This is a genomic window from Saliphagus sp. GCM10025317 (genome assembly GCF_042663665.1).
In the GTDB taxonomy this organism is placed as follows: domain Archaea; phylum Halobacteriota; class Halobacteria; order Halobacteriales; family Natrialbaceae; genus Natronosalvus.
Window position 1 is genome coordinate 1861861 of record NZ_JBHTAQ010000005.1, and the last position, 57671, is coordinate 1919531.

General features: G+C 62.0%; 52 protein-coding genes and 1 pseudogene (2 of these 53 only partly in view). 35 read left to right on the top strand and 18 right to left on the bottom strand.

Translation table 11 applies throughout. The annotated features are described in order from the left end of the window. Window positions 1-200, bottom strand: partial view of a hypothetical protein gene (locus ACFQS4_RS11140; protein WP_497901576.1) — the 5' end (the start) only. The gene continues 796 nt to the left of window position 1, outside the view; the window shows 200 of its 996 coding nt (coding positions 1-200); the start codon lies at window positions 198-200; the stop codon falls past the left edge of the window. Window positions 201-792: 592 nt separating this feature from the next. On the opposite strand from ACFQS4_RS11140, the gene ACFQS4_RS11145 reads away from it, so the two are divergent. Both ACFQS4_RS11145 and ACFQS4_RS11150 read left to right on the top strand, forming a co-directional pair. Further along, entirely contained in the window at window positions 793-1281 is a 489-nt protein-coding gene (locus tag ACFQS4_RS11145) for an Lrp/AsnC family transcriptional regulator (protein ID WP_497901577.1), read from the top strand. A gap of 78 nt (window positions 1282-1359) precedes the next feature. Then, window positions 1360-1653 carry a HalOD1 output domain-containing protein gene (locus ACFQS4_RS11150; protein WP_497901578.1) on the top strand — a complete coding sequence of 98 codons (294 nt, stop codon included), beginning with the start codon at window positions 1360-1362 and terminating at the stop codon, window positions 1651-1653. A gap of 240 nt (window positions 1654-1893) precedes the next feature. On the opposite strand, the gene ACFQS4_RS11155 is transcribed toward ACFQS4_RS11150, so the two are convergent. After that, window positions 1894-2892 carry a tyrosine-type recombinase/integrase gene (locus tag ACFQS4_RS11155; protein WP_497901579.1) on the bottom strand — a complete coding sequence of 333 codons (999 nt, stop codon included), beginning with the start codon at window positions 2890-2892 and terminating at the stop codon, window positions 1894-1896. Between the two features lie 448 nt (window positions 2893-3340). On the opposite strand from ACFQS4_RS11155, the gene ACFQS4_RS11160 reads away from it, so the two are divergent. From ACFQS4_RS11160 to ACFQS4_RS11190, 7 genes are all read left to right on the top strand, one after another. Continuing rightward, window positions 3341-3595, top strand: coding sequence for a hypothetical protein (locus ACFQS4_RS11160; protein WP_497901580.1), 255 nt, complete (start codon window positions 3341-3343; stop codon window positions 3593-3595). A gap of 2 nt (window positions 3596-3597) precedes the next feature. Further along, window positions 3598-4005 (top strand): hypothetical protein, encoded by a 408-nt coding sequence (locus ACFQS4_RS11165; protein ID WP_497901581.1) that lies wholly within the window; start codon window positions 3598-3600, stop codon window positions 4003-4005. After that, window positions 3995-4360, top strand: coding sequence for a hypothetical protein (locus ACFQS4_RS11170; protein WP_497901582.1), 366 nt, complete (start codon window positions 3995-3997; stop codon window positions 4358-4360). Before ACFQS4_RS11165 ends, ACFQS4_RS11170 begins: the two co-directional genes overlap by 11 nt. 287 nt (window positions 4361-4647) lie before the next feature. Continuing rightward, window positions 4648-4794, top strand: a complete 147-nt coding sequence (locus ACFQS4_RS11175; RefSeq protein ID WP_497901583.1) for a hypothetical protein — start codon at window positions 4648-4650, stop codon at window positions 4792-4794. Between the two features lie 3 nt (window positions 4795-4797). After that, a complete protein-coding gene (locus ACFQS4_RS11180; protein ID WP_497901584.1) occupies window positions 4798-5343 on the top strand; it encodes a cupredoxin domain-containing protein in 546 nt (181 codons plus the stop codon). Continuing rightward, window positions 5344-7062 carry a cytochrome c oxidase subunit I gene (locus ACFQS4_RS11185; RefSeq protein WP_497901585.1) on the top strand — a complete coding sequence of 573 codons (1719 nt, stop codon included), beginning with the start codon at window positions 5344-5346 and terminating at the stop codon, window positions 7060-7062. A gap of 55 nt (window positions 7063-7117) precedes the next feature. After that, a complete protein-coding gene (locus tag ACFQS4_RS11190; protein ID WP_497901586.1) occupies window positions 7118-7828 on the top strand; it encodes a hypothetical protein in 711 nt (236 codons plus the stop codon). Between the two features lie 27 nt (window positions 7829-7855). On the opposite strand, the gene ACFQS4_RS11195 is transcribed toward ACFQS4_RS11190, so the two are convergent. Continuing rightward, window positions 7856-8101 carry a hypothetical protein gene (locus ACFQS4_RS11195; RefSeq protein ID WP_497901587.1) on the bottom strand — a complete coding sequence of 82 codons (246 nt, stop codon included), beginning with the start codon at window positions 8099-8101 and terminating at the stop codon, window positions 7856-7858. A gap of 96 nt (window positions 8102-8197) precedes the next feature. Here ACFQS4_RS11195 and ACFQS4_RS11200 point away from each other — a divergent pair, with 96 nt between their 5' ends. Continuing rightward, the gene (locus ACFQS4_RS11200) at window positions 8198-9430 is read left to right on the top strand and encodes a hypothetical protein (RefSeq protein ID WP_497901588.1); all 1233 of its coding nucleotides are present in this window, start codon (window positions 8198-8200) and stop codon (window positions 9428-9430) included. A 73-nt stretch (window positions 9431-9503) separates the two neighbouring features. Further along, window positions 9504-9908, top strand: a complete 405-nt coding sequence (locus ACFQS4_RS11205) for a MoaD/ThiS family protein (RefSeq protein WP_497901589.1) — start codon at window positions 9504-9506, stop codon at window positions 9906-9908. On the opposite strand, the gene ACFQS4_RS11210 is transcribed toward ACFQS4_RS11205, so the two are convergent. Further along, a complete protein-coding gene (locus ACFQS4_RS11210; RefSeq protein ID WP_497901590.1) occupies window positions 9905-10555 on the bottom strand; it encodes a helix-turn-helix domain-containing protein in 651 nt (216 codons plus the stop codon). The two genes, ACFQS4_RS11205 and ACFQS4_RS11210, sit on opposite strands and share 4 nt — an antisense overlap. 143 nt (window positions 10556-10698) lie before the next feature. On the opposite strand from ACFQS4_RS11210, the gene ACFQS4_RS11215 reads away from it, so the two are divergent. Together ACFQS4_RS11215 and ACFQS4_RS11220 are read left to right on the top strand one after the other, a co-directional pair. Beyond that, window positions 10699-10932, top strand: coding sequence for a DUF2249 domain-containing protein (locus tag ACFQS4_RS11215; protein ID WP_497901591.1), 234 nt, complete (start codon window positions 10699-10701; stop codon window positions 10930-10932). A 67-nt stretch (window positions 10933-10999) separates the two neighbouring features. Further along, window positions 11000-11383 (top strand): CGCGG family putative rSAM-modified RiPP protein, encoded by a 384-nt coding sequence (locus ACFQS4_RS11220; protein ID WP_497901592.1) that lies wholly within the window; start codon window positions 11000-11002, stop codon window positions 11381-11383. A gap of 479 nt (window positions 11384-11862) precedes the next feature. On the opposite strand, the gene ACFQS4_RS11225 is transcribed toward ACFQS4_RS11220, so the two are convergent. Continuing rightward, on the bottom strand, window positions 11863-12309 hold the full coding sequence (locus ACFQS4_RS11225) for a DUF7970 domain-containing protein (protein ID WP_497901593.1): 447 nt from the start codon (window positions 12307-12309) through the stop codon (window positions 11863-11865). Then, entirely contained in the window at window positions 12306-13175 is an 870-nt protein-coding gene (locus tag ACFQS4_RS11230; RefSeq protein ID WP_497901594.1) for a ParA family protein, read from the bottom strand. Before ACFQS4_RS11230 ends, ACFQS4_RS11225 begins: the two co-directional genes overlap by 4 nt. Window positions 13176-14267: 1092 nt before the next feature. On the opposite strand from ACFQS4_RS11230, the gene ACFQS4_RS11235 reads away from it, so the two are divergent. From ACFQS4_RS11235 to ACFQS4_RS11260, 6 genes and pseudogenes are all read left to right on the top strand, one after another. Beyond that, window positions 14268-15161, top strand: a complete 894-nt coding sequence (locus tag ACFQS4_RS11235) for a Gfo/Idh/MocA family protein (RefSeq protein ID WP_500193282.1) — start codon at window positions 14268-14270, stop codon at window positions 15159-15161. A 422-nt stretch (window positions 15162-15583) separates the two neighbouring features. Then, window positions 15584-16627 (top strand): zinc-dependent alcohol dehydrogenase, encoded by a 1044-nt coding sequence (locus ACFQS4_RS11240; protein WP_497901596.1) that lies wholly within the window; start codon window positions 15584-15586, stop codon window positions 16625-16627. 231 nt (window positions 16628-16858) lie between these two features. Next, window positions 16859-17172, top strand: a pseudogene (locus ACFQS4_RS11245) (IclR family transcriptional regulator domain-containing protein). Window positions 17173-17303: 131 nt separating this feature from the next. Further along, a complete protein-coding gene (locus ACFQS4_RS11250) occupies window positions 17304-17522 on the top strand; it encodes a DUF8074 family membrane protein (protein ID WP_497901597.1) in 219 nt (72 codons plus the stop codon). Window positions 17523-18058: 536 nt separating this feature from the next. After that, window positions 18059-19531 (top strand): arylsulfatase, encoded by a 1473-nt coding sequence (locus tag ACFQS4_RS11255; RefSeq protein ID WP_497901598.1) that lies wholly within the window; start codon window positions 18059-18061, stop codon window positions 19529-19531. Between the two features lie 144 nt (window positions 19532-19675). Beyond that, a complete protein-coding gene (locus ACFQS4_RS11260; RefSeq protein ID WP_497901599.1) occupies window positions 19676-20437 on the top strand; it encodes a sugar phosphate isomerase/epimerase family protein in 762 nt (253 codons plus the stop codon). 148 nt (window positions 20438-20585) lie between these two features. Here ACFQS4_RS11260 and xacF read toward each other — a convergent pair whose 3' ends face one another. Both xacF and ACFQS4_RS11270 read right to left on the bottom strand, forming a co-directional pair. Continuing rightward, entirely contained in the window at window positions 20586-22037 is a 1452-nt protein-coding gene (gene xacF, locus ACFQS4_RS11265) for a 2,5-dioxovalerate dehydrogenase (protein WP_497901600.1), read from the bottom strand. 179 nt (window positions 22038-22216) lie between these two features. Beyond that, complete coding sequence (locus ACFQS4_RS11270) at window positions 22217-23263, bottom strand: NAD-dependent epimerase/dehydratase family protein (protein WP_497901601.1); 1047 nt, start codon at window positions 23261-23263, stop codon at window positions 22217-22219. 238 nt (window positions 23264-23501) lie between these two features. On the opposite strand from ACFQS4_RS11270, the gene ACFQS4_RS11275 reads away from it, so the two are divergent. After that, on the top strand, window positions 23502-23960 hold the full coding sequence (locus tag ACFQS4_RS11275) for a universal stress protein (RefSeq protein WP_497901602.1): 459 nt from the start codon (window positions 23502-23504) through the stop codon (window positions 23958-23960). Window positions 23961-24036: 76 nt separating this feature from the next. On the opposite strand, the gene ACFQS4_RS11280 is transcribed toward ACFQS4_RS11275, so the two are convergent. Beyond that, window positions 24037-25134: a M14 family zinc carboxypeptidase gene (locus tag ACFQS4_RS11280; RefSeq protein ID WP_497901603.1), complete on the bottom strand. Its 1098-nt coding sequence runs from the start codon at window positions 25132-25134 to the stop codon at window positions 24037-24039. A 203-nt stretch (window positions 25135-25337) separates the two neighbouring features. Between ACFQS4_RS11280 and ACFQS4_RS11285 the strand changes: the two genes are divergently transcribed. Both ACFQS4_RS11285 and ACFQS4_RS11290 read left to right on the top strand, forming a co-directional pair. After that, window positions 25338-25712 (top strand): Rid family detoxifying hydrolase, encoded by a 375-nt coding sequence (locus ACFQS4_RS11285; RefSeq protein ID WP_497901604.1) that lies wholly within the window; start codon window positions 25338-25340, stop codon window positions 25710-25712. A 266-nt stretch (window positions 25713-25978) separates the two neighbouring features. Further along, a complete protein-coding gene (locus ACFQS4_RS11290; protein ID WP_497901605.1) occupies window positions 25979-26749 on the top strand; it encodes an IclR family transcriptional regulator in 771 nt (256 codons plus the stop codon). Between the two features lie 583 nt (window positions 26750-27332). Here the strand turns inward: ACFQS4_RS11290 and ACFQS4_RS11295 are convergent. Next, complete coding sequence (locus tag ACFQS4_RS11295) at window positions 27333-28280, bottom strand: dihydrodipicolinate synthase family protein (protein WP_497901606.1); 948 nt, start codon at window positions 28278-28280, stop codon at window positions 27333-27335. A gap of 195 nt (window positions 28281-28475) precedes the next feature. Here ACFQS4_RS11295 and ACFQS4_RS11300 point away from each other — a divergent pair, with 195 nt between their 5' ends. From ACFQS4_RS11300 to ACFQS4_RS11330, 7 genes are all read left to right on the top strand, one after another. After that, window positions 28476-29627 (top strand): HEAT repeat domain-containing protein, encoded by a 1152-nt coding sequence (locus ACFQS4_RS11300; RefSeq protein WP_497901607.1) that lies wholly within the window; start codon window positions 28476-28478, stop codon window positions 29625-29627. Window positions 29628-29793: 166 nt separating this feature from the next. After that, entirely contained in the window at window positions 29794-31968 is a 2175-nt protein-coding gene (locus ACFQS4_RS11305; RefSeq protein ID WP_497901608.1) for an ABC transporter ATP-binding protein, read from the top strand. A 55-nt stretch (window positions 31969-32023) separates the two neighbouring features. Continuing rightward, window positions 32024-32245: a hypothetical protein gene (locus tag ACFQS4_RS11310; protein ID WP_254156391.1), complete on the top strand. Its 222-nt coding sequence runs from the start codon at window positions 32024-32026 to the stop codon at window positions 32243-32245. Window positions 32246-32348: 103 nt separating this feature from the next. After that, window positions 32349-33434: an ABC transporter permease gene (locus tag ACFQS4_RS11315; RefSeq protein WP_497901609.1), complete on the top strand. Its 1086-nt coding sequence runs from the start codon at window positions 32349-32351 to the stop codon at window positions 33432-33434. Then, the gene (locus ACFQS4_RS11320) at window positions 33421-34548 is read left to right on the top strand and encodes an ABC transporter permease (RefSeq protein ID WP_497901610.1); all 1128 of its coding nucleotides are present in this window, start codon (window positions 33421-33423) and stop codon (window positions 34546-34548) included. The genes ACFQS4_RS11315 and ACFQS4_RS11320 overlap by 14 nt, the downstream gene beginning before the upstream one ends. Window positions 34549-34633: 85 nt before the next feature. Further along, complete coding sequence (locus ACFQS4_RS11325) at window positions 34634-34906, top strand: hypothetical protein (RefSeq protein ID WP_254156394.1); 273 nt, start codon at window positions 34634-34636, stop codon at window positions 34904-34906. 232 nt (window positions 34907-35138) lie between these two features. After that, on the top strand, window positions 35139-37031 hold the full coding sequence (locus tag ACFQS4_RS11330) for an ABC transporter substrate-binding protein (RefSeq protein WP_497901611.1): 1893 nt from the start codon (window positions 35139-35141) through the stop codon (window positions 37029-37031). A gap of 390 nt (window positions 37032-37421) precedes the next feature. On the opposite strand, the gene ACFQS4_RS11335 is transcribed toward ACFQS4_RS11330, so the two are convergent. Beyond that, window positions 37422-39074: a glycoside hydrolase family 3 protein gene (locus ACFQS4_RS11335; RefSeq protein ID WP_497901612.1), complete on the bottom strand. Its 1653-nt coding sequence runs from the start codon at window positions 39072-39074 to the stop codon at window positions 37422-37424. A 231-nt stretch (window positions 39075-39305) separates the two neighbouring features. Between ACFQS4_RS11335 and ACFQS4_RS11340 the strand changes: the two genes are divergently transcribed. Together ACFQS4_RS11340 and ACFQS4_RS11345 are read left to right on the top strand one after the other, a co-directional pair. Continuing rightward, window positions 39306-40310 (top strand): Gfo/Idh/MocA family protein, encoded by a 1005-nt coding sequence (locus ACFQS4_RS11340; RefSeq protein WP_500193302.1) that lies wholly within the window; start codon window positions 39306-39308, stop codon window positions 40308-40310. A gap of 62 nt (window positions 40311-40372) precedes the next feature. Next, complete coding sequence (locus ACFQS4_RS11345) at window positions 40373-41236, top strand: SDR family NAD(P)-dependent oxidoreductase (protein ID WP_497901614.1); 864 nt, start codon at window positions 40373-40375, stop codon at window positions 41234-41236. 101 nt (window positions 41237-41337) lie between these two features. Here the strand turns inward: ACFQS4_RS11345 and ACFQS4_RS11350 are convergent, their stop codons facing one another. Beyond that, window positions 41338-42519 (bottom strand): GNAT family N-acetyltransferase, encoded by a 1182-nt coding sequence (locus ACFQS4_RS11350; RefSeq protein WP_497901615.1) that lies wholly within the window; start codon window positions 42517-42519, stop codon window positions 41338-41340. 57 nt (window positions 42520-42576) lie between these two features. Beyond that, window positions 42577-43452: a sugar phosphate isomerase/epimerase family protein gene (locus ACFQS4_RS11355; RefSeq protein WP_497901616.1), complete on the bottom strand. Its 876-nt coding sequence runs from the start codon at window positions 43450-43452 to the stop codon at window positions 42577-42579. Between the two features lie 192 nt (window positions 43453-43644). On the opposite strand from ACFQS4_RS11355, the gene ACFQS4_RS11360 reads away from it, so the two are divergent. Together ACFQS4_RS11360 and ACFQS4_RS11365 are read left to right on the top strand one after the other, a co-directional pair. After that, on the top strand, window positions 43645-45384 hold the full coding sequence (locus ACFQS4_RS11360; protein WP_497901617.1) for a family 20 glycosylhydrolase: 1740 nt from the start codon (window positions 43645-43647) through the stop codon (window positions 45382-45384). A gap of 322 nt (window positions 45385-45706) precedes the next feature. Next, window positions 45707-49432: a heparinase II/III domain-containing protein gene (locus tag ACFQS4_RS11365; protein ID WP_497901618.1), complete on the top strand. Its 3726-nt coding sequence runs from the start codon at window positions 45707-45709 to the stop codon at window positions 49430-49432. Window positions 49433-49483: 51 nt separating this feature from the next. Here ACFQS4_RS11365 and ACFQS4_RS11370 read toward each other — a convergent pair whose 3' ends face one another. After that, window positions 49484-50710, bottom strand: a complete 1227-nt coding sequence (locus tag ACFQS4_RS11370; protein ID WP_497901619.1) for a DegT/DnrJ/EryC1/StrS family aminotransferase — start codon at window positions 50708-50710, stop codon at window positions 49484-49486. Window positions 50711-50839: 129 nt separating this feature from the next. Between ACFQS4_RS11370 and ACFQS4_RS11375 the strand changes: the two genes are divergently transcribed. Both ACFQS4_RS11375 and ACFQS4_RS11380 read left to right on the top strand, forming a co-directional pair. Next, window positions 50840-52003: a hypothetical protein gene (locus ACFQS4_RS11375; RefSeq protein ID WP_497901620.1), complete on the top strand. Its 1164-nt coding sequence runs from the start codon at window positions 50840-50842 to the stop codon at window positions 52001-52003. Window positions 52004-52125: 122 nt separating this feature from the next. Continuing rightward, window positions 52126-52947, top strand: coding sequence for a PIG-L deacetylase family protein (locus tag ACFQS4_RS11380; RefSeq protein ID WP_497901621.1), 822 nt, complete (start codon window positions 52126-52128; stop codon window positions 52945-52947). 124 nt (window positions 52948-53071) lie between these two features. On the opposite strand, the gene ACFQS4_RS11385 is transcribed toward ACFQS4_RS11380, so the two are convergent. From ACFQS4_RS11385 to ACFQS4_RS11400, 4 genes are all read right to left on the bottom strand, one after another. Continuing rightward, entirely contained in the window at window positions 53072-54559 is a 1488-nt protein-coding gene (locus ACFQS4_RS11385) for a sulfatase family protein (RefSeq protein ID WP_497901622.1), read from the bottom strand. A 115-nt stretch (window positions 54560-54674) separates the two neighbouring features. Further along, entirely contained in the window at window positions 54675-55901 is a 1227-nt protein-coding gene (locus ACFQS4_RS11390) for an aminotransferase class V-fold PLP-dependent enzyme (RefSeq protein WP_497901623.1), read from the bottom strand. Then, window positions 55898-56632, bottom strand: a complete 735-nt coding sequence (locus ACFQS4_RS11395) for a fumarylacetoacetate hydrolase family protein (protein ID WP_497901624.1) — start codon at window positions 56630-56632, stop codon at window positions 55898-55900. The genes ACFQS4_RS11390 and ACFQS4_RS11395 overlap by 4 nt, the downstream gene beginning before the upstream one ends. 73 nt (window positions 56633-56705) lie before the next feature. Next, a protein-coding gene (locus tag ACFQS4_RS11400) for an N-acyl-D-amino-acid deacylase family protein (protein ID WP_497901625.1) crosses the window boundary here: on the bottom strand, window positions 56706-57671 show its 3' portion. It continues 633 nt past the right edge of the window; 966 of the gene's 1599 nt are visible here — the last part of the coding sequence; its start codon lies off the right edge, out of view; its stop codon occupies window positions 56706-56708.

Genomic DNA, 57671 nt, shown 5'->3' on the forward strand with positions numbered 1-57671 from the left:
CCCTCAGAACTGAACTTTTCTTTCACTGGACCAACCCAATCTCGGAGCACGTACCCAAGGCCGATGAGAGTGACTGCATCAATTAGCCGGGGACGAGATCTCCCCTCCTCAGTGGTCTTTCTCTCCTCATCGCTCGTCGCTCGCTCTTCGTGTCTGGGCGTCCCGCCGTGTGGGGACGGCATATCTGGCTTTCTTGACATCAAACAATAGCATAGCTCCTATAGACAGTACGCTTTGCCCGGAAGATGCAAGTGAAAAACAGCGGCTAAATTGCTATCCTTCAAACAGTATGTAACGGATAAGAGAGGGTATGGGTCGCATACAAGAAAGAAACACGTGTGTTCATTTACGTGTGTTCATTTCTGGTAGAAGATTGTCTGATCTGAACAGGGGATCGATCTACCGCTGGTTGGCCAATTAGTGAGCAGTACACGCTATGCACCGAGCATTCACTCTCCCCCACTGATTGCCTCTCAGCTCGTGCCACATTCGCGCTGTGTATTCAGCATTGTCTGAACGTCTTACCAGAATACAGTCAGGACCGTCGTGCGAGATACAGAGGATGGATGCAGCACAGCGAATTCGTTTGTTTCACAATCCCAGACCGGAATCAACCGATACATACGGCTGCATATTTACCGCATCGAAGAAATGGTCAATCGGTTTCGTTCCGTTCCGACTACCTGGTCACCCTGTTAGCCGCATGATCCAAACCAGGGGTTCGGCGCATTGAGTCGGTGTATTTGCTGACTCCGGCAGAAGACACAAACTGATGCGTCAGTTACGCTGGATGTGGTTAGTGAAGAAATCGATAACGTCGATAAGGGAATCCTCTATCTGCTCCAACAGGATGCCCGAGGAAACACGGTTACCGAGATTGGCGAGAAAATCGGTGTTTCCTCCAGTACAGTCGCCAACCGGATCAATCGCCTCGAAGAACATGGTGTCATCCTCGGCTACCATCCCATCGTCAAGTACAGAGAAACCGGGCTGGGCCACCACCTGCTCGTGACTGCGACGATCCCGCTTACAGACCGAGAGGAACTGTTAGATGATATTATGGAAGTCTCCGGGGTCGTAAGCATCCGTGAGTTATTGACGAATGACGAGAACTTGTCATTAGAATTGGTCGGTCATACCCAAGAAGACCTTGAGGAGAGCATCAAAGACCTGGACAAGCTCGGTGTGCATATCGAACGGATGGAGATCATGAAACAAGAACGATCCAATCCATACAATCACTTTGGGAAGGAGTTCGCAGACGAGGAAACCGATGGCTGATTTCCAGACTGGTTTAAGCCCCTCTGGAAATTATTTAACTCCCGACAGGTTCAAGAAGGTCGCTGGCCTACATGGGTTGTGAACAAAATCCAGACCGAAATAGCCGAGGAGAGGTGTGTTAGTCAGGCTGTGGTTGAAGCAGTTGCCGAAGCGGAAGGCGTTCGCCCTATAGAACTCACTCCCCCATTGTACGAGGTCATTGATCCCGATGCCTTAGACCACATTTTTGACGATTCCCTGACCATTGGGAAGGTGACATTCAACTATAACAGTTGTGAGGTCAATGTATTCTCTGACGAGTATGTAGCCGTCGAGAAGCACGACGGATCGTCTCTTCCGTCATCCGATCAAAACATCCCCTGTACTGATTGATCAGGACCTTCCGTGGATCGGCCCTCAGCTCGTGCAATATTCGCGCCATCTATTCAGCATAACATTTGGTAATTATCACTATTTGGGAATTTTAACAAGGCCGCTGGAGAAGGTGTTTGGGTAAGTCAGGTGGAGATAGTTTGTGGGGTAAAGGACCTAGACAGGACTATCCCAAGTGATACTCCAGCTATCAATTGAGTCCGCGTCCACCTGTCGAGTTGCCAGGTCGTTCACTCTTGGTTACACCTCTTTCAGGTAGGCTCGGCGCTGTTCTAACTTCACGTCCTCCGACCGTTTGTCGTAGTGCTTATCCAGCACGTTGCGGCTCACATTCATCCGATCACCGACCACCTCAACGGGAACATCCTGCGTGAGATAGTGTGTAATACTACCCCGTCGAATTGCGTGGGGACTTACCGCCTCAGGGCACTTCCGATTGTCAGTCCCGGTACAATCCGGACAGGGGTCGTTGCGAAAGCATGGAGCCGTCGTACGGTACACCACTCCCCGGAGAGTTGACCGGTGCATCCTGCCCATTGCCGTGGTGAACAGCGGCTCTCTACCGTGCTTATCCACCTTGTCGATCCGGCCGTTTTCGATATAGTCCTCCAGGAGGGTGGCCAATTCCATCGTAATCGCAATCGGCCGTTCTCCACTCGCTCCGTTTTTCAGGACCGTCCCGGTGTCTGGACGATGGACGAGTTGTATCCACTCCCCATCTATATTGATATCCTGCACGTCCAGCGAGTTGGCCGCCCCCAAGCGGATTCCAGTTTCCCATAAGACGGCCACTACGGCGTGCTCAAGCGAAGCGTAGTTGAACGTGGAGAGGTGATCAAGGATCGCCTCCGCGGTCTCCGTGTCCAGCGTCTCATCGCGACGGGACTCTTCGGTACTGACTCGCGGGATCATCACCTTCTGATACAGGTCTGCGGGCACGGCTTCGATCGACCCACACCACTTGAGAAAGACCCTGAGAGTCGACATCTGCTGGTTGAGTGTAATCTTCGCCAGATCACCATCGTCTTGCCTCCAGAGGCGATATTCCTGTATGTTCCGGCCCGTCAGGTGGTTCAGATTAACTATGTCGTTCGCTTCACACCAGCGAATGAAATGGTTGGTCCGATATCGGTGTGCCTGGAGGGTCTTCGTGGCTACCTCGGTCGCTTTGTGTTTCAGGTACAGTGCTTGGGCGTCTCGCGGCTCGATCGGATCTAGCGGTGATTGGTTCGTTGGCATTGATCTCACGAAATCCGTGAGAAGACCTTTGGCGCGCGGAACTCGCTATTGAAGAAATCGTACGCAAAGTGGGTGTGTTCTGCCCCAACCCACTCGCTTCACGCTCGCGAAACAGCAGACGTGAGCCGGTTGTATTTAAACACCCAGCGTAACGCTGTCCCACGTTCGTGAAGTAAACTGGTTGTGATCCGTGCCGTCTTGCGATTGTGACGAAATAGGACAAGGAGATAACACTTTCTACCGTTTAACCGTATCGCCGTCTTTGCTTTTCGGCAAGTCTGGCTAAGAGCAGTCCTTTCTCTACAAATCATACCTGTCTACGTCTGTTCTCGCCTGTTGATTCCGGAATGGGCGAGATCCAATCCAGACATTAACTCTACCAAAATAGATTCACTGGTTGGCTTGGACCGAAAGTATTTCCTGACGGCTATCGAAACGTGGGGTCAAGATGAAGATTGAACTCCCTGATGGAGAGGTTGCGGAATTTGAAGATGTTGATTTTGACACAGTATCTGAGGAATGGAACGAATATGAATTAGAAGATGGTACTAGCCTAAAAGTGAAATTAGTGCTCCAAAAAGTAATGAGGGCAGAAGATAAATACACACCTGCTGGTGAACCAATATATCAAATATCATCACAAAATGTCGTTCGAACCTCAGATGTCCCTGACGAACTCATGGCAAATCAAGGTGATGAATAGAGATGTCTGCAACAAATAACAAGGAGTTCAATCTATCAAACAATGAGGGGACAGGGATAGATAGTGAAACCAATCAAATCTCCTCAGAATCACAATCCACCTCGTTTGAAATAGATCGTGCTCAATTTGCTCATGAGTTCTTTCTGAATCAAATCATGGCAATAGAAGAGGTTACACAGATTTATCAAAGATTTAATCCCTACGAAGGGATTGCTGAGTATTGGATCATGCTTGAAAGGGAAAACCGCGACGTGAGGAGAAACATCTACAGCGTTGAGTACGACCTTTTAGACCGATTCGGTGGTTTAGAATTGTTAACACACGTCGTTGTTCGAGATGATGTGGGGGACATTAATATAGCAGACGACGCAAAGGAAGTGTATAGCAATCTGGAATTCAATGCCGCTTGAACAACAACAACATAAATCAAAGGCAGAAGAGAACGAATTCATTGCTGGAGAACTGAATGAATCAGTCGAAATAGATGATATAAATGAATGGGTAGTTACCGTATATTTCTATAGCGCGCTTCATCACGTTGAGCGAAAATTAGCACAACAAAATATTGACTCAGGTAATCATGTTGAAAGAAATAGGAATATTAAGGACCACATATCGAGCCGTTCACTTTATCTAAATTATAAAGAATTGAAAGACTGGAGCGAACAGGCCCGGTACGATTGCTGGGAAGCAGATGACGATCACGTAACATGGTGCAAAGATAACCTCGAGATCATAAAATCTGAATTAGGGTTCTCTTCCTAACTCAAACAATTAGTTTCGCGGTGATATTCTCTACGCCTCTTTGCTTTTTCTCTACTTATTCATTTAACTTCCGTCTCGAGCGAACGAGTGAGCAAATTGCATACTCCTGACTGCCAGATTCGCTACCTGCTTCTCGAGACGCAACCATCGTAGTCACGGTTGCCACTCGGGCTGTCACCAGTGATTGATAGGATGTGAATCGTCTCTCAGCGGCTGGGAACGGTTACGAACATGTGCGTGAGAACGGCCATGGAACCGTTATCCAAATGACCGACAGGGAGATTCGAATGACGACACAGTCAGCTGACGAGATACCGTTCATGCAGCGGATATACGATCGAATATGGGTGCTCGCCATCCTCGCGTTCGCGTTTTTCCTGTTCGTGTACGTGATCTGGGGGGCAATCGACGTCTTTTCGGTTCCGCTGGGGTGAACCATGACGTCACCAATCAAACCGCCCGAGGGCAACTGGTGGGATCAAAAGATCAACCGACGCGAGACGGTCTGGCTCGGACTCGGCGGAATCTGGTCGATTATCCTGTTCGGCTGGATGAGCGTCTGGACACGAACGGGCGACCAGAATCCGACCGGCGAAACCTACGAGGTGTCGGCCGAGGAGTTCCGCGAGAAGATGGCCACCTACGAAGACGCGGCTGAAGAGACCGAGGACGGGCTCGTCCCCGACGGGACGGACGTGTACCTGGCTGGCATGCGATTCATGTGGGACGGCGCGCCAGTCGTCCTCGAGACCGGGGTGGAGTACGACATCCACCTCACCTCCTACGACGTCCAGCACGGGTTTTCGCTGCGGCCCGAAGCGAACCTGAGCAAGCAGATCAACCTGCAGGTGTTGCCGGGCTACGAGTGGGTCGTGCCGATGGAGTTCGACGAAACAGGTACCTACCACATCATCTGTAACGAGTTCTGCGGCCAGGGACACCGAACCATGCACGGTACGATCGTCGTTACGGAGGGGGTTTAGATGCTGGGTCTCTTCGACAACGACTACGGTCCCGACGGATTTCGAACGTGCCCGGTGACGGGGCTGCGGATCCATCGCTCCGCCGAAAACCCCACCAAGCTCTTCGCCCTGACGGCAATCGTCGCGCTGCTCGTGGGCGGCATCTTCGCCTTCACCGTGGCGATGACGCGCTGGGAGTTCGTCGGGTTGCTCGAGGCAGGCGACTTCTACACGCACCTGAGCATGCACGCGTGGAACCTCCTGATCTTCTGGATGATCTTCATGGAAATCGCTATCCTCTACGTGGGCGGGCCGATGGTTCTGGGTCGTCGACTGTCGATCCCGATCCTCGCCAAAGTCGGCTGGGCGACGATGGTACTCGGCGCGGTGGCGGTCAACTACGGCATCTGGACGACGAGCGCGCCGAACGAAGCGCCGTTGCTGACTGCGTACGTCCCCAACCCGTCAGAGCCGCTCTTCTACGCGGGTGTGATCGTCTTCCTGCTGGGGGCGACCGTCGCGGCCCTCCCGTTCTTCGCCACGCTCTGGGTCGAGAAGCGCGAGAACGCGGGTCATACGCTCCCGCTCGTGACGTTCGCGGCGTTCACCACCGCGGTCATCGCCGTCGAGGCGATCCTCGGCGGTCTCGCCGCGTTCAGCTACGCGTTCCTCTGGCGAATGGAGATCATCGCCTCGGTCGACGCCGTGATCTACCGTCAGCTGTACTGGATCGCCGGCCACGGGACCCAGCAGATCAACCTCGTGGCGATGATCGCCGTCTGGTACTTCCTGACCCACGTCGTCGGCGGAGCCGAGGTCGTCAGCGAGAAGGTCTCGCGAACGGCGTTCATCCTGTACCTGTTCTTCATCAACCTGGGGGCCGCTCACCACCTGCTGTCCGATCCCGCTGTTTCGACCGGGTGGCGTATCTTCAACACCTCCTACGCGTTCTACGGGGCGACGTTCGCCAGCCTGATTCACACCTTCGCGATTCCCGCAGGTATCGAGGCCGGACGACGCCGACGCGGACTGGGCGGCGGGCTATTCGGCTGGCTCACCGGCGCGCCCTGGCGCAACCCGATGTTCTCGGCGACAGTTTTCTCGATCATCCTGTTCGGGTTCCTCGGGGGAATCACCGGCGTCATCATGGGGCAACTCCAGCTCAACATGACGTGGCACAACACGCTCGCCACGGTCGGTCACTTCCACGCGACCGTCGTCCTTGGCACGACGCTCGCCTTCATGGGGCTGACGTACTTCGTCATCCGGACGCTGTTCATGCGCCAGTTCATCTCGCCGAAACTGGCCTCGCTCCAGCCGTACCTCTACTCGGGCGCAATGGCGATCGCGACGCTGATGCTGATGTACGTCGGGATCCTCTACGGTGTCCCCCGCCGGACGACCGAGGTCGTCGAGAACATCCCCGGGACCGAGTTCAGCCTGAGCGCGGCAGGACCGCTGTTCAACGTCTTCGGCGTGTTCGCCCTGCTGGCGATCGCCGGTGGCGTCCTGTTTCTGGTACTCGCCGTCGGCTCGGTTCTGTTCTGCAAGCGTATCGAACCCGGCGACAACGACGACATCACGCCCGACGGTGGACTCGCAGCCGACGGCGGTGAGTCCGTCCACCACTACGAGATGCGAGGGACGTTCGTCCTGTGTCTCGTCTTCCTGACGGCGTTCGTGATCACGTACCTCCTCAACTGGTACCTGCTCAGTCAACTCTGGAAAATCGGCCTGTAGCCGTTTCACCTGCCTTCGTCTCTCAACCACCGCCACAACACCACGACATCCAACAATGACCGACCGTACGTCTTCATCCGTATTCTCGTTCGCCAGCGGTCTGTGCAGACGGACCTGGAACGACGTCCTGAGCGTCTACTACGCCAACACCCCTATCTGGCGGGTGCTGAAGAGCGTCGGCCTGCTGTTTTTTGGCTTCTTCTGCTGGTCGTCCGCGAATCTGTTGCTCTCGTATCGCCCTTCCTGGTCGTTCCTGTATTTCGTCGCGGCCTACGGGTTCGCGCTCATCGTCTGGGGGCCGTTGACGCACCTCGTCCTGCTCCCGGGGGTTATCCGCCTCCGACGTACGGCGAATCACCCCCTGACGCGGACGGTCGCTCGCAAAGGATCGATGCTCAACCTTTCGGTATTCCTGACGATCGTCCTCGTCCTCGGGATGGCTCCGGTATCCCCCATGCTGCTCGACTTCGGGACGCTCGTCGACGACGGAACGGGAAGCCCGGACGTCGACCCCGACCTCGAGTGCACCGTCGTCGACGAACTCGTCGAGTGCTCGCTGTCGGATCCCTCGGGGATCGACCACGTTGTCGTCACGTCCGGACGGGAACACGTCAAAACTGTCGAGGAGCCTCCGTACGAATTCGAAATTCGACGGTCCGAACTCGAGACGGTCGTCGGTCAGAAGCAGTTCACCGTCGAACTTCGCGACGAGGATGGCGACACGCTACGGCGGTACAAACGGACGGTTCCGGCAGACGGCGAGTGACCGCCAGATCGGACTCCCGATGAACGCTCATTCGTCGCTCGTGAACGACACTCCACGGCGAATCGAACCGGCGGCGGGAGCGAGCTCAGCGACCAGGGTCGCCGCCAGTTCCTCGATGACGAGCCGCTGTGCCGCGGTCAGCGTCCCGCACTGCTCGAGCGTCCGGTGGGCGGTCGCAACCTGCTCGAGTTCCACCGCTTCGACGTACGCCCACCACTCCTCGGACGAACAGTCCGCCTCCGGAACCGATCGACCCTCGTCTGTTGACGCCATACCGACGAGAATGCGGAACGGCGGTCCAAACCATTTCGGCGAACGTGTTCGGCCTGGTATCAAGGTTCTATACCGTCCATCTCGTGAGGGGAACCAATGAGCACGGCGATCAAAGCCCGGTGGGCGCGTAGATTCGTCGCGATCGGCATCGTGTGGTTCGTGAGCTGGCAGCTCGCAACCGTCGCTGGCGCGGGTCGTCGCGTCGGGGTCGCGCTCGGGCTGTACGGCTTCGTCTTCCACGTCGTCTTCGGCAAGGGATACAGCCTGCTGCCGTCCTATTTCGATCGAACGCTCGCGTTCCCGAGGGCACCCGCCGTCCACCTGCCCCTGGCTGCCGTCGGCACGGTCTGTCTCGCACTCGGTGCGGCCTCGAGCGCCGGTATCGACCTCAGCATCGGTCCACTGTCCACGGCGACGGGTAAGACGCTGACCGGAATCGGCGCCTCCCTCTGGCTCGCGGGGTGTCTGGTCTTCGTCTCCACGATCGGGTGGACGATCCGTGACAACCTCTCGGGACGCGAAACCGGGACCGGAGACGCGAACGCCGACCGCCGGTGGGTCGATCGCTACGCGAACGCGTTCGTCCCCGTGGTTGCCCTCTACGTCTTCGCGGGGGCGACGATTCCCGTCCTAAAGTGGCTCGAGTTCGACCAGTCCCTCGTCGCGGGCGGGCCGCCGGTGACGCACCTCCTCACGGCAGGTGGGGCCGCCCTGTTGTTATTCGCCGTCGGGTTTCGGCTCCTCCCACGATTTCTGGTCGTCTCGCCCCGGACGTGGCTCGTCGCCCTCGTCCTACCGGCCGGCGCGCTCGGCCCGGTGCTCTTGGCGGGCGACTTCCTCGGCGACTCGCTCTTTCTCGTCGGCGCAGTGCTCGAGGCGACCGCCCTGATCGGATTCGCGTTCGCCTACGTCGACATGTTCTCCCGGAGCGACCGTCGTCGGGTGGGGTTCTACGCCGTCACCCTCGGCGTCCTCAGCGGGGCCGGCGTGGCCCTCCTCGGTCTGAGTTTCGCCACCGACTGGTTCGGCATCCCCGGCAACCCCTTCGACGCGCACTACCGGCTGGCGCTCGTCGGGTTGCTCGGCCTGTCCGTCGTCGGCGTGACCTACCAGTTTTACCCGCCGGCTGTCGCCTCGAGTTCCCTCGTCGACGATCGGACTGCCAGCCTCTCAATCGCGCTGCTCGCCGGCGGTCTCCTCGTCGAAGTCAGCGGCTTGCTCCGTTCGGCTCCAGTAGTCGAACGCGGTGGTCGCCTCGTCGTTCTCGCCGGATCGGTCGTGTACGCGACCGTCGTGTTCGCGGTGTTCCTCGAGCGGCGAGGGAAGTGACCGGCGGGCGGCCTCGTTCGCCACGAACATATTCGGAGCCGGACGTTTGCTCCTGGCCACCGTATCGAACGCTATGGCGACACGAACGACGACTGAGGATCACGCTGAGGCGACGCAATCGACGACGGTGGAGGTCACTTGTACGGGCCACGTCCGAACCACTGTCGGTCGACACCGTTTCCCGTTCACCTTCGAGGGAACGACGCTCGCGGAGTTCCTCGAGGCCTTCTTCGCGGAGTACGATGTCGCCGACCTCCTCATCGCCGAGACGGAGGCCGAGTCGACGGCCAGGGGATGGGCTCCAGCACCCGCCGAACTGCCGGGCACCTGGCGGAAGAACCCCGAAGGCGAGCAGACGCGAGCGTACGCGCGCATTCTGGTGAACGGCCGATTCAACGAGCACAACGAGGGATTCCAGACGCGACTCGAGGAGGGTGATCGCGTCGCGTTGATGAACCCGTTTATGTTCTGCTGTTAGGCGTCGACTGGAACTGGTTCGGCGGTCGCGCCCATGAACGCCTTGACGATCCGTTCCTCGGCCCGATGAAGGACCTCGCTGCACGTCGAGCGAGCCACGCCGACGGCCTCGGCGAGTTCGTACTGCGTGCAGGTGCGAGGCGTGTCGTAGTACCCCGCTTCGAGCGCCGTCTCCATCACGCGAAACTGCTGATCGGTCAGCAGTTGCGACGTGTCTATCTCCGGCGTGATCGAGTCGACGGCGTACTCGACGCCGAAGGCCTCCAGTTGCGCTCCCAGTTCCGAGAGCCGGTCGTGCGAGGTCGTGATCTCCCAGGTCGCCGTCCCGTCCCGAATCGTGAACGGCATGCCGATCGGCACGCCCGATTCGCGGGCGGCGTTGAGCAACACCGGGAGTTGCGTCTCGAGCTGGAGGAGTGCGCGGTCGTTTTCGAGTTGTAGCACCTCGACGTCGGCGACGGTTTCGACGTCGCGAATCGCATCGATCGTCGCCGACGGATCGGGTGCCGTGAGTTCGACGACGGCGGTCCCGCGGGCGCCGCTCGGGATCGCCGAGAGGATGCGAACCTCCTCGAGCAGGTCGGTCCGTGAGAGGCGAGCGATCCACATCGCCTCGGGAATCGCGATCTGGAGCGTTGCGCGTGGCATACGTTGAATGGGTGGGGACGCGCCCAGTAACTGGCGACGAACATATTCGGTTACTGGGCCGAGACGAGGGCAGTTGCTGAACCGTGACGAGGGGAATATGATCGCCGAAACCCCTACCACGGTGGTTTTCGTACAGTGAACCGATGACGAGCGACGATACCGACGCAGACCGCGTTCTCGACGCCCGGGAGATCGACGGCGAACCGTTCAGCGACATCATGAACGAACTCGAGGCGCTCGAGGATGGCGAGACGCTCCTGTTGATCAATAGCTTCGAGCCGGCCCCGCTCTATGGCGTCCTCGAGGGAAAGGGCTTCACCCACGAAACGACCGAGGTTGCCGCGGACGAGTGGGAAGTCCGGATCGAACACGCCTGAGTCTGAATCGAGCCGTGCGAATATATTCGGGACTGATGTCTTCCCGCTCGAGGCACTAGTTACGGGTATGACCACCACAAGCGGTACCGATCACGGTCACCAGGACGGTTCCGGTGGAGATCACGACCACGACCACGACCACGAACACGAGCATGACCACGACCACGACGCCCAACCGATCACCGACCGCGTCCACGACAACTCCTGGTCGGCCAACCTCGAGAAACCCGCCCACGGCGAGGACGCCGAGCTGGTCCGGCGACAGGCCCTCGAGGCAATTGAACATACGACCTCGGGCCACCACGTCAACCTCGTGACTCACGGCGCCCACGGCCACCCCGAATCGTACCTGTACGAGACCCTCGAGACAGGATTTGACGGCGATGTCGACTGGGAGTACGTCGAGCAATGTGGGTGTGGCGGACACGTGACGCGCGTCCACGTCCGATAGCGCCGCGCCTCGAGTAGTGACGGGTTCCGTTTGAATCTACTTCTACAAATGCAATTCGACGTAAGAGACGCGCTCATTACACTTCTCGGATGCCTGTTCGAAAACAGATGATATCGACGTATTACCAGAGAGAGTGACTAGCGATTATACTCGAATTCGTACCGAAGTCCTCGGCGAGAAGTACGCTGCAACTGAATTGAGTTACCGAGATACGTGGTGAAGCAGTCGTTCCCTATCGAGCGTTCTCGTCCAGGATTGCGAATGTTGCAAGCGCCGCCAACGCCTGATATGGATCGTATTATCTCCATATTACACCCCATCGATCCGAATCGCGATTCTATCGATCGAAATGTGTACTGCCGAGACGTCGCCAGCTATATTCGCCCGTTTTCGATACTCTATCGGGCAACTGGGCACGTACCCGACACTGAACTATTTCATACCCGATTAGTCTAGCGAAACGGTAGGTAGGCGAGAATTCAGTCTCGCCGACGCTCGAGGATGAGTTCGACCAATCGTTCCGGTTCTTCTACCGCGAGGGAGATGACGGCGTCGTGTATCTCGCGTTTCGCTTCGTCCCGAACGCCCTCCCGTCGCAACTCGGGAACCACGGATATTCCGACCGCGTCTTCGAATTCGTCCCACGTGCGCTCACGCACGTATAGCGGTCGCTGCTGGACTTCTGCGTATTCGAACGACGGCCCCGAGAGGTCCGCGTTCGCGTCCGTCTCGGTATCTGTGTTCTCCGCCGCGTCCGTGCCCGTATCCTCCTGTTTCGACGTGTCCGACTGCACTCGATCGGCCGACGATGGGTCGGACGGCGCCTGCGAAGCGACTTCGGCCGCTGGCTCGGACTGTTCGTCCGCCGAATCTGTCTCCTCGGTCTCGAGCCCACCGAGATCATCGAACGGGTTCTCGTCGCTCACCGCTCGACGCCCCCGTTGGCGACGATCGTCGCGAGTTCCTCGAAGTTCTCGACCTGACTATTCTCCGGGTCGTAATCGAGGAGCGGCTGGTTGGCCTTGAGTGACTTCGAGAGCGCTGCGCTGTATCGGACGCCTGGTTTGGGTGGTTTCATCTCGCCGTCGTCGATCGCGTCGAACTCCGCCGGCGTAATCCGCGCAAAGTTCGGGATCTTTCCCTGGGTCGCCTCGGCGGTGTTCAGGTTCTCGAGGAGTTCGCGGTCCTCGGTCCGCTGGTCGATCCGTTCGCGGAGCTTGTTCGGAACCAGCGCCAGGACCTCGATGTCGATGTACTCCCGCGCTGGTTTGATGAGCCGATCCATCGTTCGTTTGTACCCGCCGATCGAACTCGAGCCTGGCTCGAGCGGGATGATGACGTTTTGTGTAGCGACCAGCGCGTTGTTGTTGAGCATCCCTGGATACGCGGGGCAGTCGAACACGATGTAGTCGTAGCGCTCGCCGAGGAGCGGGTCGACGATCTTGGTTTTGACTCGAGCCGACCCCTGGAGGGCTCCGGCCAGATCTTTTTCGACGTCCTCGAGCGTGTTCGACGACGGGAGGAGGTCGAATCCGAACGGCGTCTCGACGATGAGGTCCCCGGCGGTCGCGTCTCCCTGGTCGAGGATCACGTCGCCGAGCGTGAGTTCGTCGCGATAGGCGTCTCCGAATCCGAGGCCGTTCGTCGCGTGACCGTTCGGATCCAGGTCGGCGAACAGGACTCGCCCGCGTTCGGTCAGTTGGCGCGCGAGGTTCATCGAGATCGTCGATTTCCCGACGCCGCCTTTCAGGATGACGACGCTGACTGCTCGAGTCGTTTCTGTGTCACTCATGCGCTCCCCTCCGTGCTTCGAATCGGAAATTGGAATAGTCACCTATTGTGCCTATTCCTCGTTTCTGGACCATCACGCTTGTCGGTTGCATCCTCACACGTGGTCCGCTTAAAACTACCGTAGGGGCCTTCCCGAGGTTGAATAGGCACAATAGGCTGAGTAGGTGCGATAGTTCAAGCAGGCAGTATGGCCTAGATAGGCGCAATGGGTCAAACAGGAATAATAGTCGGAATAGGTGGTTTGGGTAAGTCGGGTCGAATAGGTAGAGTAGGCAACTTGGGGAAGTTACCTGAGGTAGCTGACTTAGGTAGCTCGTCAAAAGAAGGGTGGCCAGGTCACCAAGATAGCTCAGAGTAAGCAGATTAGTAAGGTAGCATAGGCACCCTCGCTGATTCTAGTGCCTCAGGAACTGTTGGGGCCCCAGGTTGGGTAGCACCCCAACTCGGTGCTGCGGTCTGAGGAGGGAGTTCGGCGTCATCCGAGGCCACGCCACCGACAGTTATGTGGACGTCGGGCGAGTGACGGGGACTCATTTGATTGCGTACGCATCTCGCACAGCGGAATGCACGATAATGGCTGGCGATACAGGTGGTCCCCACTGGGCGTCACGTTCCCCCCGAACTTGGGACGACGTCTCCCGGTATCGTATCGAACCGTGAGCTACAGAGATTTTGGCTGAACGTAGGTCTTCATCGAAGTAGGTTGAGCCATGGGAAAGCTACCGTCTCGTGGTAAATTCGAGTGGGAGTTGGCCTCAAGGCACGTTTCGACTCTCCAGTGAGCCAGTCTTCGAAGGTCAACAACCTGGACGCCCGGAACTCGGCAGAGGGCTCGACTCACGACCGGCCCTCCCAGAGAGAGAGAAGTAAATGTCGTCGTTCTCGCCAACAGTCTGGGTTCCGAATTGCCCGATGACGCCTCCGCTCGAGAACGCTTCGTTCGTACTCCTCCACGAGCAGGCGCAATTCGACCGATGCAGTATATAAACCACGACCCCATATACTATATTGTGCTATACAAATTCCCTTGCTCACGTAACACTGCATCCCTATTCGCGAGCAATTTAAGTCGATGAACCGTCAGTGGCCGGCAATGGTCGAAATCGGCATCGTCGGGTTAGATACGAGCCACGCCGAGTCGTACGCGATGGCGATACGAAACCACCCGGAAACCTCGCTCGCGGGCGTCTGGGACGGGGGAGCCGTTCGAGATCGAGTGTACGCTCGAGCCTACAGTGAACGAAACGGAGCGACGTTGTACGACGAACCGCTCGAGATGGCTGACGACGTCGACGCGGTCATGATTTTGACCGTCGACTGGACCACGCACCGTGACCTCGCCGTCCCCTTTTTACGTGACGCCGTTCCGACGGCCGTTGACAAGCCGATCGCTGGGTCGCTCGAGGACGTTCGAGCGATCCGGACGGCCGCCGGCGAGACGCCTCTGTTCGGCGGCTCCGCGGTACCGTACCATCCCTCCCTTCGCTCGGTTGAGGTTGCCGGCGACAGTCGGCTGTTCTACGGCGTCGGATACGGTAATCCGTTCTACTACGGCTGTCACGTCGTCGACGCGATCTGTTTTCTCGTCGGCCATCGGTGGGCGAGCGTCGCCCCTGCTGATGGCCCGGGGCAATCGGTCGACGTCGTCTTCGTCGATGGCTCGCATGCTACTGTCCGACTCGATGGAGAAAGCGACCGTGAAACGTTCACGTTCGTCGGCGTTGGCGACGAGACGATGGTCCGGAAGGTCGGAACCAGCGACGGCGACCTCAAGGGGATGTATCGGGTCTACCTGAACGCGTTCGTCGAGGCCATAACTGGAGCGCGTAAGGCGACCGGCGAACGAATTCTCGACGCTGCGACCCTCTTGCTCGGAGCGAACGCCGCACTCGAAACGGGCCGAACGATCACGCCGACGTCCGACTCGTTAGCGGCCTACAGCGTGGACGGGCGGGCGTTCCTCGAGGACTACCAGCCCTATTACTGACGCTACACGCGAGTCTCGAGACCCGAAGCCGGCACAGGTCGTGAGAGCGTCCGTTCTCTCGTCCTCGCTCGGTTTAGCCCGGTCAGCCTGGCGGTCGTGCTGGCTTTCTGTGAACAGCGCACGTCTCGAGATGGTTCACGAGGCGAAACACCACGTCGAGAGGGGTTGGGAGCATCGGTAGTATTATCGACGTCGAGCGTCACCACCAGACTGAGCCGGACTATGGAAGTAATTCACACGAGCAGCGCTCCAGGAGTGATCGGTTTGTTCACCAGAACTGTCGGCAAAGGCAGTCGTCATTCTGGTGGCAAACGTCGATTGAACGACTCCCTTCGACCGTCGTTCGAAACGGCCGTTTCGGACGCCGTTCGCGTGGCAGCCGAGGACGCGAGCGAGCAGGGTAACGAGGTGATCGCGACGACATGAGCGTCGATCGAACGGAGGGACAACAGGCAGTCGTCACCGACGGGACCGGAGACGTGTGGGCAGAAGAACGCGAAATTCCCGAACCAGCACCCGGCGAGGCGCTGGTTCGCGTCAGTGCGATCGGTATCTGTGGCAGCGACATCGGCCTCATCGAGGGCGAGGGACCGCCGTGGACCGACTACCCGGTCGTGCTCGGTCACGAAGTCGCCGGCGAGGTCGTCGAACTCGGCGAGGGCGTCGACCACCTCGAGGTCGGCCAGCGAGTCGCGCTCCACGGGTTCGTCTACTGTGGCACCTGCGAGGCGTGTCGAGACGGCCGGTACTACCAGTGTACGGACCTGCAGGAGATCGGATTCACGGTCGACGGCGGCTATCGAAAGTACGCCGCCTGGCCAGCGTACACGCTGACGCCGCTTCCGGACGACGTCTCGGACGTCGAGGCGAGCCAGATCGACTCGGCAGGGTGTACGCTCCACGCCCTCCAGCGTATTCAGACGTCGTTCACCGACACCGCCGCCGTCCTCGGGCCGGGATCGCTCGGTCTCTACGGGGTGCAACTCCTGCGAGCACAGGGCGTGAAGGACATCGTCCTGACAGGCACGCGCGATGCACGGCTCGAGGCGGGAAAACGTCTTGGAGCGACGCGGACGGTCAACGTCTACGAGGAGAACCCCGTCGAGGCGATCATGGAGCACACGGACGGGAAGGGCGTCGACGTCTGCGTCGAGGCCGCCGGGGCTGGCGACGTCCTCGACACGTGCGTCCAGAGCGCCGCCAAGCAGGGGAAGATCGTCCTGACGGGCGTCTTCGGCCAGCGAAAAGAACTCGATCCGGACCAGATCGTCGCGAAGGAACTGACCGTCGTCGGTGGCGTGACTGCCTCCCACGCGGTCGACGAGGTGATCGAACTGTTCCGGCGGGACGACCTCACAATCGACGGCGTCGTCACACACGAGTTCCCGCTCGAGGAGTTCGAGACGGCACTCGAGACGGTTCGTGAACGGCGCGATGGCGTCGTCAAGGCGGTTCTCCGGCCGTAGTGAGGCGGTTCCGGTTCCCGGTTTCCAGTATTTCGTTTTCGATTATCGGTTTCCGATTTCGACTTCCTCGTCGTTGAATCGAAGAGTACGGTCTTGAATCTGGAGCCTCGAATTTCGAGCCTCGTGCCACAGCTGTTTACCAGAGCTGGACAGTGAAGGAAACCGGGAACGAATCGCGAGAACATGCCCTAGCGACGAGAGAACTCGAGCGAGAAAAAACGGATCCAGGCGGTGCAGACGACGCTCGAGATCGTCGAGGAACGGGAATTGGCTCAGCAGACGGACCGAACGATCACCGATACCGACGACCTCTTCGAGACACTCGAGGCGGTGAGAGAACGCGGTATTGCGTACAACGAAGAGGAAATGATACAGGGCTCGTTGGCGTTGGTGCGCCGGTCACGGACCAGTCGGGGACGGTGCTGGGTACATTGAGCGTCATCGGACCGGCCAGCCGAATGGGCGAGGATCGGCTTCGTGGCGACCTCTCGGAGATGATCAGACAAAGCGTCAACGTCATCGAGATTAATCTTACGTCGCTGTGATCGCCTTCGGTCACTCGAGGGCAATCACACCGTGAGGACCTGGGAGATTCTCGACTGGCCGGGGCTATCCGTCGGAGAATGTAGGTTCGAAGAACCCCCTCCTTTTTACGGGCTTCCGGACTACGTATCCCATGAACCTCACGATAGCTGACGGAGCCATGTTCATGTACAATCTCGGCGTCCTGATCAGTGGCGGATTCGTGGTGATGACCTATGACGTCGAGGGACCACCGTTCTTCGGAATCATGTTCGTGTTCGCCCTGATCTGGACGATCTACTTCCGGTTCTACGTCCAGCACCGTTTGACGAGGGTGAACGAGGACGAAGACATGAATCCGAACGAGGCCTAACAGTTTGCTACCGCGTTCGACTAGAGCAGGCGTTGAACGTCATTGCACCCTCGGTCGCGACTGGAGGGCCGGAACGGCTGGTTCCGACCGACTGCCTGCAACCTATGGGTGAATCGTTTCCACGACTACTATTTTGGACCAGTTCCGTTATGGACAGTTCGGACGCTCCGTCCTCGATTAGCCTCGTGAGTACCTACCGGTGGTCGCCACTCGAGCGACGACTCGAATGAAGGGAGGTCGCCGGTCCTGAAGTGGAGTGAATCGCACCACCGAAATAGACCCTCGCGCACTAATCGTCGATCCCTGGTCTGAACCGCTCAGTCGAGAATCGAGTCGACGCGCCGAATGACGCCGTCAGGACGACCGTGAGCCGGCGTCATAGACGGTCGGTCCGGTTCCCAGCCGTTCTCCGTCGAGAATTCTCGAGATGCGTACGTCGCAGTTGCGTACGCTCGAGTCGGAAACGCCCCAAATGGCCGCCGGGAAAGGTCTGAAGGAGGCGTAAACTTATGTCGCCATCGTCACTGCGGTACAGTATGTCAGAACGGCCGAACATCCTGTGTATCGTTACCGATCAGCATCGAGGCGACTGCATCGGTGCGGATCCGCACGCGCCGACCGATGCCGACGGCCGATCGCTCGTCTACACGCCGAACATCGACAGTCTCGTTCGGAAGGGGGCGATGTTTACCCGGGCGTATACGCCCGCTCCATCGTGTATCCCCGCACGCCGATCATTGCTTACCGGACAGACGCCGTACACCAACGGCGCGCCCGGGTGGGTGACGACGCCGTGGGAGTTCGAGCACACGCTCCCGCAGGAGCTTCGCGACGCGGGCTACCAGACCAAGCTCACCGGCAAGCTCCACTCGCTCCCGATTCGCAATCACGTCAGCTTCGAGAGCATGGACCAGCACGAGGCGCTCCACGCCCACCCGGACGACGACTACGCTCGCTGGCTCGAGCAAGAGACCGACGGCCAGTGCGACGAGCTTTCCCACGGACTCGGGCGAAACTCCTGGGATTCGCGGCCGTGGCACCTCGAGGAGTACCAGCATCCGACGAACTGGACGACCAGACGAGCGATCGAATTCCTCGATCAGCGGGACGACACCCGCCCGTTCTTCCTCAACCTGTCCTACGTCCGTCCGCACACACCGTTCGACCCGCCGCAGGTGTACTGGGACATGTACGTCGACCGCGACACCCCGGAGCCGTACATGGGCGACTGGATCGACGACGAACACGGCGAGAAGATACCCGACTATCCGGGGATCAGCGCCTGGGTCGCCGATCTGCCGCCGACGGTCGTTCACCGAGCGCGGGCGGCTTACTACGGTCTCATCACCCACATCGATCATCAGATCAAACGCGTCTTCGAAAAACTCCGCCTGATCGGCGAACGCGAGAACACGTTCGTCGTCTTCTGCTCCGATCACGGTGAGATGCTCGGTGACCACCATATGTGGCGAAAGACCTACGCCTACGAAGGGTCGGCTCGCGTCCCACTCCTGCTGCGGTTCCCCGACTCGATGGGACTCCCACAAGAGCAGCTCATCGACCGACCCGTGGGACTCGAGGACGTGATGCCGACGCTCCTGTCGGTCGCCGGCGTCGACGTTCCGGACGCTGTCGAGGGACGAAATTTGCTCGACCTCGTTCGCGACCCCGACCGGGGGGACTGGCGGGAGTGGTACCACGGCGAGCACGCCGCCGGGAGCTACGATCCGGAGAACGGCACCCAGTACCTGATCGACGGTCGATTCAAGTACGTCTGGAATCCCGTAACCGACAGCGAACTGCTCTTCGACCTCGCACACGATCCAGGCGAGGAGCACGACCTCTCGAGCGAGGCCGGACACGCGAGCGATCTCGAGCGCGCCCGAATCGCGATGATCGACCGGCTTGCGGGTAGACCGGAGGGATTCGTCGAGGACGGGGAACTCGTCCCGACGAATGCCGGGCCAGGTGATATCGGGGATCCGGACGACTGTAGTTCGGACAGCTAATTGTCGACTCACGCCTCGAACGGAAGCAGCGGCGACCTTGCCGTTACTTCGAACACGCGAGTGTGGTGCGCTCCTCGTAGTCAACTACCGACAGAAGTGGGCCCGTGGTATAGTATTTTTACCCCGCCTCGATATCTTCGGCGTATGGTACGCACAGCGATACAGCTGTATACGTTGCGAGGCTTCGAGGAACCGATCTGGGAGACGTTCGCGCGCGTGGCTGACACCACCTTCGAGGGCGTCGAACTCTACGACGCTCACTTCGACTCCTTCGCGGACGAATCGGTGCTCGAGCGAACGGTGGACGCAATTGCCGAGACGGACCTCGTCGTCGCCGGTGCACACGTAGGCGTCGACCGGATCGAAGACGAGTTCGACGACGTCGTGAACGTGTGCAAGTCGGTCGGCGTTTCCAGGGTCGTCGTTCCGTCGTACGACGCAAGTGCCTTCCAGTCGGTCGAGGGAATCGAAGCGGCCGCGGATCACCTCGCCGACGTCGCCGACGAACTCGAGGCGCACGACCTCGACCTGCTCTATCACAATCACACGTTCGAGTTCGACGTCGTCGACGGGAGGGTCGCCTTCGAGCGGTTCGTCGACTACGCCGACGGGCGCTTCGGATTCGAACCGGACGTCGGCCTCGCGGCGCACGCTGGCTACGACCCCCTCGAGTTGCTCGAGCTTACGGCGGGGAACGCGCCGCTCGTTCACCTCACGGACACGGTACCAGGGGACGAGTCCCTCCTTCACGTCGACGTCGGGGACGGTGCCGTAGACGTCGACGCTTGCGCGTCAGCAGTGGCGTCGGCGGGCACCGAGTGGCTCATCTGCGAGAACGGCCTCACCGAGGAGCCCCTCGCGTCGCTCGAACGTGGAAGCGCCGCGTTTGCGAACAGTCGCACTTGAGCAGAGACCGTTGATGACGGCTGCTGATCGGAGCGTTCCACTGGATTGCGTGTACCTCCTCGCTGAGACGAGTCTCGAGAGAGTGAGACTCGTCCAAACGAACGACGAGGAGATCAGTCGTTCGAGGAGTGTGATCGGTTTACAGCCCTCAGTAGCCCACGTACACCGTCTTGCTGATGGTGAAGAAGTCGAGACCGGCGTCTCCCTGCTCGCGATAGGTTTCGCTCGAGGACGCTTTCATGCCGCCGAAGGGCACGTGGAGTTCCAGCCCGGTCGTCTGCTGGTTCACCTTGACGACGCCCGCCTCGACGTCGTCGACGAACTGGTTCGACTCGCGGAGATCGTTCGTGACGATACTGGCGGACAGGCCGTACTCGACGTCGTTGGCGATTTCGACGGCCTCGTCGTACGTCGCCGCCGGGATTATGCCGAGAACGGGGCCGAAAATCTCCTCCTGGGCGATTCGCATCTCGGGTGCGACGTCGGAGAACACCGTCGGCTCGACGTAGTAGCCGTTCGCGTGATCGCCCTCGGAGAGTCGCTCCCCGCCCGTTTCGAGGGTCGCACCCTCTCTCGTCCCGACGTCGACGTACTCGAGGGTGCTCTCGAGTTCGCTCTCGCTCACGTGCGGTCCGACGTCCGCGCCGTCGAGCCCGTCGCCGACCGTCAGCGATTCCGCGCGGTCGACCACGGCATCCACGAACTCGTCGTAGAGCGACTCGTGAACGATCGCCCGTGAGGTCGCGGTACAGGCCTGACCGGTTACTCCGAACGCGCCGCCGGCGGCGATGTCGGCAGCCTCCTCGACGCCGGCACTGGCGGTGACGACGACCGGGTTCTTGCCGCCCATCTCGAGCTGGACGCGCTTCTGGTCCTCGGTCGCCTGCTGATGCACCGTGTCTCCGACTTTCGCGCTACCGGTGAACGAGACGGCGTCGACGTCCTCGTGGGTCGCGAACGTCGACCCGACCGCGCTCCCGGGGCCGGTGACGTAGTTGACGACGCCGTCCGGCAGTCCGGCGTCCTCGAGACACTCGACGAGGATCCTCGCGACGTTGGGAGCGAGCGAGGCGGGTTTGAAGACGACAGCGTTGCCGGCGGCCAGCGCGGGCGCGAGTTTCCAGGCCGGGATCGCGATTGGGTAGTTCCACGGCGTGATCAACGCCGCAACGCCCAGCGGTTCGTCGACCGTGTACAGGCGGGTGTCCTGGCTACTCGAGGACTTCACCGTGCCGCCGATATCGGCGGCCTTCTCGCCGTAGTAGGCGAAGATGTCGATCGCTCGCTGGACCTCGCCCGCTGCCTCTGGTTCGGTCTTTCCTTCTTCCCTGACGAGCGCCGTCGTCGCCTCGTCCTTGCGGTCTGCGAGCCGTGTCGACGTCTCTCGGAGGACGCGCCCGCGCTCGGGGCCCGGCGTAGCTGCCCACTCGTCTTTGGCCGCGTTGGCCGCCTCAACCGCTCGTTCGGCGTCTTCAACGTCCGATCGTTGGAAGACGCCGATCGTGTCGTTCACGTCGGCTGGATTCGTGTTCTCGAACGTTTCGCTGGTAGACGCTTCGGTCCACGTCCCGTCGACGAAGTTCAGATAGGTGTCGGCCATCCACTCGTCAGTACCGACGCGAACGACTACACGTTTTCGGTGCTCGAGAGTATTGCGGAGTGGTGAGTTGTTTCACTCGAGGCAGCCATTTTTGGACTCGAATCGGGGGCGGTCTTCCAGTTCGAATCCTCGAGACGGTGGTCGAATTGGTAACCAAAGCCGATACGACGGCGTCAGGATCAGAACTCGCCGTCCCGGACGTGGAACTTCGTGGGTTTGCCGAGGGTGGGACCGTCCTGTTCGACCCACGAGGCGACGAGTTCGACGACGTCGTCAACCGGCATCTTCGGAACCGCGAACCGCTCCTGACATCGACTCGCGTCGTTGAGAAGCGCCGTCTCCTTCTCTTCGCCTTCGAACGTCACGTCGCAGCCGAACTCGTCGGCGAACTGTTCGGCGAGGTCGCGCACTGAGAGGACGTTCGGCCCGGTGACGTTCAGGATTTCTGCGGGGGAATCGGCCAGTTCCAGGGAGCGGAAACATGCCGAGTTGGCGTCACCCTGCCAGATGACGTTGACGTGGCCCATCTCGAGCGGAACCGGGTCTTCGGCGTACACTCGCTTCGCGAGGTCGAGCAAGACGCCGTAGCGTAGTTCGACGGCGTAGTTCAATCGCAATAGACACGTGGGCGTCCCATTTTCCTTCGAGAAGTGCTGAAAGACGCGTTCGCGACCCAGACACGACTGGGCGTACTCGCCCACCGGCCCCGTCTCGTCCGTCTCGACCGAGCCGCCGGAGTCGACCGGCACTGGCGGGTAGACGTTGCCGGTCGAGAGCGCGGTGATCCGCGAATCCGCGTACCGGCTCGCGACACGGCCGGGGAGGTAGGCGTTGATCGCCCAGGTTTTGGGCTCCTGGCCGGTCGTCCCGAACTTCATGCCGACCAGGTAGATGACGTTCTCGCAGTCCGGAAGCGACTCGAGCGCGCCCTCCTCGAGGAGGTCCGCCCGAATCGTCTCGGCGCCCCACGACTGGAGTCTCTCCTCGACAGCGGAATCGGAGTACCGTGAGACGGCGTACACGGTCGAATCGGATCCCGCCTCCCCGATCGCTCTGAGCATTCGCCTGATGAGCGTCGGTCCCATTTTCCCGCCCGCACCGAGAACCATAATATCGCCCTCGAGTCGTTCCGCGAATTCGACGTCCTCGGGGTATGGTTCGGAGAGGAGGTCCTCTAGCTGTGCTTCACTCGTTATCGTCGATGAAATCGAATTTCCGTTACTCATAACTCTGTGTGTCAGTGGGTCTCGCTTCGTCCAGAGAAACCGCGAGTTCGACCATAAACTTACCGACCACCTGGACAGGGGTCGCGTCACGTCTAACCACGAACGCCCAGTACTGCTGTACAGATTGGCAGAGAACTAACACTAGCAGAGTGGCCAATGACGTCTCGAGCGCGACCGAGGACCAAACATGTTTCGTCCCCGCCACAAGTGATTAGTACGTAATGGGCAATGTGACCGCATGGAACGACCACTCGTGGTGACGGACTCGAGCGACGCAGTCGTCGAGGTCATTCGTGAGGCCGGCGAACTCGCGGCTGCGGCCGACGCGCCGTTGCTCGTCTTGACCGTCGTAACCGAATCGGAGTACGAGAAGGACGTCGACGTACTCGGAACCATCGATCAGATTGAACGGTCGGGTTTCGAGCCGAATCCCGGAGAATACGCGGAAAAAGTCGCCCAGACTGCGATCAACGACCTCCTCTCCGACCTCGCTCTCGAGACGGAAGCGGTCGGGAAGTACGTGGAAGACGACGGTGACCGGGCCGACGCGATTCTCGACGTCGCGGCGGCGAACGACTGCGATTACGTCTTCCTCCTGGGACGCAAACGAAGCCCGACCGGAAAGGCGCTGTTCGGGGACACGGCCCAGTCGGTCATCCTCAACTTCGACGGCTACGTCGTCACGATGGCTGAGTGACGCCAGCGGGACACGCCGTCCAGTTCCCGGAATCGGCGTTCCCGGCCTCGAGACCCTCGATAATGCCCGTTAACGCCTACGATTCAGCTGGTTCGGCCGGTTCGACCGCGTGCCGAAGGACCGCCTCGTAGAGGGCGAGTTGCAGGTCCAGGATGCCCTCGTGGCTAATCTGAAACACGTCGTCACCGGAGAGGCCGTGGGGACACTCGTGGAGTACGCCGGTCGTGCCGCTGGCGTGATACGCTGCGCTCACGAGATTGAAGTACGGCCCCGGACGCCCGGATTCACCAGTGACGTCGTGGAGGTACAGTCGGGGAACGTCGAGGTCCGCGAGGAGCGTATTGTACGTCCGGTGAATCGATCGGGAATCCGACTGTTTGTGCAGGGGAACGAACTGCGGCCGGTGTAGCGTCGGCGGGTAGCCGTGGCTGTGGAGCGACACCGTCACGTCCGGCGCTTCCTGGCGAACGACGTCGAGAATCGCCGGTGCTTCGACCCCCATCGGGGCGAAGGGTTCGTCGTGCATCGGGTTGACCCCGTCGTCGTTGAAGTAACACCCAAGGAAGCCGACGTCGTCGCCGGTCATCGGGTGTTGTCGTTTCGCGTCGGGCCACCCGATGAGGCGGTCGTCGGCCCACGTTCCCTGCCCCCAGAACTCGAGGTCAGCCAGCGTGAGCCCCTGTAACGAGTCCGGTTCGAATCGAGCGAGTCCGTCGGGGTTCCCACACGGGAGGATCATGACCCGACACTCGTCGGCGAGCTTGTGGAGGGTCGGCTGTGCTCGTCCCCGCAGGTCCCGGCCCGTCTCGAGGATCGACAGCAGGTTACAGAGTCCGGTCAGCCCCTCGACCTCGTGGCCGTGAACGGGACCGACGAAGCAGACGACGGGCTTTTCGCGCCGCTCTCTGTCAGCGTAGTTCGTCGGATCCCGGGAGGCGACGGCCGAATTGAAGTTCGCCCGCGACTCGGGTTCCTCGAACGCCCCGTAGGTGACCAGCTGAATCGGTCGACCGCCGGCCGAATCGGGGAGTTCCGCGATCGACCCGCGCTCGAGCGACCGCAACTGATCCTCGAGCGCCTCGAGGTTTCCGACCCAGAACTCGGGAACGGGGTCGTCGGGGATTCGGTCGACGGCCTCTTCGTACGTCATGGTGTCGACGCTGGCCTTCGTCATCGCTCTGGTTCGATGGATCGATGCGGCTTAACTCTTCGGCTCACGTGAACGTCGGCGAGGTGAGGACTACCAGTAGCCGTCGCTTCCAGGAGCGTACCCGTCAGCGGTGTCGGCGAGTAGCGCGGGGACCGACTGGCCCTCGGGGCGAGAGGCGAGAGGCGAGTAGGAGGATTTATTCCTCGGGCCTCCGTCTGCGAGAGCGTATGGAAGAGATCAGTACCGACGATGCGCCCGCCAGTATCGGCCCGTACTCACAAGCGATGGTCCACGGCGACACGGTCTACGTCTCCGGTCAGGGGCCAGCGAACCCCGAATCGAGGGAAGTCGAGGTCGACGACATCCAGGACCAGACGGCCCAGACCCTCGAGAACATCGGCGCCATCCTCGAGGCAGCAGGGACGTCGCTCGACAACGTGATCAAGGCCAACGTGTACGTCACCGACATGGACAACTACGACGCGGTCAACGAGGTGTACGCCGAGTACATGTCCGAACCGTTCCCGGCGCGGTGTGCGGTCGAGGTGTCCGAGCTCCCGATCGACATCGGCGTCGAAATCGAAGTCGTCGCGGCGTTGTAGCGCTCACCACCGTCGACTCGAGGGTAGCCGAGACGAGACGACGGTCCCGGTCGCATCGATGGACCGCAATTCCAGCGGTGACGTCGACTCCATTATCGTCCGTTCACCCCGTCAAATACGGAGCCAGACACGACGGACTTCCCGGCGAACAGTTCTCGAGCCTGGAATGACCCTGTTTCGCACACATCGGGTTTGAGATGATGAAACGTCGCGGAAAGTGTTCGGCAGTAAGGAACGTTTATTGTGATCGAGTCCCATTCCCCGTTATGAACCAAGAAGCTCTCCCCCCCGGCGGCCAGGTGCAAGCGACGCACCTTTCGCTCGAGATCCTGGACGAGATTCGTCGCCGAGACGGGGCCGGCGTGACCGAACTCGCCACCCACTTCGATCGGTCGAAGAGCACGATTCACAGCCACCTGCGGACGCTGACGAGCGAGGGATACCTGGTCAACGAGGACGGGTTCTACACCGTCGGCCTTCGAGCCCTCCAGCTGGGCGGTCACGCCAGGGTCAAACATCCCCTCTACCGGATGGCGAAAGACGAAGTAGACGAACTCGCAAGAGAGACGGGGGAAACGGCCAAGATCGTCGTCGAAGAGGGTGGAAAAGGTGTCTACCTCTATCAAGCTCGGTCGAAGCAGGCGGTCACCACGGACTCTCACGTGGGAACGCACGTGTACTTGCACTCGACCGCGGTCGGTAAAGCGATTCTCGCCTACCTTGACGAATCGCGGCGGGAGGCCATCCTCGACGAGTACGGACTCCCCGAAGTGACCCCGAATACGGTCACCGATCGAGGAGCACTCACGGCTAGACTCGAGGATATCCGGGAGCGTGGCTTCGCGTTCGATGATGGCGAACGCATCGAAGGGCTGCGGTGTGTCGCCGCCCCGATCAAATCGGACGAAGCGGTGCTGGGTTCGATCAGCGTCTCCGGTCCGAAGAAGCGAATCGACGACGAAACTTTCCGATCGACGCTCCCGGAACTGGTACGGGATACCGCTCGCGTCATCGAAATCAACGTGACCTATTCGTAATCGCCCCTCATTGTCGGACCGTCCGGTATTTGGGTTGTGTCCGCCTGACTCTCGTCTGCTCGAACGATGGATCGCGCCATACTCCGGGAGCCACTATTGCGAGACGGTACCACACCCGTTACTAACTTAGGTATGTAACGTTCTCGCCTCTACCGGGCCGACGACGCTAATCGGAACGCCATCTACAATTTTTGTTCCCCACAAAGGTATGTATGTTCGGTATGAGAGAACAGTGAGGTACTTTCGGTACGTTCGATCCAATTCGAGGCCGACATCGTCACCTCGAGTACCTTTCAGTGTGCTATCTCAGGCCGATCGAAGAGCGGATCGGGTTCGTGGGGTTCGACTGGGGTATCTACCGTAAAGAGCCAAGAGAGCCAGGATAGGTTCGTTTCGTTCGGTATCGAGGAACAATCTTACGGGGCGGGGAACGCACGTTTGACCCAGTGTCCTCGCGAAACGACACACAGAACGACCGGATGGTGCGACCACCTGTCTGTTCAGCGGCTATCGATCCGCGGGCGGTCAGCGAACGAGTGCTCCAGGGACCTACCCTGCCGTACTGTACAGCCCTTCGCTCGAGTTACGCCTCGAGAGAGGTCGACTCGTTCTGGCTCTCGAGTCGCTCGAGGTAGCGTTCGACGCGATTGCGGTCGTCGCTCGAGAGTTCGACGAGGGGTTCGCGGACGGGACCGCCGGCCATTCCCTGTAACTCCTGTCCGTACTTCACCACTGGCACGTTCTTCGCCGAACTGAACGCGGACCCGCCGCCGTGTTCTTCCCTAAAATCTTCGAACGGTCGAAGCGCGTCCTTGAGCTGTCTGGCGCGAGCCCAGTCGCCGGCCGAGAGCGCCTCGTCGAGCGCCAGAACTGGTTTCGGGACGAAGTTCCCGATTCCGGTGGTGAATCCGTCGGCACCTTCGATGGCGTACGCGAGTGCGTATCGCTCGGCCACGCCGTTGAGCCACTCGACATCTCCCGAGACCGTCTGGACCAGCCGGGAGAACAACTTGACGTCGTTGACGGCGTACTTCACGGCGACGACGTTGTCGATCGTCGAGAGTTCGTCGAGCACCGTCTCGCTGAGCAGGTCGCCACGTTTGTACAGGACGATTCCGAGGTCCGTGGCCGCGGTGAGCGTGCGGTAGTACTCGATCAACCCCTGCTCGTGGATGTAGGTGTGTCTCGGGTACATGACCATGACGGCGTCGACTCCGGCCGCTTCGTACGCCTCGATCAGTTCGACAGCGTTCTTCGCGCTGCCGCCGACGCCACCGACGACCGTCGCGTCGTCGGGGAGGGCGTCGACCGTCGATTGGATCACGTTAATTCGTTCGTTTTGGGAGAGCGAGTAGTACTCGCCCGTGTTTCCACAGGGGATGAACGTTCGAGCCCCGGCGTCGTAGAGCGTTCGAGCGTTCTGCTCGATTTTCTCGTGGAGTACTCGATCACGGTCGGCGCTAAACGGCGTCGGTGTCGTGAACGCTACGCTTTGCAGACTTTCGCGTAAGTCACCGTATGCGGTCGCCATAGCAGACGTATTAGAAACTCCCATTCATTATTGTTCCGGTCAGATCGACTTTCGAAGCGTACGGATCCCGCAGTGGCACGCCTTCGGACGGGTATTGCGCACTCGAGCGCGCGCCCGTCGGGGCCGTTGGCACGGTGGCACCTCGCCCGCGTTCCGAGCAGCAATTATAAGTCGAGATGGCCGTAATTGCGTACCATGTCGTCGAAAAATCGCCGGGAGCGTGCCGAGGCGGTTCGTACCGTCGTTGAGTCGAACCCGGAGGCGGTCGACGTCGACGAACTCACCGACCTCCTCGTGTCCGAATCCAGGGAGGCCCGCCGGGCTGCGTTCGAGGCCTATCAGGCCCTCGCCTCGGACCGATCATCGGTCGCCGACGACGTCGGTGACCGCCTCGAGACCCACCTCACTGACGACGCGGCCGACGTTCGCGAGCGAGCGGCGTTGACGACTGCCGCGTTCGCCGACGAAAATCCTGGCGTCGTCGACGGGCTGGTCCCTGCGCTCAGATCGATCGGCATCGATCCGGCCGAACCCGGGCGAGAGGCGGCCATCGTCGCTATCGCAAAACTCGCACACGTGCGGCTGGCATCGATCACCCCTGCAGTCGATGCCCTCGTCGCAATCTGTGACGATCCGGTTTCCACACCTTCGTCGGCTCGAGACGACCTTGGCGGCCCCGGTAAATCGGACGCGGCGGCGGCACTACAGCCGGAACGAGAGCGACGCGATCAGGCGCGCCTCCACGCGATCGCGGCGCTCACACTGCTCGCCGCCGACGATCCGGCAGCCGTCCGATCCGCCGCGCCGTCGATCGCCTCCCTCCTCGAGGACGACCACCACCTGATTCGAGCCGGCGCCTGCGAGGTGCTCGAGGACCTCGCGACGGTGTATCCGGCGTCCGTCGAGCCGTTCGCACCCGAGCTGGCCGAACGGGCGGCTACCGACACGAAACACCCAGTTCCGTGGCGTGCGGCGGATGCACTGGTCGCCCTCGACGCCGACCGACCCGAGTGCGTCGGTGAGGCAGTGGCCCCGTTCGCGAGCGACCTGTCCCGGTTTCTCGAGTCGGCGGACGCCGACCGGCGGCGGGCGGGCGTCGCGTTGGTCGCCGACGCAGCGTTGGCTCGTCCGGAATCGATCGAGTCGATGCGCCCGACGCTTCGGGACCTGCTCTCGGACGACGACGCGTCCGTTCGGATGAACGCGGTAATTGCCCTCGGCGCCGCCGGGACCGAGAGCGATCGGTCGACTGTCGCCGACCTCGCCGACTCGGACCCTGACGAACGGGTTCGAGAGACCGCTACCCGTGTCTGTGGGCGGTTCGACGGGTCGCCTGGAAGCGAGTAATCATCCTCGTCACCGACCACCTGAGGAAGAACCAACAGAAGTCATCGTTGCCACGCAGACAAAGTTTATATAGCTCATATTCAAACACGTACCTCAGGAAGACGAACGCAGTGAACACCGATAACACGCAACTTATCACGGCCAAAATTAGATCGATGGTAACGAAATGACACAGTCTAAATCCGAACTCGAGTATCGAAACGCCACCGATGAACCGATTCTGGAGGCACGCGACGTCTCCGTAACGTTCGACATGGATCGGGGAACCTCTCGCGTCCTCGATAACGTCAGCTTCGACGTCCACCGCGACGAGATGCTCGGCATCATCGGCGAGAGTGGAAGCGGCAAGTCGATGTTCGCGTCGGCGTTGCTCAACGCGGTCGTCGATCCGGGTGTCGCCACCGGCGAGATCACCTACCGTCCCCCTGGCGAAGAGCCCGTGGACGTCCTCTCGTTGACCGACGACCAGCTCGAGAAGTTCCGCTGGGAAGAGATCGCGATGGTGTTCCAGGGGGCCATGAGCTCGTTCAACCCGACGATGAAAATCAGGGACCACTTCGAGGAGACGATCCACGCTCACCGGGCGGACATGGACGAGCAGATGGCCCACGCCCGGCAACTTCTCGCAGACCTCTATCTCGACCCGGATCGCGTGCTCGACTCCTACCCCCACGAGCTCTCGGGCGGCATGAAACAGCGCGCGCTCATCGCCCTGAGTCTCGTCCTCGAACCGCAGGTGCTGGTCATGGACGAGCCGACCGCCGCGCTCGACTTGCTCATGCAGCGGTCGATCATGAACCTCCTGGACACGCTCCAGAACGAGTACGATCTGACCATCGTCTTCATCACCCACGACCTGCCGCTCGTCGCCGGGTTGGCGGATCGACTGGCGGTGATGTACGCGTTCGAGTTCGTCGAGTACGGCCCCAGCGAGCAGATTATTCGCCAGGCGGCCCACCCGTACACGCGGGCCTTGCTGAAGTCCGTCCCGAGCGTCGACGCCCCGCTGGAGGAGATGCACCCGATCGAAGGCGAGAGTCCGGATCCGGTCGACACGCCGGCAGGTTGTTCGTACGCCCCGCGCTGTCCGATCTCGACACCGAAGTGTATCGACGAGGACCCGGGGTATCACGACGTCGACGGCGTACAGAAGGCGACGTGTTTCCACTGGGAACAGTCGGCGGAGGCGATTCCCTACACGCTCGGGACCGAGAACGTCGATGCCCAGCTAGATCAAGTGACGGTCTCCGAGGAAGACGCCGTCGTCTCGCTGACCGACCTCGAGGTGCACTTCGACCAGTCTGGGTTCATCGACCGGCTCTTCGACAAGGACATGACGGTCCGTGCAGTTGACGACATCTCGCTCGACATCAAGGAGAACGAGGTCATCGCGCTCGTCGGCGAGTCCGGGTGCGGCAAGACGACGCTCGGGAAGACCGCCATCGGTCTCCAGGAGCCGACAGGTGGAACAGTCGAGTATCGAGGGCAGGACATCTGGGAGGCCAGACGCGGCAACGGCGAGATCGACTTCGACGAGATTCGGCGCTCGCTGCAGATCATCCACCAGGACCCGGGTAGCTCGCTCAACCCCACCCGGACCGTCCGGACGAGCCTCTCGGCGCCGTTGAAGCGATGGCGACCGGACCTCAACGCCACGGATCGGGAGACCGTGGTGTACAACCTGCTCGAGCGCGTCGGCATGAAGCCGGCGGAGGACTACGCCCTTCGCTACCCCCACCAGCTCTCGGGCGGGGAGAAACAGCGCGTCGTCCTCCTGCGGGCACTCCTGATGAGCCCAGACCTCATCCTGGCCGACGAAGCCGTCAGCGCGCTCGACGTGTCGCTCCGCGTGGAGATGATGGACCTGATGCTCAACCTCCAGGAGATGTTCGATACCTCCTACCTGTTCATCTCTCACGACTTCTCGAACGCGCGGTACCTCACCGAGAAGTCCGGCGGTCGAATCGGGATCATGTACCTGGGTAACCTCGTCGAAATCGGTCCGGCAGCGGAGATTATTCACGAGCCGAAGCACCCGTACACGAAGGTGCTCCGGTGGGCGACGCCGCCCCTCGACCCGGACGCGGCGAAGGAGGCCCAGTCGACCAAACCGCCGGTTCGAGAGATTGACATCCCCGATCCGACGGATCCGCCGAGTGGCTGTGAGTTCCACACGCGCTGTCCGGAGGCCCGCGAAGTCTGCCAACGCGAGGAACCGGCGCTCTTCGAAACCGACGGCGCCTCGGTTGCGGCCTGTTTCCGGGAGGACGAGACACACGAGTACTGGGAGAGCGACCCGCTGTACGACGACGAGTCGGTGTCGGTCGACGAGTTGCACTGAGTTCGAGCCCGACGGCGGGGCAACTGTTTTCATGCCCCAACGAATCGTATGGCACATGACCGGTAAATACGACAAAAGTTTCCTCGAGCACCTCTGTGACTACGAGCAGGGCTGGCGCTTCCTGTTCACGTTCTCGGTCGGATTTCTCGGCCTCTCCGTCCTGTGGCTCGTCGCCGCTGATCCAGGGAGTCCGACCTACGTCGTCACCGTGATGAACGTCGTTGGACTGTCAATCCTCTCCCTGCTGAGCGGGTTCGTGCTGACCCGGTGTCGGTAACGCGGTGGCCACGCTGCAAGTTGGTGTCGGCTCGTCGACCGGTCCGAAAACCCACCGGTGGGACAAACTATATTAGTATTGGGACGACACACGATAGCAGTACATGAGACAGTATCTAGACCGGATCCGTAACGGGCTCGTCTCGCTCTTCGGCGTGCTCGTCGGGTTACGCTACTACTGGGAACGCATTGCTCACGCGTTCGTGACGCTTTTCGCGGTGACGACGATCACGTTCGCCCTGTTTCGGCTGATGCCCGGTAGTCCGGCTGACGCGATGCGCGCGGAGTTCGAGCGTCGGCTGGCAGGACAAGGACAGGCTGCAGATCCCGAGGTTATCGACCAAATGGTTCGAGTTCATACGGGGTTCGACCCTGACAAACCCATCTACATCCAGTACGTCGAGTATCTACGGGACGTCATCATCTACCAGGACTTCGGCCAGTCGATCCAGTACGGCGACCCAGTGTTCGACATCCTGTTCGCCGCGATGCCGTGGTCCATCTTCATCAGCGTCTACGGCCTGGCGTTCGGATACACCGCGAACATCCTGCTGGGAGCGGCGATGGCCTACAAGGAGGGGTCGCGCTTCGACAGCTACTCCACGGTGGGCGCCACGTTCCTCAACTCGGTTCCGTACTACGTCGGCGCATTCTTCTTCCTGGCGTTCTTCGCGTACGATCTCGGCTGGTTCCCTGGAAGCGGACGATACAGCAGGGGCGTCACCGAGGGACTCAATCCCGAGTTCATGTGGAGCATCGTTCACCATGGAACGCTCCCAATAATGTCGAGTTTCATCGTCGGTTTCGGGGGTGGTGCGCTCGCGATGCGTGGCAATTCCGTGCGTATTCTGGGTGAGGACTACCTTCGCGTTGCCAGGTTGCGGGGGATTAGCTCGACTCGTATCGCGACGCGGTACGTCGCACGGAACGCGATCTTGCCGCTGTACACCCAGATGATGATCGGCATCGCCGCCATCTTCTCGAGCAGCGTCGTTCTCGAGTACATCTTCACGTACCCCGGCGTCGGCTGGTACACTTACGACGCGATCATGCGGCGTGACTATCCGCTGCTCATGGGATCGTTCCTGTTCTTCACAATCGTCACGCTCATCGGCATCCTCATCGCGGAGTTCACGTACGGAATCGTCGATCCACGGGCAGGTTCAGGTGATCAGAGTGAAGCATACTGACGAAACGGCAACGGACGGTGGCGAACAGCTCAGCGACGATCAGTTATTCGGCCAACTCGCCGAGGCCGACAGAGTGCAACTCTCACGGAGAGAACGGTTCGGATTGCTCCTCGACGCGTACGTGCTCACGCCCGGCCGTGTCGCCTGGAGCGACTGGCGGACCCGTATCGGCATCCTCGTCATCTCGCTGTTCTTGCTCACGGGACTCGCCGCGAAGGTATCGACCTCGAACTGGTGGGTTCTGGAAGACGTGACGATTGTCGAGTCGCCGGCAACGAACCAGGCGCCGACGAATCACCAGCCGTTCGACGGCGGGTTCGCTGCGATCACGGAGGAGGGCGGCTGGATCGATACGACCGCGTCGTTCCCGTGGGTCGAATTCAACGCACCCCTGGGATCGACCAACTACGGCGAACCGATCGGCCGACAGTTGATCCACTCGACGCCGGACATGATCGAGATGGTCGTGGCGGGCGCGTTCGTTTCCGTCGGCCTCGCGATACTGATCGGCATCACGGCCGGCTACAAGGGCGGCAAGATCGACTCCGTGCTGATGTCGATCACCGACATCGTGATGACGATGCCGGCAATCCCACTGGTCATCGTCATCGCGGCGATCTACCCGCCCCGCGAGGCCTGGCTCGTCGGCGTCATCCTCGCCATCGACGCCTGGCCGGGACTCGCTCGAGCGCTTCGCTCGCAGGTGCTGACGCTCCGGGAGGAGTCCTACGTGGAGGCGTCTCGAACGATGGGCATCCCGTCGACGACGATATTGAGTCGCGACATCACGCCGCAGTTGATGCCGTACATCCTGATCAACGCCGCACAGGCGGGGCGCAGCGTCATCTTCGAGTCCGTCGCGCTGTACTTCCTCGGTGTGTTGCCGTTCACGACGGCGAACTGGGGGATCATGATGGACACAGCCTACAGCGAAGGGTTCGCGCTGGTCAACATGGCGAACTTCTACCAGATTTTCTGGCCGATGATGGCGGTCGTCATCATCTCGTTCGGATTGATCCTCTTCTCCCAGGGAATGGACCGCGTGTTCAATCCCCGAATCAGGGCACGACACTCGAAGAAGGTCGGCACTGGAGGCGAAGACCAGGAACCCTGACGGACCCCCTCTCAGGCCAGTGTCTCGCTGGTTTCAGTGCTGAGCCAAGATTTATATCGGTCTGTTGTGAAACGTTTGGTACGAGATGTCTACCAAAACGACCACAGATTCGGCTCAGGCGACCGAGCACCTATATCGGGGTCTCAAAGTCCTCCGGGGATCCCTCCTCCTCTCTACCGTCTTGATCGGGATTATCCTGTTCCTCGTGGCGGTGTTCCTCGAGGTGGTCAACCAGAGTAGCGTGATGCTGACCGAACACGACGGCGTTTTTGCGGCGATGTTCGGTGTCTTCGGCATTTCGGCAGTTCTCGCGGGTGGTCTGTCCTACCTCGTGATCAAACTGCTGCAACGCCAGTAGATTCGAACGGAGCTCAGCACGTTACGTAGCCAGTCGACACTCCACCGTTGATCCTAATTCTCGCTCTCGAGTAATCGGCTCGCACTGAAACGAGTCGCAACGGATAACCGGTCGGTACGTCGTCTTTCCGAAGCCATCGAGGGACCGTATCGGCCACGAGTTATTCTAAAGCAATAATGTAGAGTTTATTATGGAAATGTATTTATGCTATTGTTCGCAACGTAAGCACCGTATGCCGCAAGGTAACAAAGATGAGACTATCACTTCCGCAGAGGAGTATCTCACTCGTCGGAAGATGATGGCGGCCGCCTCAGCAATGGTCACCGGTGGCGTTGCCGGGTGCTTCAGCGAGGACACGAGTAACGGCAATGGTGGAAACGGCAATGGTGGAAACGGCAACGGTGGAAACGGCAATGGTGGAACCGCCACGATCAGAACGTTCATGCAATCGGTTCCCTCCGAACTCAACTGGAATACGTGGGCACCGAGCTACCCGTGGACCCCGTCGTGGTTGCTCCTCGAACCGGTCCAGCGGTACTACGCCGACGGATCGATGTCCCTCGAGCTCATCGAGGACTGGGAGTACGACGCCGATAGCCAGGAGCTGACGGTCCATCATAACGAAGAGTTTTCGTGGTGGAACGGCGACACGGCGACCGCCGAAGACAAGTACTGGTACGGCGAAGTCGCACGCCTGCTCAACCCGGAATCGAGTGATTTCGCGGCGCTCACCCTCGAAAACAACGGAGGGACGATCGTCCGTGAGTACAAGGAGCCCCAGAACCCCGAACTCGTCGGGAACTGGCTCGGCGGCTACCTTGGTGAGATGATGCGAGGGCGCCGTGACAAGTTCCGCCCGTGGGCCGAAGAGCTCCAGGATGCGACGACCGACGACGAGCGGGTCAGCATCGAGGAGCGCATGGGCAAGGAGATGCCGCTCGACATGGACACTTTCATCGAGGATGGACTCGGTCTCGGTGCGTTCCAGGCCGTCGATTACGACGATCAGGGCATCTACTGCGAACTGTACGAGGACCACCCGCACGCCGACAATATCGAGATCGACGAACTCGAGTACGTGCTCGCCTCCGGCGACGCCATCGCCCAGCAGATGATGGGCGGCGACCTCGACTTCGGGTTCGCACAGCTATCGAACTGGCTCGGGGATCAGAACCCCGACCACCTGGAGACGATCGGCACCTACGAGAACACGTTCATGCGGAAGCTCGAGTTTATGATGAACGGGTCGGCCTCCAAACACATCCGGCAAGTCGAGTTCCGGCGAGCGATCGCCCACTTGCTCAGTCTCGAGGACATCTCCGAGAACTTCGCCACGCCGAACACGGTGCGAACCGCACAGACCGGCCTTCCCGAGGCGGTCACCGAGCAGCGAATGGGTGACTACGTCGACGACTTCATCGAGTATCCCGTCGAGGCGGACAACGAGGGGGCAGCGGAGCTCCTCAATTCGATCGACTACGAGCAAGACGGCGATAGCTGGGTGGACGACGAAGGCGAACCCATCTCGCTCGAGATGGTCGTCCCCTCGTGGGCCTCTAACCCCGCTCGTACGGTGGCAGACAAGCTCAACAATTTCGGCTTCGAGACGGACCTGTCCGTTCTCGAGGGCACGGCGTTCAACGACAACACCGAGGAGAGCATCGACTTCGACCTCTCTATGTTCAACCACGGTTCGCTCATCGCTCACCCGTACGCGTACTTCCGGCCGACCCACGACGCCGGCAACAAACTGGGAACGCAGGACGTCGTCGTGAACGCGCTGGAGAACGGCGAGCGACGCTCGCCGTACAGCGGCAAGGAAATCATCGTCGAGCTTCCGGAGGAAGTTGGCCAGGAGGACCTCTCGGGATCGACCCAGGAGGTCAACCTGTACGAACTCTTCCAGGAGTGGTTGACCGCCGATACCGAAGAACGGAGTCAAGAGATCGCCGAAACGTTCACCTGGTTCTGGAACTTCTATCTCCCCGGAATCGATATGTTCCAGCCGATGTCTGGCTCCTGGGGCAACACCGAGAAGTGGGAGTTCGCAACCGACAACAAGGACTGGCAGGCCTACCGTGGTGCCTTCCACGCCGCGATGCGCGGGCACATCTCCCCGAAGTGACGACCGACCGATAGCGGCCACCATTTTCACGTCGATCGACCAACGGTCGACGGGGTCGCACTGGCCGTCTACATTTGCTATTCTCGCGTCGTCTTCCCTGTGTCGCCGTTCTCCACGTCACCGTCCTCGAGTCGTCGTTCTTGATCCCTCGAATTTCGTCGCATCCGGTGAGCCTGTTCCGTTAACGATGGTCGGACGCACGATGGCTAATGTAGATAGCCGAGGTCGTTCTCGAGAGACGAGGCGAACGTCACCACGACCGTTCGCGTAGCAAAAAATCGCTATTACGGAACGAGTAGCGTCGCGTCGTGCCCCGAAGTGATGCGAACCGATCGTTCGTGGCCGGTTCGCCTCGACGGTCGACGCTCGAGGGAGGACACCCTGTGAACCCTACTCCACCGGAAGCGACTCGAGCACGTCGGGGTCCCGGGCGAGTACGTCGGCGAGTGCCTCCCCGGCCGTGTCCGGCAGCGGCGAGGGCAGTCCGAGGCGGTCCTGTGCGTAGGTCGCGACGTAAGCGACGTCGTCAGGCAGGTCCCGGTACTCGTTCGGGAGGCCGAGCGAGACGACGACGACCGGCACCGTCGTCGCGAGTTCCTCGACGATCCGTCGCTGGTCCGCCGGGAACGCCTCGCGGGCGTACGTCGTGACGACAGCGACGTCGACGCCATCGGCGACCGACCGGAGCGTTTCGAGGGATCGTTCCGGCGACTCGGGTTCCATCGTCGGCTTCGGATCGTCGAGCGTGCGAACGTCGCCGGGGGCGAGCGAGCAAGTGAGAACGTCCCCGAAGGCGGCGTCGAGGTGTGGTTCCAGTTCTGGGACGCCTCTGATGCCAGTCAACAGGACGGACGCGTCCGGCGAAAGCGGGAAGACGTCACCGTTGCCCAGAACGGAGAACGACCGCTCGTAGGCCTCGCGAGCGATCGATTCGTGCTCGACACTCGCCATCGACTCGATGGCCTCGAGCGGATCGACGTACCGGCGCTCCCCGGCGTCGTAGCGGGCTTTCAGTGCCAGGATGCGTTCGACGGATTCGTCAATTCGAGATTCGGAGAGACGACCTGATTTGACCGCCTCGAGAATCGCGTCTCGCGTCTCGAGAAGGGCGTCGGCGGGAACGAACCCAGTGAGGACGAGGTCGGTCCCGGCTTCGATCGCCTGGACGGCAGCCTCGCCGACGGGGTAGTTGTCGGCGATGGCGTCCATCATCATCGCGTCGGTGACGACGACGCCGTCGAAGCCGAGGTTGTCCCGTAGGAGGTCCGTGAGAATTGTCGGGGAGAGCGTCGCCGGAAGCTCGGGATCGAGACACTCGACGACGATGTGGGAGGTCATGATACAGTCGACGCCCTCCTCGATCATCGTCTCGAACGGCCGCAGGTGCACGCGTTCGAGGGTCTCGCGGTCGTAGGTGACGTGCGGTAACTCCATGTGGGAGTCGAGTTCGGTGTCGCCGTGGCCCGGGAAGTGTTTGGCGACGGCGACCTGGTCTTCCGCGTGGATTCCCTCGAGCGTGGCCGTCGAGTACGTGGCGACCGTCTCAGGCGTGGTGCCAGGAGAGCGAACGCCGATGACGGGATTGTCGGGGTTGGTGTTGACGTCGACGACCGGTTGGTGGTTCATGTTGAGTCCCATCCCCAGCATGTCCTGGGCGATGGCCGCCGAGACGTCCTTCGCGAGGTCGAGGTCGCCGGCGGCCGTCCGTCCCATGAGCGCCGGGTAGGCGCGGGTCTCGTGTCTGACGATGTCGACGGTCCCGTATTCGCAGTCCGCGGAGATCAACAGCGGTACTCCGGGGTCCACGTCGGCGGCCCACTCCTGTAACTGATTCGTGTAATGGGCCATGAAGTGGGGTGTCACCCGGTGGTTTCCGTAGATCCGCAGTGCCCCCGGTCGGACGGTCTCGAGGACCGTCTTCATCTCCTCGGTGGGCCACCCGGTGTCGGTCTCGAAGTTCCCGAGTCCGATTCCCGCGTGAATCAACTGTCCGACCTTCGCCTCCAAAGATAGCTCTTCGATGGTCGTCGGTGAGTCGGCCATACGCCTTCTCTCGAGCGATGGCTCAAAGGTCTTTCTGGAGCGGGCATTCGTGCCACGTGGTGAGTCGGCGGTCGAGACGCCGCTCGAGCGCACGAATCGCAGTCGAGCGACAGTCACCACAACCTACTTCCCGTCACTCCAGCAATCGTCTCTGACATGAGCCAGTACGAGGTTGCGTATATCGGAACAGGGCCGGAACCGGATAACCCAGTGTGGGGAGAGAGCGCAGCGATGGCCTATCGTCACGCCCGCGGCTACGACGAACACCCCGACTGCGTATCCGTTGCGTGTACGGACATCGTCGAGGAGAATGCCCGTGCGTTCGCCGATCGAAACGGAATCGACGACGCGAACGTGTTCACGGACCACGAACGAATGCTCGAGGTCGTGAATCCGGACGTCGCCAGCGTCTGTACGCCGGTCCCAACGCACGCGGACATCGTCGTCGACTGCGCGGAAGGCGGCGAAACGCTGCAGGCGATCCACTGCGAGAAGCCGATGGCCGCCACGCCGGGCGACAGCCGCCGAATGAAGACGGTTTGCGAGGAGAACGGCGTACAGTTGACGTTCAATCACCAGCGTCGAGTCGCGACGCCGAGTCAGCGCGTTGCCGATATCGTCGAGGCTGGAAGCATCGGCGACCCGACTCGAGTCGAGCTCACGACGAAGAACGTCTTCGACTCCGGAACGCATCTGATCGATCTCTGCAACCTCGTTCTCGGCGAGCCCGCCGTCGAGTGGGTGATCGGACAGATCGACTATCGGACGGAGAACGTGCGCTACGGCCACCACAACGAGAACGAAGCGTTCGTCCGGTGGGGTTACCGAAACGGCGTGGACGCCGTCGCAGCGACCGGGAACGACGCCGATTTCATCGACTGCAGTCTCCGTGTCCTCGGGACCGGTGGCGAAGTCGAACTCAACCCCGATGGCGACGCCCAGATTCGTCTCAAATCGGGCCCGACCGACCCGTGGGAGGAACTCGACACCGGCGAACCGCTCGCGGATATTCCAGCTGCCATCGTCGACGTCATCGAGGGCCTCGAAACCGACAGCGAGCCGGAATTGAGCGCCGATCGCGCGCTCGCGGCCCTCGAGATTAGTTTCGCTGCCTACGAATCGTCCCGCCGTCGCGGTCGAGTCGACTTCCCGCTCGAGTTCGATGACAATCCGCTGCTCTCGATGGTCGAAGACGGCGACCTGACGCCGCGGCCAGTCGACCGAGACGACGAGTGACTCAGGTGGGTACTGGCGAGACCCAATCGGTTAAGACGATAGCATCGCATACCTCGAGTACGATGTCGGGACTACTCGCAGACGAGACGGTGATCGTCACCGGCGGAACGCGCGGAATCGGCCGAGCCATCGTCGACCGATTCGCGGCCGAGGGAGCGAACCTGGTCGTCTCTTCGCGGAGCGAAGACGACGTGACGACCGTCGCGGAGGAACTTCGCGCGGAGTACGACGTCGACGCCGTCGGCGTCCCCTGTGACGTCACGAACGCCGACGAGATCGAGGTGCTGGTCGACGCGACCCTCGAGCGATTCGGCGGGATCGACGCCCTCGTCAGCAACGCCGGCGGCTCGATCAACGACGACAACCTCCATCGAATCGACGAGGAGGCGTGGGATCGTACCGTCGAACTCAACCTGAAGTCGCTCTTTCTGACCTCTCGGGAGGTGCTCCCACCGATGGTCGAGAGTGGCGGTGGCTCGATCGTCCACATGTCCTCGGTCAACGGCCTGGACGGAATCGGGCAGATCGCCTACTCCTCCGCCCGGAGCGGCGTCCTCGGCCTCTCGCGACTCATCGCAACGCAGTACGGTCGTCACGGCGTTCGATCGAACGTCGTCTGTCCAGGGACCATCGAAACCGACCGACGGAGCGGCCAGATGGACGAGACCGGCGAGAGCCGCGCGTCGGACGAACACGACGGCGAGTGGACCCAGCGCGACCAGTGGATCGACCAGTACCCCACCGGGCGGTTCGGCCGGCCGGAGGAGGTCGCCGACGCGACGCTCTTTCTCGCCTCGGACATGTCCTCGTTCGTCAACGGCACCCACCTCGTCGTCGACGGCGGACTCACCGCCGGCCTGGACTGGAGCTTCCAGCAGCAAATCTTCGGGAGTGAGGAGACGCCGACCCGACCGAGCAAACGGTAGGCGCGCCTCGAGGCGTGTCGTCGCGCCGAAAAACGGGTTCGAAACGGAGTCCGCGTCGAGTCGAGCTGCGGACCGGATTCGTCAGGCGTGCTCGGAGAACGTCAGACGTGCTCGGAGGCCCACACGAAGAACCTGAGCGGAAGGGCCGTCTCGAGCAGCGGATCGCCCACTCGAAGGTGGGCACACCGGTCGTGCATGCCGAACAGGAGCGAGGACATCGTCGTTCGCTCGCACTCGACGTCTGGTTCCAGCCCGTCGCTTCCGGGCTCGACCGACACTCCGTCGGGACCGTAGCCGATCCGAACCGACTGCTCGCCCGCGATGGCGAGTTCGACGCTTCCCTCGTCGGAGCGCCCGCTCTCGAGCCAGCGGTCCTCGAGTTGCCCCTCGAACGCCTCGAGTACGGCCTGCAGGTCGTTGATGCGGAACTTTCGATGCGGGCGCGCCGTCCAGAATCGGCTGTGACGAGAGACGATCGGCTCGAGCGGGTGCCTCGGCGGGACGCACGCCGTCAGTTCGTTCAGGTCGAGCAGTGCCAGGACGTGCGAGAGCAGTGTCTCGAGGCCGCGTTCCGAGCCGCCGAACTCCTCGATCGTACGGCTGCGGCTGGTTCGAGTGAGGCTCACGTACGCCGGGCCGTTTGTATTATCGTTGCCCCCGTCTCCGTTGCCGTTTCCGCCGTAGACGAACGTCTCCAGATCGCGCTGTCCGAGGACGGTCCGAGTCTCGTCTAGGTCACGGACCACGCGGTACGGTTCGGCTTCGTGGATCTCGTGGAGCGTCTCGAGGTGGGCGTCGGCCTCGTAGCCGACGACGGCTTCCGAGGCGGTCGCGTCGCCGTCGAACGATCGCTCGGTGAGTTTGTACTGGTACTCGGTGCCGACGTTCTCGTAGCCGAAGTGGGCGTATCGCTGGCGGTTGCCGCTCAGATCGGAGAGGGGAACGTCTTCGTCGGCCATCTGGTCGAACCAGAACTCGAGCAACTGACTCATGTAGCCGTTGCCCCGGTACCGTCTGTCGGTGGCGACACCGCCGATGCCCCAGCACTCTATCGTCTCGCCGTCGACACCGGTCGAGAGGGTCTGTGGGACTGCGCCGATGTGGCTCACGATGCGGTCGTCCTCGACGATGATCGCGTGGTGGTCGCTGTGGTCCGAGTCGTATGCAAACGGGAGGCTGGCCTGCATCCCACCGCGCTCGTAGGCGAAGTAGCGATCGAGCAGGCCCATCATCTCCGAGAACTCATCCGGAGTCACGAGCCGCGGGATGCCGGCGTCAGTCATCGTGACCACCGCTTTGCTAGTCGGTCAGTTTCGATACGAGCGTCGGTCGTGGAGTTGTCAGTTGGCATTGTCGATGAGCGTCGTGAGTTGGTCGAGTTCGTGCGTTGCAATGGCGACGTCGTCGCCGGGTTCGTCCTGGGGAACGCTACACTCGGCAGTGACGAATCCGTCGTATTCGGCCGCCGCCAGCGCCTCGAACAGAGGCGCGTGATCGACCTCTCCCTCGCCGAGCCGGCGGGGTCGATAGGTCTGTAGACCGTCGGCAGTCTCGAGGCGGAACGATCCGGGAAATTCGTCGGCATCGACGACCCGTTGCTCGTCCTTGACGTGGACGTGCCGCAGGTCGTCGCCCAGTCGGTCGACCGAGTCGACACCATACTCCTCACCGACGAGGAACATGTTTCCGGCGTCGTGGATGACGCCCACGTTGTCCCGGTCGATAGCCGACAATAACCGCTTCGTTCCCGAAACCGTCTCGGAGAGCCAGCGAGCGTGAATTTCGATCAAGAGAGTGACGTCGTACGCTGCGGCCCGATCAGCGGCCCGCTGGTACCACGTCGCGGCCGTCTCGACGTCCTCATCGGTCGCCTTCCACGGGGCCGGCCCGCCGGGATTGTGCCGAACGAGGTCACAGTCGAGCAGGGTCGCGAACTCGAGGAATCGCTCGAGTGCCTCGAGCTGGGCCTCACACTTGGATCGGGGCTTGTCGACGTACGCACCCGTATAGGTCGCGAGACACGGGACGTCGAGGTCGTGATCGTCGAGTCGTTCCCGGAGGGCAGCGACCTCGTCGGTCGTTCGGTCGACGTCGAGGTGGGGGGCCCGGCACATCGGTTCGAACCCGTCGTAGCCGATTTCTGCCGTCAGATCGACGGCTTCCCCGAGGCTCTGGTCACGCAGAACCTTGCTGAACAGGGCTGGTTGAATCGCCATCTGGTGTACGGTATTCTCGAGTCACTATAAATACTGGCACGGTATCGGTTCGTCGTCGGCGCCAAAAATGAAACGAGGCGTCGCGGCTCGAGCGGGTGCGTGACGATCAGCCATCCTGTTCGGTCGAGCGATTGCGTGACGATCGGCGGTACAAACGATTAAGACCCTCGCCTCCATCGGACCCGATAGCACATGACAGCGACCGAGCTACGCGTCGTTCCTCGACCGCGTCGCGTCGAGGCGACGAGCGGAACCGTCCGATTCGAGCCACCGTTTACGCTCGCCACGGAGGCGGACGTCCCCCCTGTCGTCGGCTCCCTGTTCGAGACGCTCCTCGAGCGAGAGACGAACGCCCCGGTACGGCGGGGAACCGACGACGCGGACGTCGAACTGCGCCTCGAGGACGATCCCACCGACGCGGTCGACGATCCGGAGGGGTACGTCCTCGAGGCGAACGCCGACGCAGGGACGGTAACGATTCGAGCCGCGACCGCTGACGGCCTCCGACACGGCTGCCAGACGTTCGTGACCGGAATTTCACGAGTCGATGCGGGCGACGGCCACGAGCAGTGGACCCTGCCCGCCTGCGAAATCCACGACTGGCCGGAGTCATCCTGGCGCGAGTTCATGCTCGACCCGGCCCGCGGCTTTTTCCCGGTCGAGCAGGTGAAACGACGGATCGACCAGGCCGCCCGGGCGAAGTACAACCGACTCCACCTCCACCTGCTCGACGACGAGGGATACGCCCTCGAGTCCGCGGCCTATCCCAAATTGAACCAGGATGCGGACGGCACTCCCCGCCCTGCGTACTCGCCGGAGGACATCGACGAACTCGTCACGTACGCGGGCGACCGCGGGATCGACGTCGTTCCCGAAGTCGACGTTCCAGCCCACGCCAGTCACCTCCTCGAGCGGTATCCCGAACTCCGGTGTACCGTCGAGGACGGCGACCCCGCCGATCGGACGATCTGTATCGGTTCCGAGGAGACCGTCGAGTTCGTCGAGACGTTGCTCGAGGAGGTGATCGAGCAGTTCCCCTTTGAGTACGTGCACGTCGGTGGCGACGAGTGGGAGATGCAGGGATACTCCTGGAACGAGTGCGTCGATTGCCAGGCGAAGATGGCCGCGGACGGCTCCGAGACGGACACCGAGCACTTCTACGCGTTCGTTCGCCACCTCCACGACTTCCTCGCCCAGCACGACCGCCGGACGATCGTCTGGAACGACCAGATCGACATCTCGGCGTCACCCGACCTGCCCCGGGACCTGCTGATCCACTTCTGGCGCGTCGCGGCACCCGACCGGGGTCCGGTCGAGGGGTGCAGCCTGGAGCGATTCCTCGAGGAGGGGTTCGACGTGATCAACTCCTATGTCCACGCCGCCTACGTCCGGGGCTGGATCACGGAGGACTACATGCTCGGGTGGGCGTCTACGCGTCGGCCGACGGTCCCGGACGAACGGGCGTCGCAGGTACGCGGCGGGGGGCTGCTCGCGTGGGAACCGTCCGACGAGGCGGAGCGGGCGTACTTCGAGCGCGCCCTCCCGTCGGCGATGCCAATCTTCGCGGATCGACTCTGGAACTCGACGAGCGTCGAGGACCGGGAATCCTACTCGCTGTCGGTGACCCGACACGCACTCGGCCCGTTCGTCCCGAAAGGGTTCGACGTGTATCGCGAACTGGGCGGACTGATTCTGCCGACGTGGTGGAAGCGCCCGTCCGGAACGCTGCTCGCCCACGTGAATCGTTCGTTCCGGGATCGAACGCCCGCCCAGGCCGAGGAAGACTACCGATCAGCGGTCGAGACGCTCTCGAGGCTGCGCGAGACCGATCGGACGATCTATCCCGAGACCGCGTCGGCGTACGAATCGTCACTCGAATGGCTGGTCGAGGTTGCCGAGCGAGACGGTCGGGGCGTTCTCGACCGGCCCTGAGCACTCCTCGAGTCCCTCTCGTAGTCCCTTCGGCGGTCCTCTCGTGGCTCCCTCGTGGCACCTTCAAGTCCTCTCCGAGCCCCCTCGTGGCCTCGCGACCGAATTTGAGCCCCTATCGGAGCGAAATTCCCTGGGGAGTGGATTCGGGTGCAAAACGATCGGCGCGCGACGAGTACACCAGATCGATTTTGACAAATTAGAACCGGGAGCAACGGCAAAATCATTAGCCAGAGCAGACGGCTGTTTTATATACTCGAGATATGTGATAACGATACAATAGTTTGCGAAAATTATATTGTGTTATAAAATAACGTGTGGGTGGATGTCATATGACAAGCCACGTCGGGACTGTAGCGAGCGGTCTCGAGAGGAACAGGATTCAGTAATCGAACGGTCGAGCGCCTTCGACGTCTCACGGCGATCGATGCTGGCGACGACGGGCGCCGGCATTCTCGGCGGGCTCTTCTCGAGCACGGGGACGGTCGGCGCCGCGGAGTCCGATGCGCTCAACGCGAAGACCCGAACCACGATCTGGACCGACGAGATGCGAGCGAACGCCCGACGGAACATCGGCCTGTACGACTGGGCCGCGAGTCAACGAGACACCGCCGTCGCGGAAGCCGACGCGCGTCTGGACCGGCTGGGCCCCGACCTCGAGAGCCTCTGGAGTCTAGTCACCGCCCAGGGAATCCCCCGCGGCGGCGGACTGGTGAACCAGCGCGAGATCCTCGGCGGCTACCACGATTCGGGCGACGACCGCCTCTGGAAGATGAAGACGGAAGTCGACAATCCGCACGGCGACGGGAAGCTTACCGTGCCGACGAACGACTTCGGCGCCTACCGCGAGAGCGGCCTCGACGACCGAGGAATGTTCGACCCCGAGCTGGCCGACGACTCGCTGCTGGTCAACGAGGAACACCCCGAGATGGGCGAGGGCTGGGGCGTCGACGACGGCTGGGGATGGGTCGACGAGAACGACGACCTGGGCGGCGGCGCCGGCACCAGGTGGAACTTCGTCGCGTACTACAACCACTGGCACATCTGGCGGCCCGGGGGCATTCTCGGGCTCGTTCGCCGCCTCACCGACGCCTATCTCTACACTGGCGACCAGAAGTACTCGAGGGCGGGTGCCGTCCTCCTCGACCGGATCGCGGACGTCTACCCCGAGATGGACCTCACCGAGTACACGTTCACGCTCGATGGGTTCTGGAACAGCCACGGCGGCCGCCAGACAGGGAAGGTGGTCGGCGCGTTCTGGGAGTCGAACCTCATGCGGCCAATCGTCCGCTCCTACGACGCGTTCTTCCCCGGCATGGAGGACGACGACGAACTCGTCGCGTTCCTCGACGCCAAAACCGACGAGTACCCCGGTCTGGCGAACAAGGACTCGGTCGAGAAGATCCGAAAGAACATCGAGGACGGTATTCACCGCGAGATTCTGCCAGCGAATAAGAACTCGAACATGATCGTCGCGAGCGGCGGGGGGAGCGCACTCGTACAGGCCGCTCGCACACTCGACGAACCCGACGGCTACACCCGAGAAGCGATCGAGTGGGTCTTCCAACCCGGCGACGAGTACTTCGACGGCGACGTCTGGAACGAAGAGCCCGAGAACTGGTACACCACCGGCGGAAACATCCTCACCCCGCTGGTCGACCGGGCCGACCGCGACGGGTACTTCGAGATCGAGGCCCCACACTACAACCGCATCCCTCACAGCTCGGTTCGACAGGTGGCCGACTACCTCCGGGGGTACGACGCGTTCGACGGCGCGGACCTCTACCAGCACCCAAAACTCCAGCAGTCGCTCCTGCAGAACACGCACCTGCTGTTGATCGACGAGTTCACCCCGCAACTCGGCGACGCGCACGGCCCGTCCGCCGTCGAGTGGAGCCAGCCCTCAGTCGAGGAAGGGTTCAAACTGACGGGCGAGCCGATTTTCGCCCAGTTGTGGCACTATCAGAACGGCTACTCGACGGCAGGGATCAACGGCTCCATCTTCGACGCAGAACCCGAGAACCTCAGCGACGACGTACAGGCGATTATCGACGCCGAGGGTCCCCTCGACCTCCCGAGCCAGAACCTCGCGGGCTACGGTTTCGCCGCGCTCCGGGACGGCGAGAACTACCTGAACCAGTCGTTCGGGACGACCTACGACACGTCAGAGCTGTTCGCCGACGCCAGTACCGAAGTCAACGACAGCTTCGACGAAGCCATTCAGTTCCAGTGCTACGAACCCGGCGAGTGGTGGACCTTCGAGTTCGAGGCCGACGAAGCCGGCGAGTACGACCTCGAGATCGAATCGCTGTTCGTCGGCTCTTACGGCATCTACGACCTCTTCCTCAATGGGGAGCAGGTCGACACCGTCGACTTCTACAGCCCTTCGTTCACCCGCGACACCATCACGTATACGGTCGACCTCAAGGCTGGGACCAACGATCTCCGCTTCGAGTGCGTCGGCAGGAACGACGAGTCGAGCAACTACCTGATGGCGCTGTACTACCTCACGGTGGTCGGCGAGGACGAACGCGAGGACTGGGAGAACGCCAAAGAAATTGGCAACGCCAAGCGCGCGTTCTGGATGTACTACGGCCGAACGGGCATCGACGCGGGCGGCAGCACCCACAACCACGGCGACGCGCTCAACCTCGGCGTGGCAGCCCACCGGCTCGAGCTCTCGCCGGACCTCGGCTACCCCGAGCGGACCGGTAACTGGCCGAAACACGACTTCACGAAGGGGACGATCAGCCACAACACCGTGACGGTCGACCAGTCCCGCCAGGACGAACGGTGGGTCGCCACGCCGCGCCACTTCGAGGGCGAGGACGAGCGAGTGAACCTGATCGACGTGGACGCCTACCGGGCCTACGAGCAGTGCGACGAGTATCGCCGAACGACCGCGATGATCACCGTCGACGAGGAACACTCCTACGCCGTGGACTTCTTCCGCGTCGCCGGCGGCGACGACCACGTGTTCAGCTTCCACGGACAGGTCGGCGAGGCGACGGCCGAGGACGTCGACCTCGTCCCCCAGGACCGCGGCACCTACGCGGGTGAGGATATCCGGAAGCCGGACTACGGCGAGGAAACCGACTACAACCGCGAGGTCGGAAGCGGCTTCAACTACCTCACGAACGTCGAACGCGACACCGATCCCGGTTCCAGCGTGGCCGTCGACTGGGACGTCGAGGACTACTGGAATCATCGCGACGACGACGCCGACGGCGTCCACCTGCGCTTGACGTCTTTCGGCGACTTCGACGAGGTCGCCCTCGCCAACGGCCACCCGCCCGACCGAAGCGGGAACCCCGACTTCCTGCGCTACGCGCTCTTGCGTCGACAGGGAAGCGACCTCGAGAGCGACTTCGTCTCGACGGTCGAGCACTACGAGGGCGAGCGCGCCGTCGAAAACGTCGAGAAGGTAGTCGTTGAGGGCGGGCAGGGCCACGCCGTCAAAGTCGAACTGACGAACGGGCGCACCGACTACGTCGTCTGTTCGTTCGAGGAGACCGACACGCTGACCGTCGACGACACCTTCGAGTTCAAGGGCTTCTTCGGCCTCTACTCGGTCGAAGACGGCAAGTCCGAGTACGCCTACGTCCAGGACGGCACGCGGCTCAAGCCCCTCGACGAACCCGCGCTCGTGCAGGAATCGGTCGGTCGCGTGCAGGGAATCGTCGAGGACTTCACCCGCGAGATGAGCCTCGAGAACGAACTGACGATCCGGGTCGGGGGGAACGGAAGTCACCTCGAGCGCCACGCCGGCTTCGTCTACGTCGACAACGACGACTCCGATCCGTGGCGAGGCGAACCTGACCCCGAGAACCCGATCGAGGGGCGCGGCCAGCGCGGCCAGGGCAACGGCGCCTACCTAATCGAGGCACTCGGAGGCAGCAACGGAAACCTGGTAACGGTCGCCACTGGTCGCCAGACGTTCACCCGGGACTTCGTCGACCCCGACCAGCTCGAGGACGGCGGCTACAACTACATCATCGACGACAACGACGACGTGCAGATTCCGTTGACGTCGACCTGGTCGGCAGAGTAATCGACGTCCGCTCGATCTCCAAAGGGTCGATCGTCGTGGCTGTCGGCAATCTTACCGCTCACGGAGTTCGTCGGCGTGGGCTTTCACCTTTCGAATCGCAGCAGGGATCGTCCGGATGCCCTCCTCGTCGGCGAGCAACACCGGATGGCTGTAGGCGACGTTCTCCCTGCACAGTTGCTCCGCACCGGGAAGGTACAGGTTCCAGTAGTCCGAAACGTCCGTTCCGGGTGGGAGAAGCCGCCGAACCTGATCGCGGAAGAACGCCGGTTGCTTGTAGATCGGCACTTCGTAGCCGTCGTAGACCGGCACGCCCTCGGCGCGCACGGCCTCGATGAATCGGTCGCGGCTGAGCCCACCGAACGCCTCAGCGTCGTAGCGAACGTTCTCCAGACAGTAGCCGCGAGCGGTGATGCGATCGTCTCGCGGTTTCGTGTGAATTCCGTCGATCTCCTCGAGTTCTGCGAGAAGCAATTCCTCGTTCGCTTCGCGGCGCTCGTTCTCCTCCGGTAGCTTCTCGAGCTGGCCGATCGCGACGGCGGCCTGGAACGCGGACATCCGGGAGTTCGAGGAGAGTTTGTAGTGACGATATCCCGTCTCACCTTGCGAACGGCCGATGTTCTGCATGACCCGGGCTCGTTCCGCGAGCACGTCGTTGTCGGTGACGACGATGCCGCCTTCGCCGCTGGGTAGTGACTTCGACTCCTGAAACGAGAACGTCCCGAAGTCCCCGAAGGTGCCGACCTTCTGGCCGCGCCACTCCGATCCCTGCGCGTGGGCCGCGTCCTCGATCAGGAAGAGGTCGTGTTCCTCGACGATCGGCAACAGTTCGTCCATGTCCATCGGATATCCCGCGAAGTGGACGCCGATGATCCCAACCGTGTCGTCGGTGATCTTCTCGCGCACCGAATCGGGATCGATATTGAACGTCTCGGGGTCGGTATCCGCGAATCGCGGGATCGCTCCCACGGCAGGAACGACGCTGGCACTCGCGATGAAGGAGTAGGAGGGGACAATCACCTCGTCGCCGGGCTCGACGCCGACGGCTCGGAGCGCCAGTTCGATCGCGACGGTCCCGTTACTGACGGCGATCGCGTGTTTGGCGTCGTGGTACGCGGCAAATTCGTCCTCGAGGCGTTCGATCCACGGTCCGCGACACCAGTTGCCGCCCTCGAACGCCTCGAGGAGATACGCTCGACAGGTATCGGTCGGCTGTGGCCACTCCGGAATCGAGAGTGCTTCGGCTGCTTTCGGTCCGCCGTCGATGGCAAGTTCGACCATAGTTACCTCTCTCATTTCTGTGCGGGCATAAAGATACCGCGAGTCGGTACTAGCTGGGGTTCGAGGACACCGGTCTGTTCGACGGTCGAGGTGCCCATCTTTATGCCGGCCCTCTTCGACTGTTGCGGCATGCCAGCACTCTGGACATATCCTTGGACGCTCGAGCACGAGGGACTCGAATCGGCCTGTGAACGGCTCCGCGATCACGGCATCGACGCGGTCAACGTGGCCAGCCACTATCACTCGGTTCGATCGATGCAGCCCCGGTTTCCCGACGACCTGTTTCGCGCCTACGGCGGCGGCTGTTACTTCGACCTGGGCGAGCGCTTCGACGATCTGCCGATCGAGCCGCCGGTCAACCGCGTCGGCTCGTGGGACGATCCGCTTGCGGAAATCGTCGACGGGGCACACGAACACGGGATAGCCGTCAACGCGTGGACGGTCTGTCTCCACAACACGCGGCTGGGATCGACGAACCCCGACTACCGGTTCGAGAGCGCGTTCGGCGACGCCCACGACCACTCGCTGTGTCCGTCTCACCCCGCGGTACAGGACTACTTCGCTGCAGTCGTCGGATCGATCCGTGACCATGGCGTCGACGAGATTCAGCTCGAGTCGATCGGCTTCCCGAGCGCGTTCCACGACCACGGATCGAAGTACGGCCACGACAAGCGTCAGACGGTGACGACCGAGAGCGAATCGGTACTCCTCTCGCAGTGTTTCTGCGATGGCTGTCGATCGGCCGCCGCGTCGCACCGGGTCGACCTCGAGCGAGCGCGAGAGCGCGTCCAGGAGCTCGTTCGCCCTTCACTCGCCGATCCAAACGCCTCGCTTCCACCGGTAGAGGACCTTCGCGAGCAAGACCCGCTCGTGGACGACCTGCTCGAGTTCCGAGCGACCGTGATCGAGGCATTGATCGAGCGACTCGCCACGGCGTCCAGATCGACGCCGCTCAACTACTACGCGATGGAGGCGTACGGCCAGGCGCCGTCGGCACTCCCCGCGGCGGGCGTCGATCTGGCGCGCCTCGAGGCCCACCTCGACCGAGTGACCGCGCTGTGTTACGTCGCCGAGACCGAGACGGCCCGCGAGCGAATCGAGGCGCTCGAGCGCGTCGTCGACTGCCCGATCGATGCCGGTATTACACTCGATCCGGCCGTCGTCTCCGGAGCCGATCAGGTGGCCGCCCTCGTGGAGGGAATCCGGTCGGCGACCGACGGCCGCCTCTCGATCTATCACCACTCCCTGCTGACAGAGGCGCACCTCGAGTGGATCGGCGAGACGCTCGCGTAGCGGGACGCGTTCGTCGCCGTCCAGAGCATCGACGGCCACCTCTACCTTGACCGCTCACTCGGCTCCGACCACGGCCTCGAGCGACCGGAACGTTTTCGTCACCCACAGGCCGTACTGTAGCCATGTCCAGACGACTGCTGGTGATCGGCGCCCACCCCGACGACCCCGACATTCGCGCCGGCGGACTGGCGTGTTCGTGGGCGGACGCCGGCCACGACGTCCGGTTCGTCTCGATGACCGACGGCCGTAGCGGCCACCACGAACAGGGCGGGAGCGAACTCGCCGAGCGACGTCGACAGGAGGCCGCTGCAGCCGCCGACACCGCCGGAATAGAGTACCGCGTCCTCGATAACCCGGACGGTCGGCTCGAGCCGACCCTCGAGAACCGCGAGACGGTCATCGAGCTGATCCGGGAGTACGACCCCGACCTCGTGTTGACCCACCGGACCAACGACTATCACCCGGATCACCGGTACACCTCGCAACTGGTTCGAGACGCAGCGTACATGGTCACCGTCCCGAACGTATGCCCGGAGACGCCGGCGCTCGAGGACAACCCCGTGTTCGCGTACCTGCTCGACACGTTCGAGCGGCCGTACCCGTTCACGCCGGACGTAATCGTCCCGATCGACGACGAACACGTCGACTGCAAGTACGACGCACTCGACTGCCACGAGTCCCAGATGTACGAGTGGTTACCGTACAACAAAGGCGAACTCGAGGCCGTTCCCGACGACCCCGACGACCGCCGCGAGTGGCTCGAGACGGACCCGATTCCGGGACTCGCGGAGATGCGCGCGACGGCAGATCGGTTCCGCGACGACCTGATCGAGCAGCACGGACCCGAACGCGGCCGGGAGATCGAGTACGCCGAGGCGTTCGAGGTGTCCGAGTACGGCGGCGACCTTACGTCGCCTCTCGCCTCGGATCTCGTGTCTCCCTGATTCCAACGCTTCGAGGGGGTCGAGCGGGTCTCGACGCTCGAGCGCTGCCTCATCTACAATTCATCACAGTGGCTGAAAAGCAGCCGAGAGCCGCTGGAAGCGGTCCCTGATACGTCTCGAACGGTCAGCCGTGGCGCTCGAGCAGCGCCGTCGCGTGCTCGCCCCGACCCGTCCGTCGAAGGTGCTCGGCGTAGTCCTCGAGCGCGTCCCACGTGTAGTACGGTCCCTTGCCGCGGAGGACCTGCCACAGCGGATCAGTGACGGCGTTTTCGGCACCGGGGTTGCCGCCCCGCTCGCCACGGGCGGCCTCGAGCAGGCGGTCGTCGACCCACCGCTGGAGCGTGCTCAATCCGTCGCGGACGACGTCGGGGTGCTCGTCGACGAGGTTCGTCGTCTCGTGGGGATCGTGGGCCAGGTCGAACAGCATGAGGTCCTCGAGGTCGCTCTTGAACGCGTCGTGGTAGGTCTTGATCAGCAGCCAGTTGTCCCAGCGAACGGCCCGCTGGCAGGTCCAGGTGCCCTGGCTGAGCACGAGGCGTTCGCGGCCGCTTCCGTCGTCTATTTCGTCGCCGGTGACGGATCCGGCGAACGACCGCCCGTCCCAGCCCCCGGGGACGTCGCCGCCGACGAGGTCGACGAGCGTTGGCGGGAAATCGAGTTGGTACCGAAACTCGTCGTCGACGCCCGGTTCGATGCCGGGGCCGCGAACGATCAGCGGGACGTTACAGGTCGGTTCGTCGGCCGTCTGGTGGTCGCCGTAGACGTTGAGTTCGCCCAGGTTCTCGCCGTGATCGGCGCTCACGACGACGAGCGTCTCCTCAAAGACGCCGGCCTCCCGCAGGAGGTCGAACAGCATCCCGACGTGGTAGTCCATGTAGTGGACGCCCACGTCGTAGCCGTCGACCATGGTCTCGAAGTCCTCGCGCGAGGCGACGTCCGGGGGCATCCGGGGCGCGTCTCGCTTGTCGCCCCAGCTACACAGGTCCTGTGCGCTCTGGGCGCCGGTCCCCTGGTAGTGGCGCTCGATCACGTCCTCAGTCGGCCACTCCGGGGCGGGGTCGTCCGCGAACGGGTGGCCGTACTCGAGCGGCGTCGTGTACTCGGTGTGGGGGTCCCAGAAGTTGACGTGGAGGTACCAGTCGTCCTCGGCGGCGTGCTCGGTAAGCCAGTCGTGGGCGTAGGGGTAGACCTCGTCGGCCCGCTCCGAGCCGTTGCCGCCGGTGTCGTAGAGTTCGTCGAACCCCTCGACGACCTGCCAAGCGTCGTGACGAGCGGGAAACGGGCTGATCATCGCCGTGTCCAGCCCCTGTTCGCCGAGAATCGTGGCGAGCGTTTGGAAGCGCCGCGGGTAGCGTTCGCCGCGTGCGGGACCGTGTCGGCGCGGGTCGGCGTTCAGCCCGCCGTGATTGATCACGCCGGTGTGGATGCCGAACCGACCGGTGTAAAACGCCGTCCTCGAGGGGAGACACGGCGCGTCGGACGCGTAGACGTTCGTGAACCGGCGCCCGTCGGCGGCAATCTCGTCGATGTTCGATGACGTCTCTCGGTGGTAGCCGTAACACCCGAGGTGGTCGGGTCGCAACGAATCGACGTCGACGTACAGTATCCGCATGTGATGAGATTCTCACCCAGGAGAATAGGTGTTTGGTCTGTTGCCGGCTCGACGTCGTCGTCCATCGGTGACGTCTCGAGTCGGGCGACCCCCGAAGGTCGTCCTCGAGGCGCCCTTACTCGGCCCCGGAACCGACGTGAGCAGCAATCCGCTCGACGACGTACTCGGCCTGGTCGTCCGGGAGACACCGCGGGTTGATCGTGAACTGGGACTGGTGGACGTCGTCGGCACCGACGAAGATTCGCGGGTTCTCCGCCCGGAGCCCCCCGACCAGCGACACGGTGTCGACCGGCGACCGCTCTTCGTCCACGGTCACGACGACGCTCGTGACGGCGTCGGTTTTCCCGGCGTTGGCGAGGGAGGCGTCGAGACAGCCGATCCCCTCTAGTCGGCCGGCGATTCGCTCGGCGCGGTCGTGCCACTCGTCGAGTACCGCCTGGTCGTCCTGCTCGATGAACGCGTCCAGGGCGGCGATCAGTCCGGCCAGTTCCTCCTTGCCGACCTTCATCGATCGGCCGATCCCCTGTCGGGGGACGCCGGGGAGGTCGTCGACATCGACGAGGCTCTCGGGCGGGTCGTACACCGGCTCCGAGGCGTGCATGTCGAGGTGCTGGCGGGCGACCGATTTGATCAGGTCCTCGCGTCCGGCGAGGATGCCCGACGACTGCGGGCCGCGGATCGCCTTCCCGCCGCTGAAGGCGACGAGGTCGGCGCCCTGTTCGACGAATTTCGAGAGGTTCTCAGTCGGCGGCAACTCGGCCGCCGCGTCGACGATGACCGGGACGTCGTGGTCGTGTGCGATTTCGACGACCGTCTCGAGCGGCGGGCGCGTGTAGGGTTTCTCCATGTAGGCCACCGCGACCGTCTCGTCGGTGATCGCCGCCTCGATCTCCCACGGCTCGGTGTTCTCGGACCCGGTCCCAAGGGTGTAGTCGTTCGCCCCCACGTCGACGATATCGGCGCCGGCGACGCGCAGGGCGTGGTCGTAGCCGTTGCGGTGGGTCCGGGGCATCACGATCTCGCTCGGCACGTCCTCGGTGTCGGGCAACTGCGCCATGACCTCGAGGTCGTCGCCGGCGATGCACGCGGCTGCCGCCAGCGTGAGCGCGGAACTCGCACCGTTGGTGACGTAGCCGGCGTCGGCGCTGGTCGCCTCGGCGATACGTTCGGAGGCGGCCGCCTGCAGGTCCGAGAGGCGGACGAACGCCTCCGCCGCGCGGTTCATCGCCTCGAGGGACTCCTCTCGGATGAGCGTGCCGCCGATCCGCGTCTTGGTACCGGTCGCGTTGACAACCGGTGGGACGCCGAAGTCGTCGTAGATCGTGTCCCCGTCTAACGTCATCGGGCGATCACCCGGTTCTCGAGGACACCGACGCCCTCGAACTCGACCTCGACGACGTCACCCTCGCTCAACTCGTCTGGTCCGAACGGCGTCCCGGTCGCGATGACGTCGCCCGGCTCGAGAGTGATGAGTTCGGAGACATCCGAGACTAACTCCGGCACCGAGAAGATCAGGTGTTCGCGGGTGCTCTCCTGTTTCGTCTCGCCGTTCAGGCGCAACTCGAGGGTGGCGTCGTCGGGCACCTCGTCCGGTGTGGCCACCACGGGCCCCATCGGGAGCGAGGCGTCGAAGGCCTTCCCGCGCACCCAGTTGCGCTCCTCGGCCTGGTCGTCCCGGTTCGAGATGTCGTTGAGGCAGGTGAAGCCCTCGACGACGTCCATCGCTTCGTCGACCGAGACGTCGCGACACTGTTCGGCGATGACGACGCCGAACTCGGCCTCGAACTCGACGCTCTCGCGTCCGGGCGGCAGTTCGATGGCGTCGCCGTGAGCGACGACACAGTTGGGCGTCTTCAGGAAGAGTTCTGGGCGCTCCGGTCGGTCGTCGAAACCGGACTCCCGGCGGTGGTCCATGTAGCCGCCGGCCTGGCAGATGATCTTCGTCGGTTCCGACGGCGGGAGGACGTCCACCTCGTCGGGATCGTACGTCTTGCCGTCGGCGACGATACCGTCGTCGGTCCACTCGCCGCGTCGTGCGTAGCCAGTCTGGTCGCTGAATCGTACAGTTCGCATTGTCACTCGAGCATTCCCGCGAGACACCAACGTTCTTTCGATCCCGCCAGTAATCGGCCGGTCGAACCGGTACTCAGGCCCGAATCGCGCCGCCGGGCCGAGCGCCGGTGTCCTCGCTGTCGCGAACGATCGGTGTCCCGTCGACCACGACGTGCTCGATCCCGAGCGGGTACTGCTCCGGGTCGTCGAACGTCGCGCGGTCGTCGACTACCGCCGGGTCGAAGACGACCAGGTCCGCGTCGAGGCCCGGACGGAGCACGCCCTTCGAATCGAGTCCCATCGCTCGAGCGGGGAGCGACGTCATCGACCGGACGGCCTCCTCGAGCGACAGGAGGTTCTCCTGACGGACGTACTTCGCCAGGATGCGAGGGAACGATCCGTAGACGCGGGGGTGGGGACGGGCCCCGAACAGGCCGTCAGTGCCAACCATGACGCGCTCGCTCTGCATGATCGTTCGGACGTCCTCCTCGATCAGCCCGTGAGCGATCATCGACGCCTCGAAGTCCTCCGCGAGCAGGACGTCACAGAGGACGTCGATCGGCGTGCTGTCGCGTTCGGTCGCGATGGTCGCGATGTCGCGTCCACCCTCCTCGCCGAACGCCTCGGAGGTGAGGTTCGTCACCTCGATACGGTCCCACCCGGTCTTGCCGCCGACGTTCTCCCAGCCGTCGATGCGCCACTCCTCGATGTCACGGCGAATCTCTTCGCGCTGGTCGGGGTCCGAGAGCGTCTCGCGGAGGGCGTCGGCATCACCGGACTGCACCCACGGCGGCAATAGCGACGTCAGCATGCTACTTCCCGCGGTGTAGGGGTACTGGTCCGCGGTGACGTCGATACCGCGCTCGCGGGCGATTTCGACCTGTGCGAGCAGGCGGTCGGCCTTTCCCTGCTGTTCGCTGCCGGTAACTTTGAAGTGCGAAATCTGGAGCGGAATGTCGTGTTCGGCACCGATGTCGACGAACTCGTCGAGGGCCTCCCAGATCCAGCGACCCTCGCTGCGAATGTGGGCGACGAACGGCCGCCCGTACGGCGCGAGTTC

Coding starts and splice junctions, on each gene's coding strand:
- ACFQS4_RS11155 (WP_497901579.1), bottom strand. CDS start 2,892: ATGCCAACGAACCAATCACCGCTAGATCCGATCGAGCCGCGAGACGCC.
- ACFQS4_RS11160 (WP_497901580.1), top strand. CDS start 3,341: ATGAAGATTGAACTCCCTGATGGAGAGGTTGCGGAATTTGAAGATGTT.
- ACFQS4_RS11165 (WP_497901581.1), top strand. CDS start 3,598: ATGTCTGCAACAAATAACAAGGAGTTCAATCTATCAAACAATGAGGGG.
- ACFQS4_RS11170 (WP_497901582.1), top strand. CDS start 3,995: ATGCCGCTTGAACAACAACAACATAAATCAAAGGCAGAAGAGAACGAA.
- ACFQS4_RS11175 (WP_497901583.1), top strand. CDS start 4,648: ATGACGACACAGTCAGCTGACGAGATACCGTTCATGCAGCGGATATAC.
- ACFQS4_RS11180 (WP_497901584.1), top strand. CDS start 4,798: ATGACGTCACCAATCAAACCGCCCGAGGGCAACTGGTGGGATCAAAAG.
- ACFQS4_RS11185 (WP_497901585.1), top strand. CDS start 5,344: ATGCTGGGTCTCTTCGACAACGACTACGGTCCCGACGGATTTCGAACG.
- ACFQS4_RS11190 (WP_497901586.1), top strand. CDS start 7,118: ATGACCGACCGTACGTCTTCATCCGTATTCTCGTTCGCCAGCGGTCTG.
- ACFQS4_RS11195 (WP_497901587.1), bottom strand. CDS start 8,101: ATGGCGTCAACAGACGAGGGTCGATCGGTTCCGGAGGCGGACTGTTCG.
- ACFQS4_RS11200 (WP_497901588.1), top strand. CDS start 8,198: ATGAGCACGGCGATCAAAGCCCGGTGGGCGCGTAGATTCGTCGCGATC.
- ACFQS4_RS11205 (WP_497901589.1), top strand. CDS start 9,504: ATGGCGACACGAACGACGACTGAGGATCACGCTGAGGCGACGCAATCG.
- ACFQS4_RS11210 (WP_497901590.1), bottom strand. CDS start 10,555: ATGCCACGCGCAACGCTCCAGATCGCGATTCCCGAGGCGATGTGGATC.
- ACFQS4_RS11215 (WP_497901591.1), top strand. CDS start 10,699: ATGACGAGCGACGATACCGACGCAGACCGCGTTCTCGACGCCCGGGAG.
- ACFQS4_RS11220 (WP_497901592.1), top strand. CDS start 11,000: ATGACCACCACAAGCGGTACCGATCACGGTCACCAGGACGGTTCCGGT.
- ACFQS4_RS11230 (WP_497901594.1), bottom strand. CDS start 13,175: ATGAGTGACACAGAAACGACTCGAGCAGTCAGCGTCGTCATCCTGAAA.
- ACFQS4_RS11235 (WP_500193282.1), top strand. CDS start 14,268: ATGGTCGAAATCGGCATCGTCGGGTTAGATACGAGCCACGCCGAGTCG.
- ACFQS4_RS11240 (WP_497901596.1), top strand. CDS start 15,584: ATGAGCGTCGATCGAACGGAGGGACAACAGGCAGTCGTCACCGACGGG.
- ACFQS4_RS11250 (WP_497901597.1), top strand. CDS start 17,304: ATGAACCTCACGATAGCTGACGGAGCCATGTTCATGTACAATCTCGGC.
- ACFQS4_RS11255 (WP_497901598.1), top strand. CDS start 18,059: ATGTCAGAACGGCCGAACATCCTGTGTATCGTTACCGATCAGCATCGA.
- ACFQS4_RS11260 (WP_497901599.1), top strand. CDS start 19,676: ATGGTACGCACAGCGATACAGCTGTATACGTTGCGAGGCTTCGAGGAA.
- xacF (WP_497901600.1), bottom strand. CDS start 22,037: ATGGCCGACACCTATCTGAACTTCGTCGACGGGACGTGGACCGAAGCG.
- ACFQS4_RS11270 (WP_497901601.1), bottom strand. CDS start 23,263: ATGAGTAACGGAAATTCGATTTCATCGACGATAACGAGTGAAGCACAG.
- ACFQS4_RS11275 (WP_497901602.1), top strand. CDS start 23,502: ATGGAACGACCACTCGTGGTGACGGACTCGAGCGACGCAGTCGTCGAG.
- ACFQS4_RS11280 (WP_497901603.1), bottom strand. CDS start 25,134: ATGACGAAGGCCAGCGTCGACACCATGACGTACGAAGAGGCCGTCGAC.
- ACFQS4_RS11285 (WP_497901604.1), top strand. CDS start 25,338: ATGGAAGAGATCAGTACCGACGATGCGCCCGCCAGTATCGGCCCGTAC.
- ACFQS4_RS11290 (WP_497901605.1), top strand. CDS start 25,979: ATGAACCAAGAAGCTCTCCCCCCCGGCGGCCAGGTGCAAGCGACGCAC.
- ACFQS4_RS11295 (WP_497901606.1), bottom strand. CDS start 28,280: ATGGCGACCGCATACGGTGACTTACGCGAAAGTCTGCAAAGCGTAGCG.
- ACFQS4_RS11300 (WP_497901607.1), top strand. CDS start 28,476: ATGTCGTCGAAAAATCGCCGGGAGCGTGCCGAGGCGGTTCGTACCGTC.
- ACFQS4_RS11305 (WP_497901608.1), top strand. CDS start 29,794: ATGACACAGTCTAAATCCGAACTCGAGTATCGAAACGCCACCGATGAA.
- ACFQS4_RS11310 (WP_254156391.1), top strand. CDS start 32,024: ATGACCGGTAAATACGACAAAAGTTTCCTCGAGCACCTCTGTGACTAC.
- ACFQS4_RS11315 (WP_497901609.1), top strand. CDS start 32,349: ATGAGACAGTATCTAGACCGGATCCGTAACGGGCTCGTCTCGCTCTTC.
- ACFQS4_RS11325 (WP_254156394.1), top strand. CDS start 34,634: ATGTCTACCAAAACGACCACAGATTCGGCTCAGGCGACCGAGCACCTA.
- ACFQS4_RS11330 (WP_497901611.1), top strand. CDS start 35,139: ATGCCGCAAGGTAACAAAGATGAGACTATCACTTCCGCAGAGGAGTAT.
- ACFQS4_RS11335 (WP_497901612.1), bottom strand. CDS start 39,074: ATGGCCGACTCACCGACGACCATCGAAGAGCTATCTTTGGAGGCGAAG.
- ACFQS4_RS11340 (WP_500193302.1), top strand. CDS start 39,306: ATGGCCTATCGTCACGCCCGCGGCTACGACGAACACCCCGACTGCGTA.
- ACFQS4_RS11345 (WP_497901614.1), top strand. CDS start 40,373: ATGTCGGGACTACTCGCAGACGAGACGGTGATCGTCACCGGCGGAACG.
- ACFQS4_RS11350 (WP_497901615.1), bottom strand. CDS start 42,519: ATGACTGACGCCGGCATCCCGCGGCTCGTGACTCCGGATGAGTTCTCG.
- ACFQS4_RS11355 (WP_497901616.1), bottom strand. CDS start 43,452: ATGGCGATTCAACCAGCCCTGTTCAGCAAGGTTCTGCGTGACCAGAGC.
- ACFQS4_RS11360 (WP_497901617.1), top strand. CDS start 43,645: ATGACAGCGACCGAGCTACGCGTCGTTCCTCGACCGCGTCGCGTCGAG.
- ACFQS4_RS11365 (WP_497901618.1), top strand. CDS start 45,707: ATGTCATATGACAAGCCACGTCGGGACTGTAGCGAGCGGTCTCGAGAG.
- ACFQS4_RS11370 (WP_497901619.1), bottom strand. CDS start 50,710: ATGGTCGAACTTGCCATCGACGGCGGACCGAAAGCAGCCGAAGCACTC.
- ACFQS4_RS11375 (WP_497901620.1), top strand. CDS start 50,840: ATGCCAGCACTCTGGACATATCCTTGGACGCTCGAGCACGAGGGACTC.
- ACFQS4_RS11380 (WP_497901621.1), top strand. CDS start 52,126: ATGTCCAGACGACTGCTGGTGATCGGCGCCCACCCCGACGACCCCGAC.
- ACFQS4_RS11385 (WP_497901622.1), bottom strand. CDS start 54,559: ATGCGGATACTGTACGTCGACGTCGATTCGTTGCGACCCGACCACCTC.
- ACFQS4_RS11390 (WP_497901623.1), bottom strand. CDS start 55,901: ATGACGTTAGACGGGGACACGATCTACGACGACTTCGGCGTCCCACCG.
- ACFQS4_RS11395 (WP_497901624.1), bottom strand. CDS start 56,632: ATGCGAACTGTACGATTCAGCGACCAGACTGGCTACGCACGACGCGGC.